This window comes from Amycolatopsis sp. NPDC089917, from assembly GCF_040684635.1.
GTDB lineage: Bacteria > Actinomycetota > Actinomycetes > Mycobacteriales > Pseudonocardiaceae > Amycolatopsis.
Genome location: NZ_JBFBGL010000001.1, coordinates 124,672 through 180,192, shown reverse-complemented (window position 1 = coordinate 180,192; position 55,521 = coordinate 124,672). Strand labels below are relative to the sequence as shown.

Sequence of the window (55,521 nt, the reverse complement as noted above, 5' to 3'; positions counted from 1 at the left end):
CTAGTCAAGCGCCTCAGGATGAGACGGAACATAGTTCAGAGGCTCTGTTCCATGTTTCATCGTCTACACTTCTCGGCATGGATCCCCTCGCCGGTCTGCTCGACGGACCCCGCGCCCGTGGCGCGTTCCTGCTGAAGTCGGTCATGACCCCGCCGTGGTCCCTGCGCATCGAGGACGAGGCGCCGCTGACGGTGATGGCGCAGGTCCGCGGCGAGTCCTGGGTCGTCCCCGACCGCGGGGACGCCGTCCGGCTCGGCACCGGCGACATCGCCATCGCCCGCGGGCCGGACCCGTATCTCGTCGCGGACGACCCGGCCACCCCGCCGCAGGCGATGATCCTGCCGGGACAGGAATGCCTGACCCCGGACGGGCAGCACCTCACCGAACTGTCCGACCTCGGTGTCCGCACCTGGGGCAGCGACCCGGACGGCCCCGTCGTGCTGCTCACCGGCACCTACCCGCTGGAAGGCGAGATCAGCAAACGGCTCCTCAACGCGCTGCCGCCGATGCTGGTCGTGCGGGACGAGGAGTGGGAGAACCCGCTCGTTTCGCTGCTCGCCGGGGAGATCGTCAAGGACACGCCGGGACAGGAGGCCGTTCTGGACCGGGTGCTGGATCTTCTGCTGGTCGCCGCGCTGCGGACCTGGTTCGACCGGCCCGGCGCCGAAGCACCCGCCTGGTATCGCGCGCACAGCGATCCCGTCGTCGGGCGCGCGCTGAAACTGTTGCAGCACAAGCCTTCCGAACCGTGGACCGTGGCGAGTCTCGCGGCCGACACCGGTGTCTCCCGGGCCGCGTTCGCCCGGCGGTTCACCGCCGCGGTGGGCGAGCCCCCGATGGCGTACCTCGCGAGCTGGCGCATCGCGCTCGCCGCGGATCTCCTGCGCCAGCATCCCGACGTCACGATCGGCGCGGTCGCGCGGCAGGTCGGCTACGGCAGTTCGTTCGCGCTCAGCACCGCGTTCAAACGCGAGCACGGTGTCAGCCCGCAGGGTTACCGCACCGGCGTCGCGTAACGCTCGACCAGTTCCGCGCCGATCCGGGCGAGTTCGTCCTGGACCGACGGCGGCCCCAGAACTTCGATCATCGAGCCCCAGCCGGCGAGCTGCTGGGCGATCATCCAAGCCACCGGCGCCGACACCGTCACCCGCACGCGTCCGTCGTCGAGCGTCTCCTCGACGTGCGCCTGCCGTCCGAAGTGGTCCTGCAGGATCGGCAGATGCCGCTCGGTGATGAGCACGGTCGCGTCCAGCCCCGAACGACGGCGCTCGACCCGATCGACCACCTGCTCCCAGGCTTGGGACAGTGCGAAGTCGTCCGGCCGTTCGGCGGGCAGGTCGGTCAGCTCGACCTCGGACATGCGATCGGCCCGGAAGGTCCGCTGGCCGTTCTCGGTGCCCGCGATCAGGTACCAGACCTCGTCCTTGTCCACGAGTCCCCACGGATCCACGACCCGCTCGGCAGGTTCCGCGCCCTTCTTCGCGTAGCCGAAGCGGACTTTGCGGCGGCTGATGATCCCGGCCTGGAGCACGGTGAGCGGTCCGGGACGTTCCTTCTCCCGCTCGCCCCACCGCGACGAGTCGATGACGACCGCGTCGGCGGCGGCCTGGGCGTCGGCCCGGAAGGTGTCCGGCAAGGCCCGGACCAGCTTCCGCAGCGCGGACTTGACCTCGGGCGAGATCGACGCCGCCGGGCCCGCGAGCAGGAACAGAGCCTGCGCCTCCGATGCCGACAGGCCGCTGAGGTCGGTCCGCGCGCCGCCGATCAGCGACCAGCCGCCACCCCGGCCGGGCTGCGGGTACACCGGAACCCCCGCGGCGGACAACGCTTCGAGGTCCCGCCGGGCCGTGGCGACCGAGATCTCGAGTTCGCCGGCCAGCTCGGCGGCCGTGACGCGGCCACGGGCCTGCATCAGCAGGAGGGTGGCCACCAGGCGATCGGCACGCATGCGCCCAGTCTCGCAGCCAAATCGCTCACCCGATGCGCACTTTGCCGTTCACCCACTCGCGTTTCGGTTACCAGCGCGCGGGACAGGAGAGCGACTCCGGCAGTTTCGTGGTCGCGTCGCCCTTGGCCGCGTCCAGTTGCGACTGGATCAAGAACAGGGCGTCGCGCAGATCCGCTCCGCGGAGGTCGGCGTCGCGCAGGTCCGCCCCGATGACGTCGGCCTGCCTGAGATCGGCTCCTCGCAGATCCGCGCCGATCAGGTACGCCCCACGCAGAAGCGCGCCGCGCAGGTTCGCGCCCTTGAGTTTCGCGCCGATGAGGTCGGCGCCGCGCCGGTCCTTCTTCTTGCCCGGGACGTCGGCGCGGGCGAGTTCGCTCGCGCGCAGCAGCAAACCGTTCACCCCGCCCCGGTGCGCGTGGACGTCCACTTTCCGCAGCACATCGGGCGTTTCCAGGGTCATCCGCTCGGTCCGGTCGATCGTCTCGGTCAGGTCGTCACGGATCGGCGCCGACGTCGGCAGCGCGGCCGCCTCGGTCAGGTAGTAGAGCAGTTCCTGGAGGTCCCGCATCACCGGGAAGACCGCGAACATCGACTTCGCCGTCATCGGCGCTTTCCGCCAGTCCTTGCCGTCGAAGGTGACCTGGGAGACCTTCTGGCCCGCGCCGAAGCAGTCGTAGACCGTGCAGCCGGTGAAGCCCTTCGTGCGGAGCTTGTCGTGGATGCCGCATCGGGAGTCCGCGAGCAGGTTCGGGCAGGCCTGGCCCGCCGGTTTGGTGATCGCGAAATCGGCGGACGCGGCGAAGGCCGGGACGACGCAGCACAGACCGAAGCAGTTCTCGCAGTCGGCTCGCAGGGCGGAAGGGGCTGGCACGGCGGTTCGGACTCCAGATGCTCGACAGGTGTTCCGCCCACAGGGTACGGAGGGGCCGGGGTGCACTTTCCGTGCAGGGCACCCGCCGCCAATGGCCGCCAGACGAAGGTCGGGTCCTGCCCCATTCAGTCGATATCGGACATGTCAAACGCTCCATAACCTCGATCCCCATGGGCTCGGCAGATGCCGTCCCATGCGGTCGAGCTGGACCGCTTTCCGCCGCTGTGGTCTTGACCGGCCGGTCCCCTGCGAACGACAGGACGAACACATGCGAGAGATGAGACAAGCGCGTTGGCTGTCCCGTGCCGGAATGGCGAGCGCGGTCGCAGTGGCGATCAGCGTGACCGCCGCTCCCGCGCAAGCCGCCGAAGGACAGATCCTCGCCGCGGGATCCGCCGAAGCGATCCCGAACAGCTACATCGTCACACTGAAGGACACCGGCGTCGTGGGCGCGCTGGCGAGTCGCTTCGGCGCGAAGGTGGAGCAGGTCTACAGCAACTCGCTCAAGGGCTTCTCCGCGACGCTGTCGGAGCGGCAGGCCAAGCGGCTCGCCGCCGACCCGTCGGTGGCGTCCGTCGAGCAGAACCAGGTCGTCCACGCGGACGCGACCCAGACCAACCCGCCGTCCTGGGGTCTCGACCGTGTCGACCAGCGCAACCTCCCGCTCGACAACAAGTACAGCTACACCTCCACCGGCGCGGGCGTGAACGTCTACGTCATCGACACCGGTGTGCGGATCAGCCACCAGACCTTCGGCGGCCGGGCCCGCAACGGTTACGACTTCGTCGACAACGACGCCGTCGCCCAGGACGGCAACGGCCACGGCACCCACGTCGCCGGCACCATCGCCGGTTCGCAGTATGGCATCGCCAAGGGCGCCACGATCTACGGCGTCCGCGTGCTCAACAACTCCGGCAGCGGGACCACCGCCGGTGTCATCGCGGGCATCGACTGGGTCACCAAGAACCACGTCAAGCCCGCCGCGGCGAACATGAGCCTCGGCGGCGGTGCCTCCACCACGCTGGACGACGCCGTCCGCCGGTCGATCGCCGCGGGCGTCACCTACGGCGTGGCCGCCGGTAATTCCAACGCGAACGCGTCCGGCTTCTCCCCCGCCCGCGTGACGCAGGCGATCACCGTCGGCTCGACCACCAACACCGACGCGCGGTCCAGCTTCTCCAACTACGGGAACCTGGTCGACATCTTCGCGCCGGGCACGAACATCACGTCGTCGTGGAACACCAGCGACACCGCGACGAACACCATCAGCGGCACCTCGATGGCGACCCCGCACGTGGTCGGCGTCGCGGCCCGCTACCTGCAGAACAACAAGACCGCCACGCCCGCGCAGGTGGCCACCGCGCTGATCAACGCGGCCACCACGGGCAAGGTGACCAACCCGGGCTCCGGTTCGCCGAACCGGCTCCTGTACTGGGCGCCGACCGCCTGATCGAGCTCGCGCACATGTCATGAAAGGGTCGTTCCTGACGAATTTCGTCAGGAACGACCCTTTCATGACACTCGGCGCTACAGCACCTTGCGGATGCTCGGCACCACGGCCGCGAGCCCGGCGGCGTTCGGGTGAAGCGGCGCGAAGCTGTTGTTCACCACCGAAGGGATCAGCCCTTCGATCCACTTGACGCCGATCGGCTGACAGGCGTCATGACCGATGCTCGGCGTCCGGATGTCGACGTACTTCGCACCGTGCGCGGCGGACTGCTCGGCCATCCGCGCGTTGAGCCGGTCCATGTTCGCCTGGATGTAGTCGGCGTCCTGCGGAAGGACCGGGACGAGCGGCCAGCAGCCACGCGGTTTGATCCCGGTCGGGTAGCCGACCATGACTATCTCCGCCCGCGGGGCGCGCTGGCGGATCTGCTCGATCACCGTGCCGTATGTCGCGGCGAAGGCGTCGATCTTGGTGGCGTACTTGTCCACCCCACCGGCGGTGTTGGCCGCCTTGCACGATTTACCCACCGGCAGCAGGTTCACGCACGACGTCGCGAGCCCGACCAGCCCGATGTCGTTGCCGCCGATGCCCACGGTCACCAGGGTCGTGTCGGCCGAGAGCGCGTCGTACTGCGGCGGGTTGGTGCCGGAGACGATGCCCTTCTGCGGATTGGTGAAGTCGGACGTGGTCGCGCCGCCGCAGGTGACGTCGCGCAGCTCGGCGACCTTGATCTCCTTCGCCAGCAGGGCCGCGTAGTTGATCGCGGACCGGGCGCAGGTGAGCAGATCGGACTGCGGCAGGACCACCGACCCCGCCGAGAACGAGTCACCCATCGCGACGTAGACCTGTCTCTCGGCCGCGGCGAGAGCCGGAGTCCCGATTCCGACGAGGGTCGCCGCGGTGCCCGCCACCGCGGCGATCCGAGCGAGTCTTCTCCAGTGAGAACGTGTCACAGCCACCTCCGGCATGCGTCGTCGAATGCTGCGGACAGGGTCCGCCGGGAGCGGGCGAACCACTAGAACGGAGGCGCGCGTTCCTGTTCGGAGTTTTGTAGGTTGCCTCTATGACGAAGGCGTCGGCACAGCCGTGGCGCCGGCTGGACGCCTCCGTGCTGACCCGGCTGGAGCCCGACACCGCCGCGATCGCGTCCGCCGCGATGGACCAGGTCCGCGCCGGGTTGCGGACGCCGCTGGACGACCGGACCGTCGCGAACGTCCAAACCACCCTCGACGTCGCGCTCGACGCCTTCTTCACCGAGATCGGCCAACCCGACGGCACCACCGACTGCGAGGTCTACCGGGCGCAGGGCCGGGCCCAGCACACCGCGGGGCGCAGCCTGGAGGAGATGCTCGGCTTCTACCAGTCGGCGGCCCTGGGGGTCTGGCGGCAGCTGACCTCGGCCGCACCCGCCGTGGATCTGCCGACCCAGGCGATCGTCGAACTCGGGGAGGCCCTTTTCGCCTTCATCGCGGAACTCTCGGCCGCGGCCGCCGACGGATACGCCGAAGCGCGGTCACAGGCGGCGCGGGCCGGGCAAGCGCGGCGCGACCGGCTCCTCGGCCTCCTGCTCGCCGAACCGGCAGCCGATCCGGACGTACTCGACGACGCCGCGAGCCGGGCGGCGTGGATGCTGCCCGACCGTCTCGTCATCGCCGTCACCAGCGCGGACGTCGCACCGCGCCTGCTGGACCGGATGCCGGGACGGGTGCTGATCGGCCGTCACCACGACCTCACGGCCGTGGCCATGCCCGTCGACCGGATCGAGTGGTACCTCGGCCGGCTGCGGGATCTGCTCGGCGGCGAGCAGGCCGGTGTGGGCCCGGAGGTGCCGCTGCGGTCGGCCGCGCTCAGCGCCCGCCGGGCGGCCGCGTTGTGGCGGCTGACCCGCACCGGCGCTCTTGGCGGCGGCGCCCTCGTCCACACCACCGACCACGGCGTCGACCTGCTGCTGACCGCCGATCCCGAACTGGCCGCCGAGTTCTCGAAGGACGTCCTCGCGCCGCTGGCCGGGTTACCGGAACCAGCGAGGCAGCGGCTCACCGCGACCCTCACGGCGTGGCTCGCGCGCCCCGATCAACCTCAGGCCATCGGGGACGAGTTGCACGTCCACGTCCAGACCGTCCGCTACCGGATCCGGCAGCTGCGGACACTCTTCGGCGGCACGATCGACGATCCGGCCGGTCGTTTCGCGCTGGGGATAGCGCTGCGGATCGACCCGCTGATCACGGCACGCTCAGAGCGAGACGTCCATCCGCTGCGTCCCGACGACCGATAGCAAGCGCAACGCGTTCTCCGACGGAGTGCCCGGGTCGGCGGTGTAGATGACGACCTGCTGATCCCGGTCGCTGATGTCGAGCACGTCGCAGTTCACGCTGACCGGGCCGACCACCGGATGCCGGAACGTCTTGCACAGGGTGGGCGCGGCGCAGACGTCGTGCGCGGCCCACAGCCGCGCGAATTCCTCGCTGCCGTCGAGGAGTTCCCGGATCAGCGCGGTGACCTCGGGATCGTCGGGATAGCGGCCGGCGGTGGCCCGGAGATTCCGGACCGCGCTCGCGGAGAACTCGGCGACGTCGGACACCCCGTACAACCGTCTGCCTTCCGGTCGCGGCCCGAGGAACGCGCGGCGCACGAGGTTGCGGTCGCGCCGTGGCAGCGCGGAGAAGTCCTCCATCAGCGCCGCGGCGAGGTCGTTCCACGCGAGCACCTCGTAGGTCGCGGACAGCACGATCGCCGCCGCCTGCGGAAGTCGCCGCAGCAGCGCGAGGATGCTCGGCCGGACCTCCTTCGACGGGCCGGGCAGCGGTCCCGGCGGAGCTCCGGCGAGGTGGTGCAGGTGATCGCGTTCCACATCGGACAGTCGCAACGCCCTGGTCAGCCCGGCCAGCACCTCGCGAGAGGGCCGGGGACCGCGAGCCTGCTCCAGTCGTGTGTAGTACTCGGTCGAGATGAACGCCAGCTGCGCCACCTCCTCGCGGCGCAGCCCCGGTGTGCGGCGCCGCGGTCCGGCGGGAAGGCCGACGTCGGCCGGGGTGATCCGTTCCCGCCTGCTGCGCAGGAAGTCCGCCAGTTGTCGTCTGTCCACCTCTCCAGTGTGGACGATGCCGGGACGTCAGCCAGGTACCGCCGATGCCTGGATAGGCGCCGGGGGCGGGGGAAGTCTCGGTGCCATGACCAACACAACGACTGTTTCGGGCCTGCTGGACGGCAAGGTCGCCTTCGTCACCGGCGCCGGACGCGGGATCGGCGCCGCCGCCGCGCGGCTGTTCGCCAGGGAGGGCGCGCGGGTCGTGCTCGCGGCCCGCACCGAGTCCCAGCTGAAGGCCGTGGCCGAGGAGATCCGCGCGGAAGGTGGGGTCGCGGACCACGTGGTGTGCGACCTCGGAGACGCGGGGAGCATCCGCGCTGCCGTCGGCCGTGCCGTGGAGTTGCACGGCAGGCTCGACGTCGCGTTCAACAACGGTGCGACGAACGTGCCGCCCGGCCCGATGGACCAGGTGACCGAAGCCGATTTCGACCACATCTACGCGGTGAACCTCAAAGGCCCGTGGCTGTCGATGCTCGCCGAGATCGAGGCGATCCGGTCCACCGCGGGAACCGGGGCCATCGTCAACAACACCAGCGTCGGCAGTCTGATGGCCAACCCGGACCTTCCCGCGTACGGCGCGATGAAACGAGGGGTCAACAGCCTCACCGCCTCGGCCGCCGTCACCTACGGGCCGGAAGGGATCCGGATCAACGGCGTCGCCCCCGGTACGACGTTGACCGAGATGTTCAGCGAATGGATGGAGAGCTCGCCGGGCATCCTCGAACACCTCAACGCCCGGACCCCGCTGGGGCGCGTGGCCGAACCCGAGGAGATCGCCCAGGCCGCCGCGTGGCTGCTGAGCGACCGCGCCTCCTACGTGACCGGCACGATCCTGCGAGTGGACGGCGGCATGCTGTCCTGAGCTAGCCCGCTTCCGCGAGGTGGCGCCGGAACCACGCGACCAGACCGGCGTCCACCTCGCGAGCGCGCGGAAGCTGTGGCGCGGGTTCGATACCGGGCTCGTCCGCGAGCGGGTGTTCCAGCCCGGGAATCGACAGTAGCTCCGACCGCTCCCCCAACGCATCGGCGAGACCGACCGCGTCGGCTCGCAGCCCCGGATGATCCAGCTCGCCGCTGACGACCAGCAGCGGCGCCCGCTCGGCGAGGACGTCCGCCCGGGCAAGGAAATCCAAGCTGTCGACGGCTCTCGCAGAGTTTTCGACATACGGGTAGTCGCCGGGGAACAGGTCGACGACGGACCGCATTCGGATGGCGGCGTTGACGACGGCGCCGGCGAAGACCGGGATCTCGGTCTCGGCGAGAACGTTGAGCGCGACGGCTCCGCCGAGCGAGCCGCCGAGGACCCCGATCGGGCCCTCGCCGACCGCGAGCTGTTCCCGGAGCGAGTCCAGCGCGTCCGGGAACTCCTCGGTCGCCTGCCGGACGAACGGGTACAGGAAGGACATGAGGACGTCCTCGCGCATCAGCGCCAACCCGGCGTCCATGGTCCCGTCCACCATGCGCGCCCCGCACATCGGCATCCCGAGGTGCACGCGCCAGGCGGGCAACCCGTGCATCGGCAGGGCGGCGGCGAAGGCGGCGTCGGACCTCGGCGCGTCGAGCATGTGCCAGGTGACGATCAACGGCGCGTTCGTCTCGCCGTCCGGCGGTAACGCGGTGAACGGCACTCCGGCCGCGGTTCCCGTGGTCGGTGGGTTCATGAGGCCACGGTAGACGTCGAGGACGACGCGGGCGGTTTCGCGGCTTTTCGCCGGCCGGGTCAATCCATGTCGGTCAGAGTCAGCATCCACAACGTCCGGCTGTGACCGGCGTAGACGACCCAGGTCGTGTTGAAAAGCCCTCGGAACCATGGACACCACGGATCGGGACTCGACAGGCAGAACAGGCTCGAGTACCTCTCCCCGAACAAGCTGTGGAACAGGTCGTTCGCCTGGGCGAGCGCGGCGACCGCCCGGCGATCACGGACGGCGGCAGCCGATTCCCTCGGGTCCGTGCCGAAGCTGCCGTCGTACATCGCCCGTGCCCATTCGGCCGCCAAGCCGATGGCGGGCACCGGCCGCCAACCGCGCGGAGGATGGTTCGCCCCGGCGTCGAGCGGTTTGCTCGCGTCGAACGACTCCGGCAGCAGGTGCCGCACCGCCCGATGCCGCAGAATATCCGGGAACAGACTCAAGAAACTGTTCCGCGCGATCTCGTCCACCCGATCAGGTGCCTTCAAGACGATTCCGTGAAGCTGCGCATCGCCCTTGATCCGGTCTTTTCTCAGCCACACCAGAGCCGCCGACTGGTTGAGCTCGTCGGATTCGACGCGAAGCGCCGTCAGGTCGTTTTCCAGCTCGCCGGCTTCCGTTTCGGATAAATGAGAGAATACCGTGGGGTGGCCCATCTTCGGATGGTAACATGGCTGGTCGTTCGCACGCGCGGCGACAAGATTGTCTATCGTGCGTGCGCCGCGCAGTTCTCCCAGTCGGCGCTATTGGGCCCCTTCGTGTAGGCCGTGAGGATGAACGGGGAAAAGTCGTCGGTCGCGACCTCGACGATCGGCCCGCCCAGCGTCTGGTACGAGTACAGACTCGAATACTGCTGCGGAATCCTCTGCCCACGCAGCAGTGCGGCCTGATAGCACGCCTGGAACGACAGCACGCTGTTGATCGGGTGACCTGCATGGATGTGCCGGGCGCCGACGATCTCGGGCGGGCCGCACTCCAGCTGGAACTCGGTCTGCGGCGTGTCCGGACGACTCACCGGCAATCGGTCGACGATCGCGTCGTTCGGCACGGTCGATCCGGCGGCGATGCATTCGGCGATTTCTCCTCCGCCGCGGGCGTCTCGATCGGCAAGCGGAATTTCGGCCGCGGCGGAGCGCTCCGCGATCACCACCCCGACCATCGACAGGACGGCACAGGAAACCACAAGGAGTTTCTTCACGTATCCCCCTCGAATACGATGAATACCGGTCACAGATGATCTTGCGGCTGAATATGCGACCGGAATACCGCTATTCGCGTGACGCGATCACCTGATCAGGTTGTGACGCATCAGGATCTTCACCGAGAAGAATCGTCAGCAAGTCGTAGCGGAGCGGCGCCGACGGTTCCTCGGTCGCGGCGAGAGCGCGTTGACGGATGCGGGACAGGGTTGTCGCGACCTCATCGTGCAGCGCCTGGGACTGGGTGCCCTGGAGTCGCGCTGTGGCGAGATGCCCGCGCGCGGCGGTCAGCTCGGTCTGGACCTCCGCGAGTTGTGTCCGCGACGCGGTCTCCCGTGCCGTCTGCTCGGCGAGGGCTTCCCGGTGACGGGCGTCCTGATCCCGCAGCTGCGCCTTGACGGCGTCCAACTCCGCGGTCAGGTCGCGCTTCTGGGTGTCCAGGAGCCGCTCCCACGTCTTGCGTCGCTCGTCCGCTTCGGCCAAGGCGGTGTACGCGGCATCTCGTTCCGCTGTCCGTGTCGCCAGCTCCTCGCCGCGGGCGGAGAGCGTCGCTGACAGCTTGTCGGCGCGGGTGCGTTGTTCCGCCGCTTCCTCGGCGACCTCTTTCGCGCGTTGGGTGATCACCGCAGTGGCCGACTCTGCGGTTGCTTGCGCCAGCTGGGCGGCGGACCGGGCCTCGACCGCCTCGTCAGCGGTCACCCTGGCCTGACTCTCGGCGTGTTCAGCCGCTCGGGCCGCTTCCATCGCCTGCTCGGCGGCCTGAGCGGCCTCGGCCGCCTGCTCCAGCGCGGCGTCCCGTTGCCGGTCGGCTTCGGCTGCGGCCTCCCGGGCAGCGTCCGCCTGACCGACGGCGGCCGCGATCTCGTCCCGCAGGTGTGCGGTGACGGCGTCGAGCGCATTGCTCAACGTGCGCAGGGGGCCGGTCACCGCGGCGGCGGCCTGATCGAAAGCTTGTCCGGCGTCCGTCAGGGCACCGGCCGGCACGGCTTCGTCACCCAAGGCCTCCTTGAGCGCCTGCTCCGCCGAGGCCAGCTGCTTACAGGTTTTCCCGCCCGGCCACGTCCGGTCGGGGCAGAACTCGTAGGGCCTGCCTCCGCGCGGGCCCGGCGGCGGCAGCGGTTGACGGCACTTGCGAAACCCGCATCGCGCCTGCTCCGGCACACGTTCCTCGGAAACCGGACCCTCGCTCTCAGCCATACCTAAAGCCTATCTTGTGTGTTACACAACCCATAACCTGGGTAACGCTACTGCTAACTGAAACATAACTTAGCTACAGAAGATACATTTTGTAGCTAAGTTCGATACCAGCCCTCTCCCCTGCGGAATATGTCCGATTGCTTGTCGAAAACGGGCCCGGACGGCCGATCTGAAAACGCGTTTGCCGTTACCGCCGGTAACAGGCAGAGTCGGTGGTCCTCGGATGACCACCCCATTTCGTCACAGTGACGATCCGAAGCCGCCATGGTCGTCGGGAACGCGACCACTACGGTGATCGAATGAAACTCCTGTCCGGCGCCGATTCCGCCGCTGTCTCCCCCGGAGAACTCATCGGCGAGAACGAGGTCTGGCCCGGGGTTGCGGATCCCGCCCGGCTGCTTTCGGGCATCACGGAATGGCTGACCGGATACGGCAACCACCAGACCCGCCGCACCTATGCGGAAGGCCTGGGATTGCCGGTCACCGCCGACGACATCGGCGCCTGGGTGCAGCCCGAGATCAAGGCCCCGGACCGATGGGCCGGCGCCGTGGCCGACTACGCCCAGGCCGTCCTCGCCGCGCCGGTGGCCAAGCCTTCGCGACGATCGGGACCTCCGCCCGCGGGCCGGGGGCGGTTGCGGGCGTGTCATTGGCTGCGGTGGTGCGCGGCCAACGGGGTGGATCCGACGGTGGCGACCTCGGCACAGGTGAAGAAGTGGCTGGGCGACCTGGAGTCGGCGGGCGCGGCGCCGTCGACGCGGGACCGGATGCTGGCCACGGTGAAGACGATGTACGCGTCCCTGGCCGACGCGGGTGTGGTGGCGGCGAATCCGGCCGCGCTGGACCGGCGACGACTGGGGCTGACAGCCGCGGCCGCGAGCACCTCGGCGACGATCACGCTGACGACGCGACAGGTCGCGGCGTTGCATCGGGCGGCCGGGGCACCACGCCGGGGCGCGAGCGCGTGCGACGTCGCCCGCGCGGCTGCGGTCGTCGCGCTGTTCACGCTGGGGTTGCGGGTCAGCGAACTGTGCGGACTGGACGAGGCCGATCTTCACGTGACCCGGGGGCGGCGGGCACTGCGAGTGCGTGGCAAGGGCGGAAAGGTCCGGGTCGTCTATCTGAGCGTTCCCGCGGAGAACGCGCTGCTGGAGTACCTGGCCTTGCGTGCGGACGGGGCGGGCTCGGCGATCGTGGCGGGCAAGCGCGCCGGCGGTGCCGTGCCGGATCGGCCGTTGCTGGTCACCAGGGGCGGACGCCGGTTCGCCCGGCAGGCGATCTGGCAGCTGCTGCGCAGGGTCGCCGCGAGCGCCGGATCGGACCTGGCCGGTGTGGAGGAGATGATGCACCCGCACGCGCTGCGGCATTTCTATGTCACCGCCGCGGTGGAGGCGGGAGCGTCGCTGGAACACGTGCAGGCCGATGTCGGTCACGCCAGCATCGACACCACCAGCGGCGTCTACGACCACGCTGCCCGGGACCCGGCGCGCAGCGCGGTGGACCTCGTCGCCGACGCGTGGCATCCCGAGTCGAACTGACCCGAAAAACCCGTTGGCGGATCGTGGTGATCGCTGCTAGTTTTCCGGGGACCGTGCGACAGACCGAGGAGGTGGTACCCGTGAACCTGATGACGACATGGGTGCTCCCCTCTGGGGTCACGGTCGGGCGATAGATCGTCCGGGAGCGCCTTTTCTGAGCACTCCCGAAAGGCACGACCATGCACTTCACTTCCGAACAGCGCCTCGACGGCGACGTCCTCGAGCGCGAGTTCACCCTCGGCGAGATCACCGGCGTTCTGTGGACGCCCGGATCCGTCACCGCACCGGTCCCGCTGATCCTGCTCGGCCACCCCGGCGGGCTGGGCAAGATGCACCCCCGGCTGACCGCCCGGGCCCTGGGCACCGTGGCGGAGGGCTACGCCGCGGCCACCATCGAGCTCCCCGGAGCCGGTGACCGGCCGCGGTTGACCTCCGTCGACGAGGCCCGCGCCGATCTGCAGCGGGCGGTGAAAGCGGGCGAGCCGGTCAGCGACGAGATCGTCGAACGTCTTGTTCTTCCCTTGGTGGACCAAGCGGTCCCGGAATGGCAGGCCACCCTGGACGCGCTCCTCGCGCTGCCCGGGATCGGCGGCCCGGTCGGGATCGCGGGCGGGGTGACCGCCATCGGTGTCCGGCTGGCGGTGGTCGAACCCCGGATCGCGGCCGCTCTGCTGTTCGCGGGGAGTTACGTGCCCCGCAGCACGTTCGACGAGGCCCGGAAGCTCACCCTCCCGCTGCACGTCCTGCTGCAGTGGGACGACGAGGGGAACGACCGGCAGCAGGCGCTGGACTTGTTCGATGCCTTCGGCTCGAAGGAGAAGACGTTGCACGCCAACATGGGCGGGCACACCGGTGTCCCGCAGTTCGAGGGAGAGCCCGCGAACCGGTTCTTCGCCCGGCACCTGAAGTAGCGCCTCATAAGTGGTGAAGGCCTCCTTCGCTACCCTGAAGGTAGTGAAAGTCAAGTCACAACTAACGTAGTGAAACCGCGAACACTGTTTCCGCAGGTCAGCGACCTGGACGCGTAGGTGTGTTGTGGCGGGTGCGTGCCTTCACGGGCACGCACCCGTCAGAATTCGTCGGTCTGCCAGTCGATGCCGTCGGGCCGCTCACCACCCGTGGTCAGGAACCGGTGAGCGGCCTGCCTGATCTTGGACTCCGGCAGCTCGGCATCCTCCGGGAACTCGGTGTCCGCCCCCATGTAGTAATAGATCGTTTCGGCATCGTCGGTCTTGTCGCCACGTGAGAAGTAGGCATCGGTGGACGGATCGGCCGCCCCGGAGCAGTAGAGGACACCCCGTCCGCGCGCCCCGTCCAGTCCGACGTTGAGAACGGCGCGACCTGGATCACCGGCCAAAGTCAGCTCGACGAGGTTCGGTCGCCGCGTGGCAGCTAGGGCGTCAAGAACCGCATCCAGTTCTGCGGCGGTCTCAATCTGCGTAGGTTCGGGCGCTTCAAGGTCGAACCAGGCCACTAATGCCACCACGGGCGGGCTCCTCCTTCGTAACGCTTGACAAAAGGTGTGCCGTCCGGTTTCACACCGTGGACTGTGAGTGCGGACCCGTCCGGCAGCAAGATGGGGACCAGGGTGTCACAGCTCAGAACACCCTCGCAGGGGACATTATTGATGATCACCGTTGCCTCCGTGATTCCCTTGTCTGCCATCCTCGCGGCGAGCTTCATCTCAACGTCCGACGTGCGCAGCGGCTTTCGTGGAATCCCCTTCGCCTGGAGCTGCTTCATCGCGAGAGCCGCGTCATCGTCGCGCCCGCTGACCGTCTCGTGCACCTTCCCGTCCTGGCCGACCCACCGCCCGTGAGTCTTCCGGCCACGATCGTCAGGCTTGATCGGATCGGGCAGCTCGCGCTTCAGCCGTTCAATGGTCTCGGTTGTCACCTGCCCCGGCGTACCTGTCTCCGGCTTTACGGCCTCGGGTCTCATCTGTGTGGGAGCAGGACCGGACGCCGTCCCGCCACCAATGCGGGAAATGTAGCCATTGATGCTGGCCACGCGTCCCTCAAGATGGTCAGCCATGCCACGAACCTGTGCCTCGCCCTCGGCATAGATCCTCGACAGGTCAGAAATGGCTGAACCCGCCGTCACCTCCGCGACCCCGACCTTGACTTCGGCGAACGTGTCAGCGGTCGCCTTCAGCGTCGCTACCGCACGATTCGTAGCTTCGACCGCTCCGCTGAGGATGGCGACATACCGATCATGGGCACTCAGTCCGCCGTCCATATGACCATTCTCGATACCTTTTCGTGATCCTCGGAAGCCCGCCGAATTGCGCAGCCTGGACACCGCCAGACCGGCGATGAACTACACCTTGCATGGTTGCTCTTTGTAAGATAACAACTACGCCATGTCGCAGCCGAACTCTCGGTTGGAGAGCCTGGTCAGCTAGGCTCGACCTTGTACCTCTTCGTATGAAGGCGTGCCCTGCGGCAACTACCGGGGGTGAGGCGAAGGGGCTGGAGCTGCTAGCGAGGTGCGCGATGGTGGAGACCTTTGGTAACACGCTGTTACGTCTTCGGAAAGACAGGGGCTTGTCGCAAGCGAAGCTCGCGGCGCAGGTGCCGGTGCACACCTCCAACGTGTCCCGGTACGAGTCCGGATTACAGCATCCCGAGGAACATGTAGCGGCCCGCCTCGATACCGTGTTGAACGCCAATGGTGAGCTGCTAGCGAGCTGGACACCTATCGATACTGGGCCGCTCACCGCTGACCAGCGGGAGCGAATCGCGTACAGCAGGCGCTACCCGGGTCGGATTGACGAAGACGCCATCACAGCTCTAGCTGAGAGCTTGGCGGCACAGCGCCGCTTAGATGACGTGCTTGGCCCAATACCGCTGATCCCCTCGGCCGTCGCGCAGGCAAGTATGGTGACGGACATCCTTGAGGAGGTCAACGGCCCGCGACGTGAAGCGCTAGCGAGCGTCGCTTCCGAATACGTCCAGTTCGCCGGATGGCTGCGTGCGGAAGCCCGTCATGATGAAGAGGCTGTTCGCCTGCTCTTTGAGGCCGAGGAACTTGCAGACGAAGCCAAAGACGGCATTCTCGCGGCGCAGGCTATTAATTTCCGTGGATACCTAGCGCGCCAGCAAGACAAGCCAAGGGCAATGGCAAGAGTATTCCTAACTGCGTACCTCACGCCAGGCGCGCATATTGCCCAGCGAATCGGCGATGGCATCCAGGCGGCGCAAGGTTACGCGAAGATTGGCAGCCGTGACGAGGCCCTGCGCTTGCTCGACACAGCCGACGGAATGATTGATGAAGCCGCAAGGGACGAACCACCCGCAACGGCTTACTGGCTGACGCCGACCTTTCACCGTCTCAACTCCGGGCTTGCGCACCTTGCCCTAGGTGATTACGCGGCAGCGGCTGATCATCTTCAAACGGGACTGGGCAACCTCCCCAAGGACCAGCAGGGCGCAACATGGACGAACGAGTATCGCGATGGCCTCACGGAGGCTCAAGCCGCTAGCTGAAGGAAGTTGTGCGCACAGCTGTGCGCACAACTCAACCCCTTCACCGATACTTCGAGGGCGCCGAATATCGACGTGTGACAGCACGCGATGGCGCCCACCCGGTCAACCCCTGGGTGACTAGTAAGTGCCGTTGGCGACTTCATGCCCGGACACGCAAAAATCTCGCCCGCTCCGTGCTGTCACGCTTTCGTGTTGCTCGCTTGAGTTGTATTCGCGAGCCGGTGTGAGGGGCGATGATGGACGGCGCGAGGGTGAATCTAGGCGGTGTCATCTGTGGTCTGTTGTTGGCGTTGTTCGCCGTGGGGCTCGCTGGGTGGCTGCTCTGGGACAAGTACTTCCGCGCGGTCGGTCGGCACTCCGATCCGGATGAGTTCACCTCTTGGCAGGCACTCAAGAAGTCGGTTGCAGAGCGCGAGAAGCAGCAGAAGCGCGAGGAGCGGCGGTACAGCCGCGCTGAACCCGTCCACCCCCGTCCCCGGTCTGACGTGGATATCGAGGGGTTTCCGCGCGTCGAGACTTCGCGGGAGGTTCCCCGTGAGGTTCACCGGGCTCCCGTCGACAAGTCGTTCCTGGATGACGTGACGCGGCCGGACCTGCCGGTTGTCGATGCCTTCGAGCCGCCGACCAGGCCGACCTACGAAGTGCCCGATTCCTGGGCGTCGAGTTCTGGCGAGTTGCCCGAGGAACCCCCTCCGCGGCTTGACCACATCCCGAGGCCACGGCGGACCGTGAGTCAGGAGCTGCGCCATGCACGAACTGGAGCCTGATCTTCTCGCCAGCGCCGTTGATCTGTTGTCGGACGCGGCGAAGCACATCGCGCCCCTGATGCGGGCGCAGAAGTCGCCGAAGCGCCACGTTGCCGGCCTCCGCGAGTGCGGCGAGGCGCTGGTCGTCGTCGGAGCGCTGCTGTCGAGGCGCGCCGGAGAGATAGACGGCGAGTTCGTCGACTTGGGACCGAAGGCTCACGCGTGCTCTCTGCCGCCGCGCGGCGAGGTGCACTTATGACCACCGATGAAGCGACCCGGCAGTGGACTTATAACCCGCCAGGCGTTGACCCCACCAGGGTGAACCTTCCCTATCTCTACGACGCGTTCCTCGACGGCAAAGAGGCACATGAGATCGAACACCACATGCGGGACGAGCTTATGACCGTGTCGCCGGACATTGGGTTCGTCTTCACCTCGGAACGAGACTTCGTGCGCCGCGCAGTCCGCTACCTGGCGCGCTCCTACTGCATCACGCTATGGCTCATCGCTGGCTACGGCCTACCCGAGTTCTCGGGCCATAACCTCCACCAGGTGATCCGGCGCTGCGAAAGCTCGGCGTCCGTCGCGGTGGTCGAAGGTGACTGCCTGGCCGCAGCGGCGCAACGGGCACTCATCGAGGACGGCGACAATCAAACACACGTGGTCCAGGTCGATCCCTACAACCCGAAACGGATGTGGGAAACAATCGACGAGGCTCCCGTTTCCTACCGCCGAGAGCCCACCGTCCTGATACTGAGTGGGATTCTCTCGTTCCACGGCGGCACGCGCGCCGAGGTTGCCGAGGTAGTTCAGAAGCACATCGAACATCTTCCGGATGGATCGTTCATCATCGCAACACATCTGTTTAATCCGGAGCACCCGGAACTCACACCGCTCGCCAAGACCTTCGAGGATCACCTGTGGCACAGCCCGCTTGGTGTAGGCGAGGTCGCTACCCGGAAAGAGATTGAGGCCATGTTTGCCGGTACGACGATTTTGCCGCCCGGCGTCGTACCGGCTTACATGTGGTACCCCGAAGGTCCACCGTTGATCAGCCCGGTAACGGGAATGCTTACCGCCGCACTGGTTGCCCAGGTCGGAAAGGCCGATGAATTCCTCACGATTCCGGATAGCCTGACATGAGCCCAGTAGACGTCACAATAAGGATGAAAATCAGGATTGAAGATCCGTCCCTTTGGCTCAAATGGCACACATTCGGAAACCGGGCGGACATTCGCGATGAGGTCACTAACTACGTCGGCGTTCTGGTCGCGGACGATATCGCGTTCGAGGACGGCGCGGAAATTACATGGACAGAGGCCGCGCTACTGCGACCTGCCACACGCTATAAATGGGCTATAAACAGGACTCGCCGCCGTTGGGTCAACTTTCTGAAACGAAACGTAAGACGTCTCTTTGGAGGCTGATGATTGTCTCCTGGTCACCGTGTCTGTGAAGGCCCCCCGCCGGGCACGGTGGCCGGGTTCCAACCCCGCCGTAACTTTAGGGACATCGGTACGGCGGGAGCTCGGGGGCGGCCCCTGTACCTCCGCCCCCGAGTTTCAAACATTCCCGACCCCGACTCAGTGAGTCGAAATTGTGAAATAGGAAGTTCCAGATAGTGAGGAGTTATAAGTGTTACGTCGCGTCAAAATGGGATTCTGGCTGGCGGAGGGTACCGACGGTACCGGGGTCACGCACGTCGAGGACCTGCTGACGAACGGCTCGCAAAAACCGGAAGACCAGCATGACCCGAGTGGAGACGACGAGTGATCACCGATCTGCTGCGGTACGGAGTTGATCTACTTGACCTCTACCGCGGATTCCTGTCCTACCGGCGCCTGTGTGCGCTGGTGGCGCACTTGCCCGACGACGCGGCGGTCTACCGAGGGCACAGCCCGCGCAGCGTAATCTCCCGTGCTGAACTCCTGCTTGCCACGGTCGAACGGCGCGTTACGGCGCTGTGGGCGACCGTGGCCGTTGCACTGGGCCAGGACGTCACCGATGAACAGCTGGTCGGTCCGCTGGACGCTTGGACCCCGCCCGCACACGGTACCCGTAGACGGTCGACCAGCAACCCTCTCCCCAATGGCGCGGAGCTGAAGTCGCTGCGCGAAATCGCGCTATGGATGCGCGGCGACTGACCTTCCAGAGTCGGCAAACGATCTAAACATCAGCTTCCGGTTCATCACCAGAACGCTGACGGGGGCCGTTATTCAGCGTGGAAGCAAGCCGCACCAGTCGACCTGCTTTTCCAGACACACGAGAAATTTCCTCCACGCGCCAGCCGTCAGGCCATACGTGATCGTCCTCCGAGTTTCCTACACGAGCTTCGTCAAACACAATCTCGGCTTTGTGTGTCGCCTCACTGAACCAGGCTTCCCCTTCTAGCTTCGCCTTGCTGAACATAGCGGCATTGTTGAACTTCGCCACTGTAAATGTGGCGAGACCGTTGAATTTTACTCCACTGAACTCGGCGAGTTTGTGGAACTTTGCCCCGGCAAATAAGGCGTCCCCGTGAAACGTCGCCTCTTTGAACGCGGCAACTCCGTTGAACTTCGCCTCGCTGAACTCGACGCCTTTGAGGAAATTCGCGTTTCTGAACCTGACGTCCCTGTCGAAATTCACATCCGCAAATGCGACGAACCTGTCGAACTTTGCCTTACTAAATTCGGCGGTTTTGTGAAACTTCGCGCCTCCGAATGCGGCACCCCCGACGAACTTCGCGTTAATGAAAGCGGCACCCCTATCGAACCTCGCCTCGGTAAACACGGCGCCCCCGTCGAACCTTGCCACGCTAAACTCAGCGACTCCGTCGAACCTTGCGCTGTTGAAGTCTGCACGCTCGTCGAATCTCGCCCCGCCGAACAAGGCTCGGCCGTAGATTGTGGCATTTCGGAAGTCTGCAGATGCGATTCGGCAATTAGTGAAATCGATTTCGATGAGGACGGCGTCTTGAAGGTCGAGGCTTATATCCTCCCAGAACGCGTGGAGTGAGGTTTTTGAGCTGTCTTGATTTCGTAGGTGGCGGCACAAGATCTGCTGCGCGGTACGGCGCACATCCAGCTCCAGACGGCGTGCCGCAATCTCGTCATCGGAGTGTTCTGGGGGGCTCGGTTCCGTGTAATTGGCACTCATGCCCGTTGAGGCTGGCTCGGTCTCAGCCGCGCGAGCGGCCAGACTGAATGGAGGATGATAAGGGGCACGCAGGTACGCGCAGATCCTGTCGACCACGGTCTGCCGCAGATTCGGGTACTGCTCGGCGAGTCGCTCTAGGTCAGTCAGTCCACCAATTCGGACGGCCGCCTTGTCACTGCCGAGTTGCTCACTGGCTTGCGAGGACAATGTGTTGATGTGGGTGGCTTCGTCGTTATCGAGTTGCCGGTGATGCTCCCGCTGGCTCAGGCGTAGCCGTTCGACCGTGACGAAGGCGGCGAGGATCGCGAGCACGGCGGCGGCGCTTTTCCAGCCAATGTCGAACGCGTCGCGGTGATGGGTCGGCGTGTCACCCCACAGCAGCACAGTAATCGTGGTCCCCGCAGCGACGCTCACAACCAGGGTCAACCACACCCAGACCCACGCGAACTCTCGCAGGGGCTGACCTTTCCTCCCAGCACTCATCCAGCTATTCCAGCACAGAGCGCTGCCGAGACGCGGGTAAGCCCGCCCTGACCGATCGCAGTGTCTCGGTGGTGAGCGCCCGTGACTTCGGTTGCTCACGCCTATCTCAAGATCATGCCGTCCTTGCAGGGCCTCGGGCGGCACCTGCGTGATCAGGTCCGTGAGGCCGAAGGGCAGGCCCCGAAGGTCAGCCTGTCGGCCGAGGTGAAAACCGCGCTGCTACGCGAACAGCTGCGCGCGGCCGCGCGTGAAGGTGATCAGACCGCGATCCGGCTACTGGCCGAACTGGACGCCGATCCGGCCGAAACCCGTTTCGCCGCGCTGAAACGGCGGCTCGACGGCCAGAACATCACGCTCAAGGTCGTCTTGGACTCCTCGGTCGGCGCGAGTGTCCGCGGCTTGTCCGACGTGGACTCCCGGATGCGGTCGACGACCGGAGCGATAGCGCTGCATTCGGGCGCGGTCGGCCTGGCCACCTTGAAGTACGGGGCGATGGCGGCCGGTGCCGGGCAGGCCGTGACCGCGCTGGGCGGACTCGGCTCGGTCGCGGCTACCACGTCGGGGTCGCTGCTCGCGGTTCCGGCCGCCGGGCTCGCGGCCGTGGCGATCCTGCAAACGCTCAAGCTCGGGATCTCCGGTTTCTCCGACGCGCTCAAGCAGGAGGACCCGAAGAAGTACGCCGAGGCGATCAAGGACTTTCCGCCCGCGATGGCGGCGGCCGCGAACGCGGTCCGCGCGCTGCGCCCGGAGTTCCTGGGGTTGCGGCAGGAGGTTCAGCAACGGCTGTTCACCGGCCTGGCCTCGGAGATCACCGCCTTGTCCGGCACGTATCTGCCGCTGCTTCGGTTCGGGCTCGGGGGGATCTCCGAGGGGTTGAACGCCGGCGCGCTCGGCTTCGTCGCGTTCGCCCGCGAGGGACGCACGGTCTCCGACGTCGGTTCGATCCTGAGCAACACCTCGACGACCATGCACCAGCTCGCGCAGGCGGTGCAGCCGTTCCTGCAAGGGCTGCGCGATATCGCTGCCGTGGGCGCGGAGTTCCTGCCTGGCTTCGGCTCCGGCCTCGCTGACGGTGCGCAGAAGTTCGCCGACTTCATCGCGGCGGCACGCGAGTCCGGGCAGCTCCGCGACTGGCTCTCGGCCGGTCTGTCGGCCGTGGGTGACCTGGTCACGGTCCTGAGGAACCTGGGGCAGGTCGTGTTCGCGGTGTTCTCCGCCGCCAGCACTGGCGGCGGCGGGCTGCTCACGGTCCTGGTCGACGTCACCGGCAAGATGGCCGAGTTCGTGCGCTCCGCCGAGGGCGCGCGGGCCTTGGGCCAGATCTTCGACGGCTTGCACGCGGTCACTACCGGGTTGATGCCGGTCCTCGTCGCGCTCGGCCAGGCCATCGTCACCTCGATCGCCCCGGCGATCGCGCAGCTAGGGCCAATGATCGGAGCGGCGTTCGCCGCGCTGGCCCCCGCGATCGCACCACTTGGCCAAGTTCTCGGCGCCTTGGCGCCCGTACTGGGCACAGCCGCCCAGGCGCTGGCGGCGGTCCTGGTTCCCGCGGCTGCCGCGCTCGCGCCGATCGTCGGCGCGCTGGCCCCGGCCGTCGCGGAACTGGTCGGTCAGCTCGGCGGCTCGCTCGGCGCAGCGGTCACCGAGCTGACTCCCGCCCTGGTGGAGCTCGCGCGGACGCTCGCCCCGCTGATCACCCAGTTCGGCGGGCTCTTGGTGCAGGCGCTGAAGCTCGCGGCTCCGGCGCTCGGGCAGCTGCTGACCGCGCTGGCGCCGATCGTCGGGCAGCTCGGTGGCGCGCTGCTGCAAGCCCTCTCGGCCGTGTTGCCGGTGCTGTCCGCGCTGGGCGGGGTGTTCACCTCGGTGCTGCTGGCCGCGTTGAACGCGGTCATGCCGGTGCTTCCCGTTGTGGTGCAGGCAATCCAGCAACTCGCCGGCGTCGTCTCTACCTCGCTGGCTGCGGCCACACCGGTGCTGTCGGAGGTCGGCGGGCTGCTCGGTCAGATCGCCGGGCAGATCCTCGCCGCGCTGCTGCCGGTGATCCCGCCTCTGGCGGAAGCGTTCCTCGGGATCGTGACCGCGCTGCTGCCGATCCTGCCGCCGCTGCTGCAACTGGTCTCCGGGCTGCTGCCGCCGCTGCTGGACCTGGTGACGTCGCTGCTGCCGGTGATCGTGCAGGCCGCCGGGCTGTTCACCCAGCTCGCCGTCTCACTGACCCCGCTGATCGTCCAGATCAGCCAGCTGCTGATGCCGATCATCCTGGAGCTGTTCGGCCTGGTGAAAGGCAAGTTCTCCGCGATCGTGGACGTCATCTCCGGTGCGCTGACCGTGATCTCCGGCGTCATCTCCGTGGTGACGGGCCTGATCTCCGGTAACTGGGATCAGGCGTGGACCGGCGTGAAGAACATCGTCTCCGGCGCCTGGGGAATGATCAAAGGGATCGTCGCGCACAGCATCGGCGGCGTTCTCGATCTCGTCGCCAGCATCTCCGGCCGCATCCTCGGCGCGCTCGGGAACCTCGGCTCGCTGCTGTGGGAAGCGGGACGGAACGTGATCTGCGGCCTGGTCGACGGCCTCACCTCCGGGTTCAGCTGGGTGAAAGACCGGCTCGGCGAACTCACCGACTGGATCACCTCGTGGAAGGGGCCACCCGCCCGGGACCGGGTCCTGCTGACTGCGAACGGCCGCTTGATCATGCGCGGTCTGCTGAGCGGGCTGGAAGACGGCGAACCGCCGATCCGGGACTACCTGACCGGCCTCACCAACACCCTGCGCGTGGACACCCCACCGGTCCTCGGCGCCGCACCGACGCCGAACGGTCAGACGTCCGGACCGGTCAGGCCGGTTGTGTTCCCGCCTGGAACCTCCGCGCTGGATGCCGCCTCGATCACGGCCGCCGTGACAGCGGGAGTGCTGCTCGCGCTCGACGGCGCCCGGCTGCGGGTCGACGGTGACGGAACCGCGCGGCTGGTCAACGCGGTGAACACCGCCAACGCACGACGCTGACCAAACAACGGGGGTGAGCCAATGGCTGATCCGGTGTTCTGGCTCGGACCGCTCGGCGGGCTTCGCGCGCTTCCCTCGCCTTCGCTGGGCGGTCCTCCGGAGATGGTCCCGGTCCGCTTCGGCGGGTTGCACCGCTCCCTCACGGGGCGCCCGACGCTGGACCGGCTTGGGGTGAGGCGCACGTGGACGTTGTCGTGGCCCTACCTCGACGCCGAGTTAAAGGGCTGGTTGTCGTTGCTGCACAACGGTCTTGTTCCCGGTCCGTTGTGGCTGATCGATCCGGCCGAGCCGAATCGGCTGCCGGTTCAGGTGGCCACGGCCGGCGGGGTCGAGCGCGCGGCGGGCGGGATCGCGACCGCCGTCGGGGGCGTGGCGTGGCGGCAGGCGCCGCTGGTGCCGCCCGGTACGCCCGCTCCGGCTGGGTCGTCCGCGCTTCTCTGGGTGGTGCCGAGCGGCGGCGGTTCGCTGTCGGCCGTCGAGCCCGTACCGGTGCTTCCGGGCGAGACGGTGACGTTCACCGCCAGCGTGGCCGCCACGGTCGCGGTATCACTCGCCGCGTTCGTGCTCGACAGCGCGGGCGCGGTCCGCACCACCGTGCAAGGGACCGCGTCCGTGCCCGGCTCCGGCGGTACGCGCATGTCGCTGACCGTCCCGGCGTCGGACGGGGCGGCGGCGGTCCGTCCGGCTTTGGCGCGGGAGCTGCCGGGGGTGGTGACGACGTCGGCGTGGTCGATCACCACCGGCACGGAGGTGCCGCCCTGGACTGCCGGAGGCGGTGCGGCCGTCGTGCTCCTGGACTCCCTGCCCTGGACCTATCCGCTACCCGGCTCGTTCTCCACCACCCTCACCCTCCAGGAGGTGTAAGCGTTGCGGATACCTGCTGATCCGGCCGCCGCTGCGGCGATGGCCGAGGCGGTCACCGCGCCCGAGCGTGCGCCGCGCGCGCGGCTGATGGTGGGGTGGGACCACGGGTTCAACCACCCGCTGGCCAACCTGTCCACGGTGGCCGACGAGATCGTCATCGAACGCCAGATCACCGGTGACCTGCCGGAGGAATGCACCCTCATCGAGGGCTACACCACCGCCACCCTGGCAATGACCCTCGCCGGGCAGCGCCCCGGCGATCCCCGCGATATCGCCCAGATGCTCAGCCCTCACCGGTCCGACTCCACACTGACCGAACAGCAGCTCGTTGACGCCGACGTCACCTGCGATATCGGGTTCCTCACCAGCCGGGGCCGTGAACTGCTGCGCCAGTTCACCGGCTCCACACGGACACTCACCCTGTCCGCAGCGGACCGGACCGTGTCCCTCTCGGCGCTCGATCCCGCGGAGAAGCTGCGCGCCTCGATCACCCTGCCTCCCGTCGCCCAGGATGAGGAGAAGGCGTACAACACCGGCGAGTGGCCCTATCAGCAGCGGATCAACACGCAATGGGTTGTCGACTACGTGTTGCGGCGCAACGGAATCTACGCCTCCCCGCCGCCACGGCCAGGGTGCCTGTTCTCGATGACCTGTCACGGCGGGCTCATCGCCGACGTCGCCACCCAAACCAGCCTCGGCGTCGGGCAGGCATACGCCGCAGGCGTCCCGCCGTTCATCCCCGGCCCGTTCGGGATGCTCGCCGCGAACGCCACACCCTCGATGGCGTCGGCCACGTCGGCCCTGGCAACCGGGCAGTTTCTCCCCGCCGCTCCCGGCGCCGGATACCTGTTCGAGTTCTGGTGCCAGGCCGGAGCATCCAACACCTTCGCACCCCTGCGGGACGGAACTGTCCTTCAGATCGCGTCCAAGTACGCCAGGAGCACCGGTGTGACCTATCAGGTCGGCATCGGCACAACCGGTCAGCTCTGGGTGAAGGTCTATTCGGACTCCACGGTCGTCGCCACCCTCAACGGCCCGCAACTGACTGGAGCGGCGGCGTGGCACCGGGTCGGCCTGTGGATCCGCTATCGGCCGGACGCGAAGCAAGTCGATACCCGCTGGCTGCTCGACAGCACAGCGGGCGCGGTCACCACCACGGCGGTCACGATCTCGTCCTTCGCCGCTGAGGAGTTTGCCGACGTCACGGTCACTACCCCGGTGCCGATGGCGTGCGTGCAGATCAGCAGTGCGGCACAGGCACCGTCCGACTGGGTGGCGTCCTGGACGCCTCAGGCGGAGATCGACGTCGGCCTGAACTGGATGACCGGGCTACCCGACGTCGTTGCCGCCGATTCGTTCGACGTGCTCAAACAAGCCGTCGGCGCGGAGTTCGGCGTGGTCACCTTCTCCGAGGACGGCCGTTTCCGGTTCCTCAACCGAGACACGGTCCGAGCGCTGGCAAGCCGCGCACCGGTCGCGACCTTGAGCGCCGCACGGGAACTTCAGGCGTTGTCACTGTCGACCTCGCTGGATTCAGTTCGCAACGAGATCACCCTGTCGATCGCGCCCCGGTTGCGGCAACGGCTGTCAGCGAACGTCTACGAAACCGCCACCGTCGACGAACTCGCCACCCCCACCGGCACCAGCACCCGCGTCGTCACGCTCCAGACGCGGTGCTCCTTCAACACAGCGACTCTCACCACGATGACGGAGAGCGCATACCGGAACGCGGCCTACGCCTACAACTCCGCGTGCCGCGCCTACCGGACCGACACCGGAGCCGAGATCACCAGCGGCTTGACGATCACCGGTACGGCTATCGGTGACGACCGGGTCCGGCTGACGTTCGTCAACAACAGCGGCGGCCCGGTCCGGTACGGGTTCGGCGACAAGACCCCGGCCTTCCGGCTCGTGGACTACCCGGTCGGCAACGGCCGGACCCAGGTTCACCGCGTCGCCGATGACGCCTCGATCGCCCGCTATGGGCGCCGGACGCTGTCCGTGCCGGACAACCCGTTCCGGCAAACCCTCGACTCAGCCCAGGCCATCGCCGCGTCACTGCTGGCCGACCTCGCCCGGCCCACCACCGTCCTGAAAGACATCACCGTCACCGGCGACCCGCGCGGGCAACTCCTCGACCCGGTCACCATCACCGACCCGTCCGGGCTCGGTGGACCCATCCCGGCCGTCGTCATCGGCCACCGCCGCACCCTCAACACCAGCAACGGACTGACCGATCAGCTCACGCTGCGTGTCCGCCGCTGAACCCTGGAGCCGCCCGTGACGCCTGACTGGCTCACCGCGCTGGCCGCGTTCCTCGGCCCCGCCACCGGCGCCCTCACCGGCCTTCTGGCCGCGCGCCGCGCGATCCGAACCGCCCGGACCTCAGCCGATCACCAGGCGCTGGCCGAGCTGCACGCCGGATATCAGGCGCTGCTGAAAGACCGCGCCACCCACACCCGCGACGTCCTGGCCGAACTGACGGCCGTGAAAACCGAACTGTCCGCCGTGCGCCAGGAGAACGCGCGGCTGCTGCTCGAAGTCGGCGCCCTGCGCGCCCAGATGAACCGCCCACCCGAAGGACCGTCTAACCCTTGACCGACTACGGCATCGACGTCTCCCACTGGAATCCGGTCAACGACTGGAACGCCGTGCGAGGCAACGGAATCACCTACTGCTCGTTCAAACTCACCGAAGGCACCGGCTACACCGACCGCACCAGCGGCCCACGCGTCCCGGCCGCCCGCCTCGCCGGCGTCGTCCCCGGCGGCTACCACTTCGCCCGGCCCGGCAACGCCGACGCCCAGGCCGATCACTTCGCCTCGCACCTGCGTCAGAACAACCTGCACACGAACGGGTCTCTGGCGCCGATGCTCGACATGGAAGCCGCCGAACTGCGCGGCACCGCCAACGACTTCGTTCCGCGGTTCATCGCCCGCCTGCGCGCCGCGACCGGCGTCCACAAGGTCCTGGTGTACGCGAACCTGGACTGGTTCACCCACGTCCTGAACCCTGGCAAGTGGGCCGATGACGGGGTCCTGCTGTGGATCGCCCGCTACAACGGCAACCCCGGCAATCCCGGCTGGACCCACCCGAAACTCGCGCTGCACCAGCACACCCAGACCGGCACCGTTCCCGGCATCGGCGGCAGCGTCGACCGCAACGCCACCATCGGACAGTTCGCGCTGTCGCACCTCACCATCAACGGCGGCAACGCCCCGGCGCCGCAGCCGGTTCCGCCGACACCGACGCCACCGACGCCACCGACCGACACCGAGATCTACACCGTCCGCGCCGGAGACACCCTCTCCGCCATCGCCGCCCGATACGGCACCACCGTCGGCGCGCTGGCCGCACTCAACGGGATCTCCAACCCGAACCGCATCTACGCCGGGCAGAAGATCCGCATCCGAGGTGGCACGGCGGGCGGGCAGCGCTACCAAGTCCGTTCCGGCGACACGCTTTCCGGCATCGCCGCGAAGTTCGGCACCACGGTCGCCGCGCTGGCCTCGCGGAACAACATCGCGAATCCGAACCGGATCCAAGCGGGCCAGTGGCTCACGATCCCGTAACCGGCAACGGCGGCTGGCTGCTCCTGCTCGTCCTGCTCGTCTGGCTGACCTGGAAAACCGCCCGCGCGTTCGTCCGCGCCTACGACTACCTCAACTCTCTGCCACCACGAAAACCCAAGGAGAACCACATGTCCCGTTACCCCCTGCGCATCGCCGGATCCATCGTCGGCGCACTCACCGCGATCGTGTCCGGCCTCGTCGGCTCCGGACTGATCACCACCGACCAGGGCAACGCCACCACCGGCGTCATCACCGGCCTGCTGACCCTCCTCGCCACGTTCGGTGTAGTCATCTCGACGGAGAAGAAGGTCACTCCGCTCGTGGACCCCCGCAACGCCAACGACGAACGGCTGACGCCTTCCCCGGACGGAGACACCTTCGATGCCTGATATCACGTCGGCCCCGGCCGCGCTCGACCCACAGTCGGTACTGAGCCCGGCCGAGGTGGCCGCCGCGCACGCGGCCGCCGACGACGCACCCGCGTTCACCGACGATCAGCGCGATCGGTTGCGCAGCATCTTCGGCCCGGCCGTGCACCGCCTGCGCACCATGGCCACGTAAGCCACTCGACAATGAGCCCCGGCCCTCCCACTTTGGGAGAGCCGGGGCTCTTTCTCACGTTCCGTGCTACGCCGCACCCGCTTCGGCGACGTCATCGACCCCCGGAATCGGGGCCGGACGACCGAGCCACGACAGCGTGATCGCCTTCGGGTCGAACGGCGCACGGCCGCCCTTGGTGCGCTGCAACCTCGGCCGGACCAGCGCACGCACCACGTTCCGCTTCTGCGCCACCGGCAACGATGCCCACACCTCCGGAGCCTGCGGACCGATGAGCCCGGACACCACCGGGGACACACCGACCTCCTTCGCGCGCTGCTCGGCTGCCGCGATCTTCGGCAGCAGACTCGCCTCGATCCGCGCCAGCCGTTCCGGCGTGAGATCACCCTTGATCGCCGTATCGGTGAACGCGTCAAGCCGCGCCCGGAGGTCCTGAGCCTCCTTGACCCACCGGCTCAGGTCGTGAGCCTGCCCGGCGATCTGGAACAGCTCGCGGACCTCATCGGACGCGAGCCGGTGCAGGAGCGCCTCGACTACGAGCGAGTCAGCCTTCGCCATGTTCCGGGTGAGGTGCCCGTCCGGACACTTATAGATCTTGTGCTGGCGATCCTTGCCGGTCGAGACCGGCTTCTCACACACGCCGCAGAGCATGATCCCCGAGAGCAGGTACTTGACCCGCGTACCGTCCTTCACCCAACGCCGGGACGGGTCACTGAGCTTAGCGACGACCGCGTAGTGGTCCTCCGGCTCGATGATCCTCGGCCAGCTGCCCTCCCGGATGATCGTGCCCCGCCAGACCCGCAAGGCTGCCAACGCGGGATTAAGCCCGATATTGCGCACCTTCGCCGAATCCCACTTACCCGGCATCGGATGCGCGGCCTGGGCACGGTTCATGTCCTTCGCCACCTGCGACGCAGAATCCGCCCGCAACCGGACAAGCGCGTCATAGGCCGACGCCTGCTGCTCCGATGACAAGCCGTCCAGAAACCTCGCCCAGCCCTCGGCGTCCTGCGAAAGGTCGTGCAGCTTCCGGACCTGATCGGCCCGCCACACCGTCGCACGAGCACACGAGATCCCCCGAGCGTTGAAGTCCCTCGCAATGTCCGACTCGTTCCCGGTCTCGATCAGCCGCTTGACCAGCTCCACCGCCACCGGTTGTTCGTCGGGATCGATCAGCCGGTCTGCCTCACCGGTCTGCGGGTCATACGCCACCTTGAACCCGAACGACACGGGACCCGCCCACAAACCCGCCCTCGCACGAGACTCGACCCCGCGCAACACCCGCTTGCGCAGCTTCTCCGACTCCCGCTCGGCGTCCATCGCATCTTCGGCGGTGTCAATGCGGTCGTCCGGGTCGTTCATGTCATAGACCCGGTCGTCATACGCCCAGTAGCCGCCGGTCTTCGTCAGCAGCTGCCGCATCCGCACGAACGTGTCCAGCTCACGCTGCGCCCGACTGTTCTCCCAAGTCCACAGCGTGTTCGCCTCACCGGTCGCGATCAACCGGAGCGCTTCCTCATAATCGCCGCGTACCTCGGTCCCGTACCGCGACGCCGACAGGTCGTTATCGACCAGGACCGCGACCACCAAGGCCCCAGCCCGCTCACACCACGCCTTACCCGAACTGATCTGCGAACCGACCGAGACCTTCCGGCCCTTCGTATCGCTCGATGCCCGCGCGTAGATCACCACCCGCAACTGCGGAAGAACTCCCGAAGCGGCGCGAAACACCCGGTTTCTCGATGCCCTACCCATGAATGAACCCCCATGCACACCGGGGGTGAAGGTCGCCATTGGACCCTGTACCTAGCTGATCAAGCCTAGCCGACGACCCGCAGGTCAAGGCACCTTCCAGCCCACCCATCGCGATCAGGACGTTCCCAGCGGGCACGTCGGCACCCTTGCCATGCCCCGATGGGGGCTGAACCCGCAAATCCGCTGGTCCAGCCCCCTTCTCAAGCTCCGTTCCGTTCATGGCTTAGCAACGTAAGTAAAAACGCAGCTAAGGAGGCCTTCACGGCCATTCACGAGCCCGTCAGACGGCTTCAAGCACGAAGAACAGGAAGCTCAGGAAGGCTTTCCTGCCCGCGAGTTCCTCGGAGAACAGTTCGTAGGCCTCCGGAGCCGGAGGCGGCTCGCTGACGACAGCGGTCCGGAAGCCGGCCGCGACGAAGGCATCGGTCATCGCGTGCAGCGGACGGTGCCAGTACGTCAGCACGGCCTTCTGACCGTTGAAGGTGTACTCGTCATCCCACTTGACGATCTCGAAGTAGTCGGCTTCGGGGTGGATCAGCTTGTAGATGATCGGGTGGTTGACGGCCATGATCAGCCTGCCGCCGGGTTTCAGCACGCGACGGATCTCGGCCAGCGGTGCCGTCCAGTCCTCCAGATAGTGCAGCACCAGGGCCGAGACGACGTCGTCGAACGCGTCGTCGGGAAACGGCAGCGGCCTGGCCATGTCGGCGACCCGCAGGTCGGCATCGGCACCGAGCCTTTTCCGGGCCAGTTCGACCATTTTGGCGCTGGAGTCGAAACCGGTCACGGTGGCGCCCCGGTCGCGCAGAGCTTCGGTGATCGGCCCCGCACCACAACCCGCGTCGAGGATCCGCCGGCCGGACACGTCCCCGGCCAGGTTCAAGATCGCGGGTCGCGTGTAATAGGCGTTGTTGAGACTGGACTCGTTCTCGGCCGCATATGCCTCGGCGAAGCTGTCATAGTCGTTTTCCACGACCTCGGGAGTGGCTGGCATATAGCCCAATATGGCACGGCCGAACTGTCTCGCGCCGGGGCTTACTTTTCGACCGTGTAGACCAATTCGAGGACTCCGGACGGAAAGGCCGTGCTTTTCACCAGGCGCAGGTTCACGGGCTGATCGAGTTCGGGGAACAGCGGCGCCCCCTTGCCGGTGGCGGCGGGCAGCACCCACAGCCGGTACTCGTCGACCACGCCGAGCTTGATCAGGGAGTGCAGGAACTCGGTTCCCCCGGCGGCGACGAGGTCCTTGCCGGGTTCGGCTTTGAGCTTGGCGATCTCCTCCGCCGTGTCGCCACCGGCGATCCGGGTCTCGTGCCAGTCGTCGGCGGACTCCAGGGTGCGGGAGAAGACGACCTTGGGGATCTCGTTCATGGCCTTGGCGGACGGGTGATCCGAGGTGGGCCAGTAGGCGGCCATGGCCTCGTAGGTGTTGCGGCCCATGAGGAAGGCTCCCGCGTCCCACAACCGGCTGACGAAGTACTCCTCCTGCTCGGGGTCGTCGATGCTCATCATGACGTCCCGGATGCCGTTGTCGCCGTCCGCGCTCTTGCCGTCGAGCGAGACGTAGAACCCCAGAATCAGCTTTCTCATCGGGTGGCTTCCCTTCCTTGTTCCGCTTGCCTGCACACACCCTGCTTCCGAACATCAAGTCTGTCAAGACAAACTTTATTGTCGGTGACGAGCGCTCAATCCCACAAGACCGAACACTTTCGCAAAACTCCGACCAACTTTCGTTGACTTCGCGCAAAAGTTCTCGCTAGCTTGGGGTGACGCGGTTGTTGCGCAGCGGAGCCAGGAACCGCGCCCTGCCGAGGAGGAGCCCCTATGCGGCTGCCCGTCGCCCTGCTCACCGTGGTCCTGGCCGTCGGGTTTCCCGCCCCGGCCGTCGTACAGTCCGACTCACCAGCGCAGTCCGACATCCCACCGCAGGAACCGGGTGTCACGATGCGCGTGTTCGACGTCCAGGTCCCTTTGGACAAGTACTGCACCCTCAAGCCGAGCCAGACGCCCAACGTCGACAAGCTCATGCCAACGATCGACTGGTCCACCGCCGAACAGTTCGGGTTCGCCGACCGGTTCGTCACCGAGGTGACCGGCTACCTCAAGGCCGGGACCGCGGGCACCTACGATTTCCGGCTCACCAGCGACGACGGAGCCCGGTTGCTGATCGGTGGCACGCAGGTCATCGACCACGGCGGCAAGCACGGGGCGACGCCGAAGGACGGGTCGATCCAGCTCGCCGCCGGCGATCATGCCCTGCGCATCGACCACTTCGACGCCGACTACGACCAGCGGCTCAAACTCGAATGGAAACCGCCGGGCGCGAGCGGTTTCAGCGTCGTTCCGACTTCGGCGTTGAGCACCGACGCCGAAGTCACGCGGGTCACCTCCCCCGGGCGCAAGCTGTGCGAGGGGGTCGACGAGTCACCCGGCGACGGCTTGCCGCTGATCGGGGTGCATCCGAACTACACGCTGACGGACTTACGCCCCAAGGGTTTCGAGCCGCAGGTGACCGGGATGGACTGGCTGCCCGACGGCAGGCTGGCGATCTCGACGTGGGGCGGTGGCCGTGAGACCGTGCTCGGGGAGGTCTATCTGATCGACGGGGTCACCGGCCCGACCGATCCGTCCCGGGTGACCATGAAGAAGATCGCCGGAAACCTGCAGGAGCCGATGGGGCTCAAGTACGTCGACGGCACCATCTACGTGTCGGAGAAGCATCAGCTGACCGCGCTCGTCGACACCACCGGCGACGAGGTCGCCGACGAGAAACGCAAGATCGCGACCTGGCCGTTCGGCGGCAACTACCACGAGTTCGCGTTCGGCCTGCTCTACCGCGACGGGTTCTTCTACGTCACGACGGGCATCGCGATGATCCCCGGTGGCGCGACCGCGGATCCGCAGCCCGTGCCGAACCGGGGATCGACGCTCAAGATCGAGAAGGCGACCGGGAAAGTGTCCTCTGTGGCCGGTGGGCTGCGGACGCCGAACGGCCTCGGCTGGGGCCCGGAGGGGGACGTCTTCGTCACCGACAACCAGGGCTCGTACGTGCCGACGTCGAAGCTGGTGCGGATCAAGCCCGGCCGTTTCTTCAACCACCACACCAATCCCGATGGCCCGTTCGACGACCGGCCGGTGACGGAGCCCGTGCTGTGGATGCCGCACGGCGAGATCTCCAACTCGCCGAGCAATCCCCTGATCCTGCCGAACGGCGTGTTCGCCGGGCAGATGATCTTCGGTGACGTCACCTACGGCGGTCTGCAGCGCGCGTACCTGGAGAAGGTCGGAGGCGAGTACCAGGGTGCGGTGTTCAGGATGACGCAGGGCTTGGAATCGGGCGTCAGCCGGATCAGTCTCGGTCCGGACGGCGCGATCTACACCGGGGGCATCGGCTGGCAGGGCAACTGGGGTCAGGAGGGCAAACTCAAGTACGGCCTGCAGAAGCTGTCGCTCACCGGCGCCGACGCGTTCGACATGCGTGCCGTGCACGCGATCCGCGGCGGGTTCGAGATCGAGTACACCCAGCCGCTGTCGGAGAAGACCGCGCTCGATCTGACGTCGAAGTACAAGGCCGCTCAGTGGCGGTACGTGGCGACGCCGCAGTACGGCGGCCCGAAGGTGGACGAGGAGACCTTGAAGGTTTCTTCGGCGGCGTTGTCCCCGGATCGCAAGAAGGTGACGCTGAAGGTGGACGGCCTCAAGCCAGGCCGCGTGGTGCATCTGCGCTCCCCTCGCCCCTTCGCGGCGGAATCCGGCGCGGAGCTGTGGAGCACCGAGGCGTGGTACACGATGAACAAGCTGCCGGACGGTTCGGTGCCGCCGCCCGAGTACGAGGCGGAGTCGGCCCAGCTCGCCGGTGGCACGGGATGGAACACCGAACACAGCGGCTTCTCCGGCGCCGGGTTCGTCGATCGCAACTGGGAGCCGGGGGCGAGCACCACGTTCGCGGTGGACGTCGCCAAGGGCGGCCGCCACGATCTGGCCCTGCGGTACGCGAACGGGCCGAACCCGAGCCCGGATCCGGTGAGCAAGTCGATGAGCCTGTACGTCAACGGCAAGAAGCAGAAGCAGATCTGGCTCGCGAGCACCGGGGCGTGGAACCAGTGGGCGACCCATGTCGAGTCCGCGGTGCTGCGGCCCGGGCCGAACTCGATCGCGTTCGTCTACGAGGCACAGGACACCGGGCACGTGAACCTCGACAAGCTCACGGTCACCCCGTCGAAGCGGACGGTGCTGTTCGACGGGAAGAACCTCGACGCGTGGGAGGCGGCGAGCGGCGGCCCGGCGACCTGGCCGGTGTCCGGCGGTTCGATGGAATCCCTCGGCGGTGACATCCGGACGAAGGAGACGTTCGGCGATTTCCGGATGCACGCCGAGTGGTATCAGCCGGACCATCCTCCGGAGCAGACCGGGCAGGCTCGCGGCAACAGCGGGGTCTACCTCCAGGAGCGCTACGAGATCCAGGTGCTGGAGTCCTTCGGTGTCGATCCTCCGAAGACGAACGATGCCGGGGCGATCTACACGAAGAAGGCGCCTGATGTGAACGCCGCGACCGCGCCGGGAACGTGGCAGACCTACGACATCAGGTTCCGCGCGGCGCGCTACGACAGTGCCGGCAAGAAGACCGCCGACGCGCGGGTGAGCCTGTGGTGGAACGGGAAGCTGGTGCACGACGACGTCGCGATCGACGGCAAGACCGGGGCCGGTCGGCCGGAGGACCCGGCACCGGCCCCGATCCGTTTGCAGGATCACGGTGATCCCGGGGAGAACCCGAGGTTCCGCACCGTGTGGGTGGAGCGGATGTAGTCACGGCTCGCCGGCGGCGGACGGTCGCCAAGTCCGTGAAGGCCTCCTTGAGGGACTCTGGGTCCCTCAAGGAGGCCTTCACGGACCGGTGTCCGGCGGTGATGAGCAGAGTGAGCTCGACAACCGTCTTTACCACTCACGACCGTTGTCGAGGAGCGCGAGCAGCCGCTCCCAGTGGCGCTGCGATCCGGCGGGATTGAAGGCGTCGGTGTCGGCCATGGTGTAGCCGTGGACGGTGCCGGGGTAGATCTCGCAGGTGTAGCTGACGCCGGCCGCGTCGAAGGCTTGGCTGATCTCGGTGATGGCCTCGGGGGTCATGTCGCCCTCGGCGAGTCCCAGGTGGACTTTCGCGGTGAGGGCCGGGATCTGGCGGTGCGGGCTGTCGGGGGCGTCGGTGACCAGGGCGCCGGGGTGGAATCCGGCGACGGCGGCGATCCGGTCGGGGTGGGCGGTCGCGGTGCGCATCGCGAGGACGGCGCCCATGCAGTAGCCGATCGCGGCGACCGGTCCGGACCTGACCTCGGGCTGCGCGGTGAGGAAGCCGAGGTAGGCCTCGGCGTCGCGCAGCGCGTTTTCGGTGGTGTGCTCCTGGATGAGGGGCATGATCTGCCCGAAGAGCGCGGGCCGGTTTTCGGCGGTGATGTGCTCGGGAAGGTCGAACACCGGGGCCGGGCGGTGCCGGTAGAAGATGTTGGGGACGAGGACGTAGTAGCCGTGCTCGGCCAGCTCGCGGGCCATGTCCCACAGGACGCGGCGTGGTCCGAAGGCGTCCGGGTAGAGCAGGACGCCGGGATGAGGGCCGCCGTCGTCGGGGAAGGCGGCGAAGGCGTCGGCCTGACCGTCCGGGGTGGGAATGCTCGGCGTGATGGTGGGAATGGTGATTCTTCCTTTCTCGCTACGCAGACGGCGGGCTCTTCGGCGCGGCGCGGATGTGCGCTCGTTCGCCTTGCCGTCCGATGAGGCTCAGGTACTCGACGGGACCGGCGCCGGTGGCGCCGAACCAGTGCGGGGTGCGGGTGTCGAATTCCGCTGCTTCGCCGGGTTCGAGGACGAGGTCGTGGTCCCCGAGGACCAGCCGCAGGGTGCCATTCAGAACGTAGACCCAGTCGTGTCCCTCGTGGGTGCGCAGGTCCGGCTCGGCGTTGTCGTCCCCGCGCGGAAGGACGAATTTGTAGGCCTGGATGCCGCCGGGTCTGCGGGTCAGCGGCAGGATGGTCGATCCGTCGGCGCAGGCGATCGGGCGCAGGTTGATCCGGGGGTTGCCGGTCGGTGGCGCGTCGACGAGTTCGTCGAGGGTGAGGCCGTGGGCGCGGGCGAGCGGCAGGAGCTGCTCGAGGGTGGGGCGCCGGAGCCCGGCTTCGAGCCGGGACAGGGTGCTGGTCGAGATGCCGGTTTCCTCGGCGAGGTCGGCCAGGGTGATGTCCTGGCGTTGCCGGAGCTGTTTCAGCCTCGGCCCGACGGCGTCGAGCGTACGGCCCAGTGCGTCGTCCATGCTCCCAATTTGCCATTCGGCAACAAATTTTGCCATTCCGTCGTCGTTCTGGTCATGATCGCCGGAGACGGACGGAGAGGAACGATCGATGACGCACGGGTTCGACAAGGCGTACTGGGAAGAGCACTGGCGCGAAGGCGGTTCCGCGTCCCTGCCGAATCCGTATCTGGCTCGCGAGCTCGGTGAGCTGAAGCCGGGCACGGCGTTGGACGCGGGTTGCGGCGAGGGCGCCGAAGCGATCTGGCTCGCCTCGCGGGGGTGGCGGGTGACCGCGGCCGACATCTCGTCCGCGGTGCTGGCCCGTGCCGCCGGGCGCGACGGATCCGAGCGCGTGCGCTGGGTCGAGGCGGACCTCGGCAGCTGGGCGCCGGACACGCGGTTCGACCTGGTCACCACGCACTACGCGCATCCGGCGATGCCGCAGCTGGAGTTCTACGACCGGATCACGGACTGGGTGGCGCCCGGCGGCACGCTGCTGATCGTCGGGCACCTCCACACCGGGCACGGCCATGGTCACGGGCACCATTCGCCTGCCGAAGCGTCGGTCACCGCCGCTGCCATCACGGCCCGGCTGGACGAGAAGGACTGGGAGGTCGTCACCGCCGAGGAACGCAGCCGGATCCACGGCGGACGGCAGGTCCCTCTCGACGACGTCGTCGTGCGCGCGGCCCGGCGCCCGTAGCCGCGACCTGTGCCTGGGAGCCGACAGCGGTCAGCCGAGTCGCAGCCTGTCGGCGAGACCGGCGGCGGTGAACGCGGCGACGATGTCGTCACGGCCTTCGGTGAAGTGATCCCAGCTGTCCATGTGGACGGGGACGACCGTGCGGGCGCCGAGGATCCGTGTCGCTTCCGCGGCGAGGGCGCTGTCGAGGACGAGCAGGGCGCCGTCGAAGACCGGCTTCAGCCTTGGGGCGCCGGCGAAGAGCACGGCGGTGTCGATCGGGCCGAACTTGTCGGCGACCTGGCGGACGGCGTCGAGCGAGGCGTTGTCGCCGCTGACGTAGACCGTCGGCAGGCCCTGGCCGGTGAGCACGAAACCGGTGACCTCGCCGGTGACCTTTTCCGCGCCTTCCGGTCCGTGGAGCGCGGGCGCGGCGGTCACGGTGACCGCTCCCCCGTCCGACCGGGCGAGGTCGACCGATTCCCAGGTCGCCAAGCCTTTCGCGGTGCCACTCAGGCGGACGGCGCCGCTGGGTGTGGTGAGGGTCAGCGGTACGTCGGCCAGCAGTTTCCGGCCGGAGTGGTCGAGGTTGTCGGGGTGCTCGTCGTGGGACAGCAGCACGGCGTCGACGCGGCCGAGGTCCGCGGGGGTGATCGACGCCGGGGCGGTCTTGGTCAGGCCTGGTCTCCCGTCAGGCCGTCCGTAGTGACCGGGCTCGTCGAAGGTCGGGTCGGTCAGGAGCCGCAGGCTGCCGTAGTCGAGCAGTGCGGTCGGCCCGCCGAAGACCTGGACGGAGAGCTGGTCGCTGATCTTGGTCATCCTTCACCTCACGGATAGACATTCGTTCTTCCGTGAGCAACGTTAGCCAGTTCTCACGGAAGAACGCAATATTTTCCGTGAGGCTTTATCATGAGGACGTGGACGACACCGATCTTGACGCCGCTGCCCTGCCGCCCGCGCCGGGCGCCGGGCAGTACGTCGCGCTGGCGCTCGCCAACACCACGATCGCACTGCCCGGCGGTCAGTTCACTGATCTCCTCGGCACGCCGGCGGCCGCGACGGACTGGCTCGTCGGGCAGGGCCTCGCCCCGGTCGACGCCGGTCTGCGGGAGATGTGCGCGGGGCTGGTCCGGTCGTTGCGGGAGCAGGTGCGGGTGCTGCTCGCGTCGAGGTCGTGCTCGGATCCGGCTCCACAGAGCGCGCTCAACGCCGTCAACGAGGCGCTGAGCAAGGCACCCACCGCGGAACTGCTGCGCTGGGACCCGGTCCGCGGGCTGTACCGGACCGCGTCGCATCCGATCACCCAGATCGTCGAACACGCGCTGGCGACGCTGGCCGCGAACGCGGCGGATCTGCTCACCGGACCGGACGCCGAGCGGATCGCCGCCTGCGGGTCACCGCCGTGCACCCGGTTCTTCCTGCGCAACGGACGGCGCCAGTGGTGTTCCGTGCGCTGCGGCGATCGTGCTCGCGCCGCCCGCGCCTACGCCAAGCGTTCCCAGCCGGCCGGAGCGGCTCAGCGGTAGGACGCGAAGAGTTCCAGCAGTGCTTTCGGGGCGTCTTCGGCGAAGCATCGGTCGAGGGATTCGGCGGATTCGGCCGCCGACGCTTCACTGCGCGGGAACAACGCCTGCTCGTACGCGCCGAGCGCGGCTTCGACGTCGCCGGGATGGGCGGCCAGGGCCAGGCCGAGTTCGGCGCCGTCGAGCATCGCGAGGTTCGCGCCCTCGCCGGCGAACGGCGACATCAGGTGAGCGGCGTCCCCGAGCAGGGTGACGCCGGGGACGCGGTCCCAGCGGTGTCCGATCGGCAATGCGTGGATAGGCCGCGGCACGAGTTCGCTGTCCGCGTCGGTGATCAGCGCGCGCAGACTCGCGTCCCAGCCGTCGAACTGGCGCAGCACGGCGGCCTTCGCGGCGGCGGTGTCGCTGAAGTCGATCGTGGAGATCCAGTCCTCGGCGGTCCTCAGCGCGATGTAGACGTGCAGGCTGCCGGTGATGTCATGGTGCGCCAGGAAGCCTTTCCCCGCGCCGAGGGCGAAGAACATGCCACCGCCGATGAGCGCGGCGCTCGCGGGGTGGCGCTTCACGGCGTCGTGGAGGTGCACCTCGACGAAGGAGATCCCTTCGTAGGCAGGCCGGGCGTCGGACACCAGGGGCCGGACCTTGGACCACGCGCCGTCGGCGCCGATCAGCAAATCCGTGGTGAAAGCCGTGCCGCCGGCCAGGGAGACCTCGTGCCGGCCGGCGCCGAGCGGACGCGCGCCGGTGACCTTGGCGCCCCAGCGCACGGTGCCTTCGGGCAGTGAACCGAGCAGAAGGTCTCGCAGGTCGCCGCGGGCGACTTCCGGACGGTCGCCGTCACCCTCGTCGGCTTCCTCGAAGTGCACGACGGCGTGCCGGTCGAGGACGCGCATGGCCTCGCCGCCGGGGTGCACGAGCGCGCGGAACTCGTCGTGGAGAGCGGCGGCCCGGAGTGCTTCCTGGCCGGAGTCCTCGTGGATGTCGAGCATGCCGCCCTGTGTGCGTGCGGACGGTGACTCGTCGAGGTCGAGGATGGTGGCTTCGATGCCGTTGACGTGCAGGACGCGGGCCAGGCTGAGCCCGCCGAGGCCGGCGCCGATGATCGCGATGGGGTGATGTGTGGTCATGTCCGGTTCCTTTCGGGTGGTACGGCGGTGTCCGCGATCCCGGTGATCAGCACGTGCAATCCCCACGACATCCGCTGCGCCGGTCGTCCGGTGAGCAGATCGGCCGCGTGGGCGGCGATCTGCGGGTGGGTGGCCTCGTCGGCGTCGCGCACGGCACGGGCCAATGCGTCCCAGTCCTCCGGCGCGTCCTCGTCGGCGTGTTCGGCCGCGGTCGCCGTCGCGTACTGCAGGAGAAGGTCGATCCCCCACGCTCGCCGCTCGGACGGCACGTCACCTTCGACGAGGAGGGTGAGCAGGGTTTCGCACAGCCTGAGGTAGTTCTCGCCGCTCGGTCGGGCCACGAGCGCGGACAGCGCGAGGCCCGGGTACTCCAGCAGCATCGAGGTGTAGGCGGTGAGCAGCCGTTCGAGCCGGTCACGCCAGCCGCCCTCCGGCGAGGGCGAGGGCGAGGGGATCGTGCCGAGGAGTTCGTCCAGGATCGCGGCGTGCAGCTCGGCGGTGTTGCGGACGTAGACGTAGAGCGAGGCCGCGCCGGTGTCGAGTTCCTGCGCCAGGCGGCGCATCGTGACCTTCCGCAGGCCTTCCTCGCGCAGGATCCCGACCGCGGCGGCGACGATGCCGTCCCGGGTCAGCGCGGGTTTGGCCGGACGTTCCCGGCGGCTCTTCTCAGGTGCCATGCGTCCAGCTTAACGAACATGTTCGTTCCGAACAAGTTCGTAGCGAACACGTTCGACGCAGGTCACAGTGAGCAGCACTACTTCCAACGGGGGTTTGTCCGTCCACTGCGGACTGAAATGACGAAAGCAGAGAGATCAGCTCTCCCTGCCACTTCTAACGTATAGCGCACCTGGGGGCTTGCGGCAAGACCCCGGTCGTGCCGCAGAATCTCCCGCCGTGAAACACGAGCTCGACACACGGGGGAACTCTTGATCGACGTGATCATCGCCGGTGGCGGACCGACCGGCATGATGCTGGGCGCCGAACTGCGGCTGCACGGCATCCGCGTGGTCGTCCTGGAGAAGGACCTGGAGCAGTCCAAGGTCGTCCGCTCCATGGGCCTGCACGCGCGCAGCATCGAGGTGATGGACCAGCGGGGCCTGCTGGAGCGCTTCCTCGAACACGGGAAGAAGTACCCGGTGGGCGGGTCCTTCGCGGGCATCATCAAGCCGCCGCCGTCGCTGGACAGCGCGCACGCCTACATCCTCGGAATCCCCCAGACCGTGACCGATCGCCTGCTGATCGAGCACGCCATCGAGGTGGGTGTCGAGATCCGGCGCGGCAGCGAAGTGGTCGGTCTGAGCCAGGACGACGACGGGGTGGACGTCGAGCTGGCCGACGGGACGACGCTGCGCTCGCGCTACCTCGTCGGCTGCGACGGCGGCCGCAGCACGGTGCGCAAGCTCCTCGGGATCGACTTCCCCGGTGAACCCGCCACCGCCGAGACGCTGCTCGGCGAAATGGAGCTCACCGAGGACTGGGAAACGGTGCTCGCCGTGATGACCGAGGTCCGCAAGACCCAGTTGCGGTTCGGGCTCTCCCCGATCGGCGACGGCGTCTACCGGGTCGGCGTGCCCGCCGAAGGCCTGGCCCCCGATCCTCGGATCCCGCCGACCTTCGAGGAGATCAAACGCCGGCTCAAGGCTGTCGCGGGCAGTGACTTCGGCGTGCACTCGCCGCGCTGGCTCTCCCGTTTCGGGGACGCCACCCGGCTGGCCGAGCGGTACCGCGTCGGGCGCGCTTTCCTGGCGGGCGACGCGGCGCACATCCACCCGCCCGTCGGTGGGCAGGGGCTCAACCTCGGCGTCCAGGACGCCTTCAACCTCGGCTGGAAACTGGCCGCCGAGGTCAACGGCTGGGCTCCGGGCGACCTGCTCGACACCTACCAGGCCGAACGGCACCCGGTGGCCGCCGCCGTCCTGGACAACACCCGGGCGCAGATGCAGCTCATGTCGCTGGACCCGGGCTCCCAGGCGGTCCGGCGGCTGCTGGCGGAACTGATGGAGTTCGAGGAGGTGAGCCTCCACCTGACCGAGAAGATCACCGCGACCGGGATCCGCTACGACTTCGGCGACGGGCCCGAACTGCTCGGCCGCCGCCTGCGGGACCTGGAACTCGAGCAGGGTCACCTCTACGGGTTGATGCGCCGTGGTCGCGGCCTGCTGCTCGACCAGACCGGGAAGCTGTCGCCACGGGAGTGGGCGGACCGGGTCGACCACGTCGTCGGCGTCAGTCAGGAGCTGGACGCGCCGGCGGTGCTGCTGCGACCGGACGGGCACGTCGCGTGGGCCGGAGACGATGAAGAGGAGCTGCGGGGCGCGCTGCGCCGGTGGTTCGGAAAGGGCCAAGTCCTCTAGTGCGCCGGGGTCACCGGCTATTGGCTGGTGGCGTTCCGAACCGTTGCCACGACAGGAGTTGATGACCATGGCCGGGAAGGTCGTGCACTTCGAGATCCCCTTCGAGGACGGCGAACGCGCACGCGAGTTCTACCGCGAGGTCTTCGGCTGGAAGACCGACATCCCGCCGGGGATGGACTACACGATGGTCGCCTCGGGGCCGACCGTCGACACCGGCATGCCCGCGGAGCCGGGCTTCATCAACGGCGGGATGCTGGACAAGAAGTTCAGCCCCGCGTCCGGCCCGGTGATCGTGATCGAGGTCGACAGCATCGACGACACGCTCGCGGTCATCGAGAAACAAGGTGGTTCGACCCTCGTCGGCCGGACCGCGGTCGGCGACATGGGCTTCTCCGCCTACTTCAAGGACCCGGAGGGCAACGTCACCGGCATCTGGGAGACGGCGAGCCGGGACTGACCACCAGGGCCCGTGACCGGCGCGGTCACGGGCCCTGCGGCCCCCGGTAGGGCAACGTCTGGTTGTAGACGATGTTGGTGTTCGTGCTCCCGAACAACGCGAGCTCGTTGACGATCTCCTCCAGCCGCCCCATCGACGGCGCCGCGATCTTCAGCGAATAGCAGTCGTCCCCGGTCGTCCGGAGACATTCGAGGATCTCGGTCCGCTCGGCCAGGAGCTTGTGCAGCGGCGAGTGCTTGCTGCCCGGGTACTTCAGCCGCACCACCGCGAGCACCACGTACCCGGCCTTCTCCAGGTCGACCTCGGCGCGGTAACCGGTGATCACCCCGGCCGACTCCAGCCGTTTGACCCGTTCCGTCGTCGCCGACGCGCTCAGGCTGACCCGCTTTCCCAGCTCGGTGAGCGGAAGCCGCCCGTCCTTCTGGAGCTCGACCAGGATCGCCCAGTCCGTCGCGTCGAGAGTCTCGGCCATCGGGCCAGAATACCGGCAGATCCACGGCCGGAAGGCCGCTATGCCGGGAAAGATCCCTTCCCGGTTTTCGACCGCGCCGATAGCCTTGACCTGTGCGAATAGGTGTCAACGTCCCGAATTTCGGACCGGGGACCGACCCCGGGATCCTCCGCGGCTGGGCCACCACGGTCGAAGGCCTCGGCTACGACCTGCTCATGGTGTCCGACCACGTCGCCGTCACCCCCGACGTCGCCGAGCAGTACCCGGCGCCGTTCTACGAACCGTTCACGACCCTGTCGTGGCTCGCCGGCGTGACGAGCCGGATCCGGCTGGGCACCACCGTGCTCATCGTCCCGTACCGGCATCCCCTGCTGATCGCCCGCATGGCCGCGAACCTCAACCAGCTCAGCGGCGGACGGCTCGTGCTCGGTGTCGCGTCCGGCTGGGCCCGCCAGGAGTTCGAAGCGCTCGACGTCCCGTTCGAGAAACGCGGCCGCCTGACCGACAGCCACCTCGACGCCGTCCGGAAGGCCTGGTCGGACGACGCCGACTACCGCGCCGGCGACATCCCGATCTGGGTCGGCGGCAACAGCGACGCCGGGATCCGCCGCGCCGTCCGGGTCGGCGACGCCTGGCACCCGCTGCGGACCACGCTCCCCTGGCTCACCGAAGCACTCACCAGGGTCAAGACCATCGCCGACGCCCACGATAGACCCGCCCCCGCCTTCACCCCGCGGATCCTGCTGGACGTCACCACGAGCCCGGTCACCGATCCCGGCCGCCTCGCCGGGCACGGCACGATCGAGCAGATCGTCGACGACCTCGACCGGCTCCGTCACCTGGGCGCCGACACGGTCGTGCTCGACCCGTTCTCCGGTGATCCCGAAGAGACCCTCCGACCGGAAGCCGCGTGGCAAGCTTTGGCGACCGTCGCCGCCCACTGGGAACTGGGCCGATACCGAACCGAACAGGACTCGAAATGACCGAAGAAGACGAGAAGTTCCTCCGCCGTGCCATCGAGCTCGCCGCGAAGTCCCGCGCCGACGGCGACCCGCCCTTCGGCTCGCTGCTCGTCGGCCCCGACGGCACGGTGCTGGCCGAGGACCACAACACCACGGTGTCGCAATCGGACATCAGCCTGCACCCGGAGCTGAAACTCGCCGTGTGGGCCGCGCGCGAACTGGAGCCCGCCGCCTCGGCGGAGACGACGATGTACACCAGCTGCCAGCCGTGCGGGATGTGCCAGGGCGCCATCGAACGCTCCGGCCTGGGACGGGTCGTGTTCGCCCTTTCCGGCGAACAGGTCAACGCCCTCAAGCCGCCCGCGACCGGGCCCGGCGTGCGGTTGGAAGGGCCGGCGTTGTACGACGAGGCCCGTGTCCCGGTCGCCGGGTACTACACCTGAGAACCGGCGAAACGAAGTTCCGGCGGGGGCCGGACGGCTTCACGCGCGCCGCCGTCAGAACCGGACCTGACCGAGCTGGGACTTGGTCGCCCCGATCACGACACCGTCGACCCGCGCGAGCCAGCTCCCGCACAGGCACCGGACGTACTCCAGCCTGCCCTGCGAGACCCGCTGGGACTTCGTCGTGCTTCCGGGCAGTTCCGCCAGTGGCCAACCGCACCGCGGGCACAGATTCGATTCCATACTTCGATCGTGCTGTAATGGGTCAATGCACTTCAACCCTTACGGCGGAGCCGCGGCACAGATCGCCGCCGACCTGATCAACCACGGCGACAATGCCGACTCCGCCACCCTGACCACGATCTTCAAGGACCGCATGACCATCGCCGCCGTGGAGGACCGCGAAGCGACCGAGATCAACACCTGGACCACCAGGCTCAGGAAAGTCTTCGAAGCCGACCCCACCGCACGCGTCGACCTCGTCAACGCGCTGCTGCGCGACTCCGCGTCCAAGCCCTACATCTCCACCCACGACGGCAAAGCACCACACCTGCACTACGTCGACGCCGAAGCCGGCACCGTCCCCCGGGTCCGGGCCTACACCGCGGGCGGACTCGCACACCTCGTCTGCGACGCCCCAGACCGCTTCGGCGTCTGCTCACGCGAAGGATGCCAAACGGTCTACGTCGACATCTCCCGCAACGGACGCCGCAGATTCTGCTCCACCCGCTGCGCCACCAGGGTCCACGTCGCCGACCACCGCACCAGGCAAGCGAGCTAGATCGCGTACCGCCACGCCGTCAGGGCATGCGCCGAGAACCACGCGCCCAGCACCACCCACGCCACCGCGGCCGCCACCGCCGTGACCGTCCGCCGCTTCGACAACCCGATCGCGATCGGGATCAGCACCGGGAAAGCAGGCAGGATGAACCGGATCTTCGCGTCCGGCAACCCCCGCGTACCGATCGCCAGCAGCAACACCCCGGCGCCGTACAACGTCAGCGGCCACGGCACCCGGACGAACACCGCCACCACGGCCAACGCGACCGCACCCAGCAACAACAGCACCGTCAGCGTGCTGAACACCGACTCGTCACCGGCCAACCGCGTCACCACCGAATCCGCGGTCTCCACCCCGAAGTCGAACTCGGTGTTCCAACCCCGCAACTCGATGTCCTGCCAGCCGGCCAAACTCCCCGTGCGGTACGCGACGAACCCCAGATACCCCACCACGCCGAGCGGCGCGATCACCGCACCCGCCAACGCCCACCGGCGCTTCTCGGCACGCCGGAAGAACGCGATCAACGTCGCCACGACCACCACCGCGACCAGCACCACCGCCGTCGACCTCGACAACCCCGCCCCGAACGCGCACGACCCGGCCATCAACCAGCGCCGCTCCAGCACACCCACCAGCGCCCACACCGCGAACGCGCAGAACACCGCCTCGGTGTAGGCCATCGAGAACACGATCGCCATCGGCGCCCCGGCCCACAACGCCACCAGCAGCAACCCGGTCCGGTCACCCCGATCCGGCGACACCGCCCGCCCGATCCGGATCAACCCGCACGCCAGCACCAGCCCGCCCAGCACCGACACCACCAGCGCCGCGGTGACGACGTCGAACCCGAACCACATCACCGCACCGACGAGCTTCGGATACAGCGGGAAGAACGCCATCGGCGCGTCCGAATACGGCTGCCTCGCCGCGTCCAAGGTCCCCGGCAGATCGGCGTAACCGTGCACCGCCAGCCGCAAATACCACTGCCCGTCCCACGCGGTCAGCCGATCGGCCAACGTCGTACCGCGGCGCGCGGCCAGCAGATCGAGCAACTGCACACTCGCCGTGCGGATCACGAGATAGAGCAGGATCGCCCTCGGATAAGGCGACCGCGCCAGCCTGTCGAGGACTCTCTCGAACACACCCGCCGCACGCCCCCGCCGGGGCGCGGTTTCGGGAACGGCGGGCTGATCGAGGTCGTCGACTTCACGGAGCACGCTCAGAGTGTCCACAATACGAAGTCATCTCGCCGTTCGATCTCGAAGATTCGCAGGACCGGGCACGTGGGAAAGGCCACAAACCGGGCTTGTGACCCCACCTCGATCTTGTGTTTCCCAGCCCCCGCCCCCGGCTCCTACCGTCGGAAACATGAGCGAACAGAACCTCAAGGACACGGTCGCGGTCATCGCCGGCGGTGCCAAGAACCTCGGCGGACTCCTCGCCACCACGTTGGGCGAAGCAGGCGCCAAGGTCGTCGTCCACTACCACGGAGACGCCTCCGCAGCCGACGCCGAGAAGACCGTCGAAGCCGTCCGAGGCTCGGGCTCCGAAGCCATCGCCGTCCAAGGCGACCTGACCCGGGTGGCCGACGTCCGCCGTCTCTTCGACACCGCCGTCGACACCTTCGGCGGCGCCGACATCGCCGTCAACACCACCGGCATGGTCCTGCGCAAACCTATCCTCGAAACCACCGAAGAGGACTACGACCGCATGTTCGCGGTCAACGCCAAAGCCGCCTACTTCTTCATCCAGGAAGCCGGCCGTCGCCTCGCCGACAACGGCAAGATCATCAGCCTCGGCACCTCACTCCTGGCGGCCTTCACCGACGGCTACGCCACCTACGCCGGAGGCAAAGCCCCGCTGGAGCACTTCACCAGGGCCGCCGCCAAGGAGTTCGCCGACCGCGGCATCTCGGTCAACGTCGTCGCACCCGGCCCGATGGACACCCCGTTCTTCTACCCGCAGGAAACACCCGAGCGGGTCGAGTTCCACAAGTCGCAGGCCAAGGGCGGACGACTCACCAAGATCGAGGACATCGTGCCGATCATCCGCTTCCTCGCCACCGACGGCGGCTGGTTCACCGGCCAGACCCTGTTCCCGAACGGCGGCTACACCACACGCTGACCTCTACGCTGATCAGGACGCCGTAGACCGAACACGAAGGGGAACACCGGGGTGGGCCTGGACCTGTACAAGCTGAACCACCTCATCGCCGTCGCCGAAGAAGGCAGCTTCACCCGCGCGGCGACCCGGCTGCACCTGAGCCAGCAGGCGCTGTCGACCTCGGTGCGCACGCTCGAGCGGGAAGTCGGCGTCCCCCTGCTCGAGCGCAGCGCCACCGGGGTCACCGTCCTCCCCGCCGGACAGGCCCTGATCGACGACGCCCACCTCCTCCACGGCATCGCCGACTCCGCCGTCCAACGCGCCCGGCGCATCGGCCGCAGCGAACCGGAACGACTCCGTATCGGCCACACCCCCGCCGTCACCGGGGACGAAGTCACCGCGCTGCTGCGCGAACACCAGACCGACCCCGCGCTGATCGTCGACGTCAACCAGCGCTACCCCGACGAACTCGTCGCCCAGCTGGTCGGCGGCCATCTCGACCTCGGCCTCGGCCGCGCGCTGACCCTCGCGCACGGTCTGGTCGGCACCACGTTGATCCGGCAGCGGCTCAACGTCGCCGTCGCGGCGGGCCACCGCCTGGCCGGACGCGACGATCTCACGCTGAGCGATCTCGACGGCGAGGAGATCACCGTCTGGGGGCATCCCGGCAGGTCCGGCTACACCGATCTGTTGGTCAACCTCTGCCGCGACGCGGGTTTCGAGCCCCGCGTCCGTCGCAACCCGATCCAGGGAACCCCACCGGTCACCGCGGCGATCGACAGCGTCGCCTTCGTGACGGCGCCGCCCGGGCCGGCCGCGGGCGGCGCCGTCCAGGTGATGGAGCTCCGGCCGGAGGTGCACGTGCCGCTTCAAGCGCTCTGGCCGCAGCATGGCGCTTCCGACGCCCGCCAAGCGTTTCTGGCTTCGGTCCAGGGGTTTTAGCAGCGAAGGCGAGCACCCCGCACCGATGCTCCACAACACGCGGCCTTCGCCTTTCCTCTCAACAGAACCGGCCTTGCCACTCACGAGGCGTCGCCGGTCCGCCGGTCGTGGTGGTCCAGCAGCTTCGCGAGCAGCTCGGCGAACTGCTCCCGCTCGTCGGCCGACAACGGCGCCAGCAGTTCGTCCTGACGCTCGGCCAGCTGCCTTTCCAGCTTTCGCAGCTGCCGCTTGCCCGCGGTGGTCAGCGAGATGACGTTACGCCGCCGATCGGCCGGGTCCGGGGCGCGCTCGACCAGGTCGCGCTCGGCGAGCTCGTTGATCGTCGCGACCATCTCGCTGACGTGGACGCCGCTGCGGCGGCCCAGAGCCGCCTGGCTGGCGGGCCCGGACTCGGCCAACGTCGCCAGCACCCGGAAGTGGTAGCCGCGAGCGTCGACGGCGGAGAACCCGTCGGTCACCAGGCGATGCGCGTGGTTCGCGGCCTGAGTCAGCAGCCAGCTGGGCAGCCGTCGCCACTCGGCGCGCTGCTCTTGCGGGGAGTTCTCCATGTGACGAGTCTAACGAATCGTTCGGCGACTCAACGATTGCGCTATCGTTAGGCAGCCAAACGTTTAGTCGCCAAACGACCCGTTGGAGCCGACACCGTGATCAAGCCCTTCCACATCGACATCCCCCAAGCCGACCTCGATGACCTCGACGACCGGCTGTCCCGCACCCGCTGGCCGAACGAGGTCGCCGACGCGGGCTGGGACTACGGGTTCCCGCTGGCAAGACTCAGAGAACTGGCCGAACACTGGCGCACCGGATACGACTGGCGCGCCCACGAAGCCGAACTCAACGAGCTTCCGCACTTCACGACCGAGATCGAAGGCCAGAACATCCACTTCGTCCACGTCCGGTCCGCCGACCCGGACGCGCTCGCGCTGATCCTCACCCACGGCTGGCCCGGTTCGTTCCTGGAATTCCTCGACGTGATCGAGCCGCTGTCCCATGACTTCCACCTGGTGATCCCGTCCATCCCGGGCTATGGCTTCTCCGGCCCCACCCACGAACGCGGCTGGAGCATCGACCGGATCGCCCGCACCTGGGCCGAACTGATGCGCCGCCTCGGCTACGAGCGCTATGGAGCACAGGGCGGCGACTTCGGTTCGGGCATCTCGATGGCACTCGGCGCGGTGGCACCGAAACAGATCGTCGGAGTGCACGTGAACTACCTGCCGACCCGGCCGGCCCCGGACGCCGGCGTCGAACTGTCCGAAGAGGACGAAGCCCGGCTGGACAAGGTGCGCCACCTCATGGCGAATCGTCCGCCGTACCAGGCACTGCTGGCCACCGCCCCGCAGACGATCGGTTACGCACTGACCGACTCGCCGGTCGGTCAGCTGGCCTGGATCGCCGAACGCTTCGCGCAGTGGACGGACCCTCGTTCGCCGGTCGGCGACGACCGTATGCTCACCGACGTTTCGCTGTATTGGCTGACCGCCACCGCGGCGTCGTCCGCGCGGCTGCACCACGACGCCCCGCGAGGAAGCGCACCTTGCCGCGTACCACTCGGCGTGGCGGTGTTCCCGCACGACATCACCCAGTCGGTGCGCCCGCTGGCCGAGCGGCTCTACGACATCAGGCACTGGTCGGAGTTCGACCGAGGCGGCCACTTCGCCGCGATGGAAGTACCGGATCTACTCGCCGGGGACATCCGAACGTTCTTCTCGACTCTTCTCAAGTAGCGACGTATCTGCTCCGCTCTTGGCGGGTTCTTCTACTTGCTTGGCATGGTTTTTAAGCCACACCGGCGGTATAGGCCGTTATACATCTTGAAGGGTCGGAGCAGGCAGATGAGTCCAGCGACTACGAGCACGATCAAGTAGGCGTTGCCGACGATCGCCTCCACGAAGGTCCAGTCACGCTCGGCGCCACCCTCGCCCGGGACCACGGCGACCGTCCACCCCGTGAACAGGACGGCGATCACCACCGCTCCCCTGCGGCGTCCACTGGCGACGAGCCAGCCGAGTGCCGGCACCACCCACACCCAATGGTGCGTCCAGGAGATCGGGCTCAGCAGCAGGGAACATCCGGCCGTCACCAGCAGCGCGGCGCGTTCGTCACCGGCACGGTCGAGCCGGTGCACGAGCCACATCCCCAGTGCCGCGAAGACCACGCTGAACGTCACGATCGCCACCGTGGCGGACGTCCCGTCGGGAATCGTCCGCTGGACGAAGGCTTGCCATGACTGGTTTCCCACCCAGCCCTTCGTCGCGGCGAAGTGGCTGTTGAGGATCGCCGAGGTCCAGTACCGCACCGAGTCACCCGGCAGGACGACCATCGCGAACGCCGTCACTCCGAGAAAGGTCGCCAGCGCCCGGGCGGCGTCGGCGAACCTCCGCACGACCAGGAGGTGGACGATGAAGATCAGCGGGATCAGCTTGATCGCCGCGACGATCCCGATCGCGATTCCGCGCCACCGCGAATCCCTCAGCAGGAACATGTCGGCCACCACGGCGGCCATCAGCACGAGGTTGACCTGTCCGAGTCCGATGGTCTGCCACACCGGCTGCAACGCGAACGCGCCGAGTAACAGAAGCGGGAGGTGCGCTCGATCGGCGAAGGGCCGAAGCGCGACGTAGAGGGAGGGTGCGGCGGCCAGGGCGAGCAGTCCCCAGCACAGCTGGGTCGGCAGCGCGGTCAACGACGTGAAGAGCAACGCGGCGAACGGCGGGTAGGTGAACGGCAGGTCCAGTGCCCAGTCGGGGAGCTCGTGCAGCGGTGAATAGAGGCTTTCCCCTCTGAGCACGGCGAACCCGCCCGCCCGGTAGACCGCCGAATCGATGCCGAGAGGCGTATCCGAAATCCACCAGACGAGCGCGACCGCGACGAGCACGGTCATCGCCCAGGCCACGACCGGCATCGGTTTCGGGCGTAGCTCTTTCGACCACTTCATGGGGAAACGATCTCGGGAACCGGACCGGGAAACATCGCCCTGGGGACCGGTTTCGGCGTCGCTACCCCGGTAGCGGATCCAGCGGGTACCCCTACCCCGGTATCAGGACGTGGTGCCCGGCACGACGAGCCCCGCCTCGTACGCGACCATGACCGCTTGTGCGCGATCACGCACCCCGAGTTTCGCGAAAACCCTGCTGACATGGGATTTCGCCGTCTGTTCGGCGATCACCAGCGCTTGGGCGATCTCGGCGTTGGACAGGCCGCGTGCGATCAGCCGGAGCACCTCGGTCTCCCGGGCGGTCAAGTCGGCCACGAGCGAAGGACCCGCGTGCGAGGACTCGTGGAGACGGGTGAACTCGCCGATCAGCCGCCGGGTGATCGTGGGCGCGAAGAGCGCGTTACCCGAGGAGACCACCCTGACCGCGGTCACCAGGTCGTCCAACGGGGAGTCCTTCAGCAGGAACCCGCTGGCACCGGCCCGCAGCCCGCCGAACACGTACTCGTCGATGTCGAAAGTGGTCAGGATCAGCACGCGGACCTCTTGCGCCCCGTCCACGATCCGCCGGGTCGCCTCGATACCGTCGAGTTCGGGCATGCGCACGTCCATCAGCACGACGTCCGGCCGGAGTTCGGCGCACAGTGCGACGGCGGTGGTGCCGTCAGCGGCTTCGCCGACCACGCGCATGTCCGGTTGCGCGTCGAGCACCGCGCGGAAACTCTGCCTGACCATGGTCTGGTCGTCGGCGATGACCACCGAGATCACGGTTCCGGCTGCCCTTCACGATCGAGTGAAACGGTCAGGGCGACCAGGAAACCACCATCCGGTCTCTCCCCCACTTCAAGATCCGCCGCGAGCATAGCGGCCCGCTCCCGCATGCCGACCAAGCCGTGCCCGCCACCCGCCTGGTCCGTCCTCTTCGGACTGTCGCCGGGGCCGTTCTCGATGGCCAGCCGGACGGATTCCCGTCCGGCCGCGAGTTCGACCGAGATCGACGCACCGGGCGCGTGCTGGATCGCGTTGCTCAGCGCCTCCTGCGCGATCCGATACACCGAGAGCGCGACTCCGACCGGGACAGCGTCGAGGTCGCCACGCAGATCGAGCTCGCACGCGGTGCCGGCGGCTTGGACCCCTTCCACGAGTTCGACCACCCTGCCCAGGCCCGGCTGCGGCGCGACCAGCAGCGCCTGGTCCTCGGAGCGGAGCACGCCGAGCAGCCTGCGCAATTCGGTCAAGCCTTCACGGGCGGTTCCGGCGAGATCGGCGAACTCCTGCCAGATCTCGGCGTCACGCCCCTCCTTGTCCGGATCGGCGAAGCGGAATCGGGCCGAGTCCGCCCGGAGCGCGAGAACGGACATGTGGTGGGCGACGACGTCGTGCAGTTCCCGCGCGATCCCCGCACGTTCCTCCAGGAGAGCCGCCCGTGCCTCCTCGGCGAGCCGGCGTTCCTGTTGCGCCCTGCGTTCTTCTTCGGCGAGCCTGCGCTGGCGAACCGTGTTGCCGAGGAAGAACGCGATTCCACCCAGCATCACGAGCAGTGCGGCGTCGCGCCAGTCCCGGACGAACGGCGCCGCTGCGGCGAACGAGATCAGCCCCGCCCAGGTCAATTCCGCCTGATCGTTGCTCTCCCCCACGAGGTAGAAGACGAGCGCCGCCGTGAGCGCGAGGCCTGGCGCCCAGTGCCAGCCCCACGCGCCGGCGATACCGGGCAAGGTCAGCGGCGTGGTGACGATGCCGATGATCAGGACGCGCCAGCCCCACAGCGGCGAGCGCACCGCGATCAGGGAGGGCAGCACGGAGACGAGCACGTTGAAAGTCTTCGCCGTCGGCGACACCGAAACGGTCGAGAACGTGACGAAGCCCGACCAGAAGCTCCAGCCGACGATCGTGAGAGCGCGCAGCCAGCGCAACCCCGCCGAACGCTTCGGCGGGGCGTCGGTTCCGGTGAATGCCGTGTAGCGCAGGGCATCCCACCACACCCGCAGGCGTTGTCGGCCGATCATCAGGCGTCACCCTACCTTCAGATCGACTAACCCTGCGTAGTCGACACCGCTCGTGGCACCGAGTGCCAGTGTTCGCCTACTTCCCGTTCAGGGCGGCGTTCACCTTGGCGATGACGGAGTGCAGGGGCGTCGCCGTGGTCATCACGGCCACCACCGTGGTCTCCTCGGCCACCGCGCGTTCGGCCCGGAAAGCGTCAATGACCAGCGCGAAGGCCTCCGCCGCACTGGCGCCGATGTCGTCCTGCCCGCCGCTGCGAAGCCAGCGCCGGAGCACGTGGTTGTTCGCGGCCGCGATCGCCGCGGCGGCCACGTCCGCTCGCAGGCTCGCCGTCTCGTCGCCCTGGTCCGCGAACCGCGCCCGCAGGTAGCGTGCCAGCACGCGCTGGTAGCGATCGACGGTCGCGACCTCCTTGTCCCGCAACGAAGGCACCGTCCGCGTCAGCGTGAACCGCTTGAGCGAAACGTCGAGTTCGGCGGCATACGAGTCGAGGACCAGACCGACGGCGGCGCACGCAGTCTCCACTGGATCACGCTCCGGGTCCGCCTCGGCGAAGGCCTCCTCCATCTCCGCCACGATCTCGTCGTGGTTGGCGAAGAGCACCTCGTCCTTGGAGTCGAAGTACCGGAAGAACGTGCGCCGACCCACCCCGGCGGCGGCCGCGATCTCGTCCACCGTGGTCGCTTCGTATCCCTTGGCCACGAACAGGTCCACGGCCGCGGCGGCGAGCGCGCGACGCAGGCGGCGCCTGCCCGCGGGCGTCGCCCCGGCTCTGGTCACCGGCGCTCGGCGCGGCGAATCGGTCATGGCGGGACGGTAGCACCAGACTTGCTAGTGACACTGAGTGCCGTTACGCTGAGGAGGACTCCCCACCCCGCCGTTCGGAAGGCGCCGACGATGTCGCTGGACCAGCAAGTGCTTCCGGACGAGTCCCTCTCGTCCCGGGATTCGATCCGCCCCCGCGGCGACGCCTTCTACGGCCGGCTTTTCGGCTGGTCGCTGAAATGGCGTGGCTCCCAGCCGTTCCTGGTCCTGGGGAACGGGATCTGCGCGGTGACCCTGCCCAAGATCCACGGCAACCAGGTCCTCACCCGGCTCGCCGAGACCGGCTGCGAAGGCCCCGCCATGACCGTGCTGACCCAGCAGGGCCCGCGCGTCGCCATCCTCGCGGAGACCGACGGGCTGATCCCACCTCGGATCTCCCTGCCCCGGTACGTCGAGGTGCTCGCCTGGGGTGCGCTGCTCCCCCTGCCCGCCGACTCCGGACGCGTCGAGGCCCATGCGGAATGGCTCGTGGAACCGGATCCCCGGCAGCGGTGGCTTCCCAGCCTCGACGCGGTCCTCGCGGGCGTCCGGTCCAGGTAGCGCTCGCGGTTCAGGCCGCCACCGATGCCTGAGCCGAAACGAGCAGGGCTCCACCGTCCGATTCGGACAGGGTGATCTCGAGGGTCGCGCCTTCGGCCAGCGGCGGAAGGTCGGACAACGTCACGCGGCCGATCAGCCGTTGCCCTCGGCGTGCGCTCGCCGATCCGGAACGGCGGACTTCGATCCCCGAGCGGCACCAGACGCGAACCGTGCCCGACGGCACCGTCCGGCCACGCCACCGGCTTCCGCACCAGGCCGCGAGCGCGGCGCCCGCGGTGTTGCACAGGACGTCGTCCAGCGAGCCGACCCGGCCGGCGCCCTGCCAGACCTGGAGGCATTCGATCGACACGGACACCGCGAACGCCGAGAGGACGATCCGCGCCACCGGCTTCGCCCAGCCGAAGCGCACCGGCAGCAGCGCCGCGAGCGGTGTCAGCAGGAAGACGTTGCCCGCCAACTGAACCAGGGCGACGTCCGGCTGGTCGCTGAAGACAGGCAGGACGTCCGCCAGCAGATGAAGGCTCAC

At 67.9% G+C, this 55,521-nt stretch carries 58 protein-coding genes (1 of these 58 only partly in view); 30 read left to right on the top strand and 28 right to left on the bottom strand.

Features of this window, described 5'->3' with window-relative positions; all coding sequences use genetic code 11:
• Positions 1–77: 77 nt before the first annotated feature.
• Positions 78–1,016 carry an AraC family transcriptional regulator gene (locus AB0N89_RS00955; RefSeq protein ID WP_364198819.1) on the top strand — a complete coding sequence of 313 codons (939 nt, stop codon included), beginning with the start codon at positions 78–80 and terminating at the stop codon, positions 1,014–1,016.
• Here the strand turns inward: AB0N89_RS00955 and AB0N89_RS00950 are convergent.
• Both AB0N89_RS00950 and AB0N89_RS00945 read right to left on the bottom strand, forming a co-directional pair.
• Entirely contained in the window at positions 995–1,948 is a 954-nt protein-coding gene (locus tag AB0N89_RS00950; protein WP_364198817.1) for a YafY family protein, read from the bottom strand. The genes AB0N89_RS00955 and AB0N89_RS00950 overlap by 22 nt on opposite strands.
• 67 nt (positions 1,949–2,015) lie before the next feature.
• Positions 2,016–2,819 carry a pentapeptide repeat-containing protein gene (locus AB0N89_RS00945; RefSeq protein WP_364198816.1) on the bottom strand — a complete coding sequence of 268 codons (804 nt, stop codon included), beginning with the start codon at positions 2,817–2,819 and terminating at the stop codon, positions 2,016–2,018.
• 310 nt (positions 2,820–3,129) lie between these two features.
• Between AB0N89_RS00945 and AB0N89_RS00940 the strand changes: the two genes are divergently transcribed.
• The gene (locus AB0N89_RS00940) at positions 3,130–4,269 is read left to right on the top strand and encodes a S8 family peptidase (RefSeq protein WP_364198814.1); all 1,140 of its coding nucleotides are present in this window, start codon (positions 3,130–3,132) and stop codon (positions 4,267–4,269) included.
• A gap of 77 nt (positions 4,270–4,346) precedes the next feature.
• Here AB0N89_RS00940 and AB0N89_RS00935 read toward each other — a convergent pair whose 3' ends face one another.
• Positions 4,347–5,219 carry an SGNH/GDSL hydrolase family protein gene (locus AB0N89_RS00935; protein ID WP_364198812.1) on the bottom strand — a complete coding sequence of 291 codons (873 nt, stop codon included), beginning with the start codon at positions 5,217–5,219 and terminating at the stop codon, positions 4,347–4,349.
• Positions 5,220–5,329: 110 nt separating this feature from the next.
• Between AB0N89_RS00935 and AB0N89_RS00930 the strand changes: the two genes are divergently transcribed.
• The gene (locus AB0N89_RS00930) at positions 5,330–6,541 is read left to right on the top strand and encodes a helix-turn-helix domain-containing protein (RefSeq protein ID WP_364198810.1); all 1,212 of its coding nucleotides are present in this window, start codon (positions 5,330–5,332) and stop codon (positions 6,539–6,541) included.
• Here AB0N89_RS00930 and AB0N89_RS00925 read toward each other — a convergent pair.
• On the bottom strand, positions 6,500–7,351 hold the full coding sequence (locus AB0N89_RS00925; RefSeq protein WP_364198809.1) for a helix-turn-helix transcriptional regulator: 852 nt from the start codon (positions 7,349–7,351) through the stop codon (positions 6,500–6,502). The two genes, AB0N89_RS00930 and AB0N89_RS00925, sit on opposite strands and share 42 nt — an antisense overlap.
• Before the next feature lie 85 nt (positions 7,352–7,436).
• On the opposite strand from AB0N89_RS00925, the gene AB0N89_RS00920 reads away from it, so the two are divergent.
• Positions 7,437–8,216 carry a glucose 1-dehydrogenase gene (locus AB0N89_RS00920; RefSeq protein WP_364198807.1) on the top strand — a complete coding sequence of 260 codons (780 nt, stop codon included), beginning with the start codon at positions 7,437–7,439 and terminating at the stop codon, positions 8,214–8,216.
• A 1-nt stretch (position 8,217) separates the two neighbouring features.
• On the opposite strand, the gene AB0N89_RS00915 is transcribed toward AB0N89_RS00920, so the two are convergent.
• The 4 genes from AB0N89_RS00915 to AB0N89_RS00900 are packed head-to-tail and all read right to left on the bottom strand — an operon-like array spanning position 8,218 to position 11,441.
• A complete protein-coding gene (locus tag AB0N89_RS00915) occupies positions 8,218–9,015 on the bottom strand; it encodes an alpha/beta hydrolase (RefSeq protein WP_364198805.1) in 798 nt (265 codons plus the stop codon).
• A 59-nt stretch (positions 9,016–9,074) separates the two neighbouring features.
• Positions 9,075–9,701, bottom strand: coding sequence for a hypothetical protein (locus tag AB0N89_RS00910; protein WP_364198803.1), 627 nt, complete (start codon positions 9,699–9,701; stop codon positions 9,075–9,077).
• Between the two features lie 50 nt (positions 9,702–9,751).
• Positions 9,752–10,276, bottom strand: a complete 525-nt coding sequence (locus AB0N89_RS00905) for a hypothetical protein (protein WP_364198801.1) — start codon at positions 10,274–10,276, stop codon at positions 9,752–9,754.
• A 37-nt stretch (positions 10,277–10,313) separates the two neighbouring features.
• Entirely contained in the window at positions 10,314–11,441 is a 1,128-nt protein-coding gene (locus AB0N89_RS00900) for a response regulator receiver protein (protein ID WP_364198799.1), read from the bottom strand.
• Between the two features lie 299 nt (positions 11,442–11,740).
• Between AB0N89_RS00900 and AB0N89_RS00895 the strand changes: the two genes are divergently transcribed.
• Entirely contained in the window at positions 11,741–12,979 is a 1,239-nt protein-coding gene (locus AB0N89_RS00895) for a tyrosine-type recombinase/integrase (protein WP_364198797.1), read from the top strand.
• 179 nt (positions 12,980–13,158) lie between these two features.
• Entirely contained in the window at positions 13,159–13,890 is a 732-nt protein-coding gene (locus AB0N89_RS00890; protein ID WP_364198796.1) for an alpha/beta hydrolase, read from the top strand.
• A 158-nt stretch (positions 13,891–14,048) separates the two neighbouring features.
• Here AB0N89_RS00890 and AB0N89_RS00885 read toward each other — a convergent pair whose 3' ends face one another.
• The gene (locus tag AB0N89_RS00885) at positions 14,049–14,465 is read right to left on the bottom strand and encodes an Imm1 family immunity protein (RefSeq protein WP_364198795.1); all 417 of its coding nucleotides are present in this window, start codon (positions 14,463–14,465) and stop codon (positions 14,049–14,051) included.
• Positions 14,453–15,217: a DddA-like double-stranded DNA deaminase toxin gene (locus AB0N89_RS00880; protein WP_364198794.1), complete on the bottom strand. Its 765-nt coding sequence runs from the start codon at positions 15,215–15,217 to the stop codon at positions 14,453–14,455. The genes AB0N89_RS00885 and AB0N89_RS00880 overlap by 13 nt, the downstream gene beginning before the upstream one ends.
• A 257-nt stretch (positions 15,218–15,474) precedes the next feature.
• Here AB0N89_RS00880 and AB0N89_RS00875 point away from each other — a divergent pair, with 257 nt between their 5' ends.
• The 5 genes from AB0N89_RS00875 (at position 15,475) to AB0N89_RS00855 (ending at position 19,357) form a co-directional block, all read left to right on the top strand.
• The gene (locus AB0N89_RS00875; RefSeq protein WP_364198792.1) at positions 15,475–16,467 is read left to right on the top strand and encodes a helix-turn-helix transcriptional regulator; all 993 of its coding nucleotides are present in this window, start codon (positions 15,475–15,477) and stop codon (positions 16,465–16,467) included.
• A 233-nt stretch (positions 16,468–16,700) separates the two neighbouring features.
• Entirely contained in the window at positions 16,701–17,234 is a 534-nt protein-coding gene (locus tag AB0N89_RS00870; RefSeq protein WP_364198790.1) for a hypothetical protein, read from the top strand.
• Complete coding sequence (locus tag AB0N89_RS00865) at positions 17,215–17,472, top strand: hypothetical protein (protein WP_364198788.1); 258 nt, start codon at positions 17,215–17,217, stop codon at positions 17,470–17,472. Before AB0N89_RS00870 ends, AB0N89_RS00865 begins: the two co-directional genes overlap by 20 nt.
• Positions 17,469–18,356: an SAM-dependent methyltransferase gene (locus tag AB0N89_RS00860; RefSeq protein WP_364198786.1), complete on the top strand. Its 888-nt coding sequence runs from the start codon at positions 17,469–17,471 to the stop codon at positions 18,354–18,356. The genes AB0N89_RS00865 and AB0N89_RS00860 overlap by 4 nt, the downstream gene beginning before the upstream one ends.
• A gap of 626 nt (positions 18,357–18,982) precedes the next feature.
• On the top strand, positions 18,983–19,357 hold the full coding sequence (locus tag AB0N89_RS00855; RefSeq protein WP_364198784.1) for a hypothetical protein: 375 nt from the start codon (positions 18,983–18,985) through the stop codon (positions 19,355–19,357).
• A gap of 22 nt (positions 19,358–19,379) precedes the next feature.
• On the opposite strand, the gene AB0N89_RS00850 is transcribed toward AB0N89_RS00855, so the two are convergent.
• Positions 19,380–20,765, bottom strand: a complete 1,386-nt coding sequence (locus AB0N89_RS00850; protein ID WP_364198783.1) for a pentapeptide repeat-containing protein — start codon at positions 20,763–20,765, stop codon at positions 19,380–19,382.
• Positions 20,766–20,915: 150 nt separating this feature from the next.
• On the opposite strand from AB0N89_RS00850, the gene AB0N89_RS00845 reads away from it, so the two are divergent.
• Genes AB0N89_RS00845 through AB0N89_RS00815 form a run of 7 tightly spaced genes read left to right on the top strand, consistent with a single transcriptional unit; the run spans position 20,916 to position 28,837 of the window.
• Positions 20,916–23,840 carry a hypothetical protein gene (locus AB0N89_RS00845; RefSeq protein WP_364198781.1) on the top strand — a complete coding sequence of 975 codons (2,925 nt, stop codon included), beginning with the start codon at positions 20,916–20,918 and terminating at the stop codon, positions 23,838–23,840.
• 21 nt (positions 23,841–23,861) lie between these two features.
• Positions 23,862–24,704 carry a hypothetical protein gene (locus AB0N89_RS00840; RefSeq protein WP_364198779.1) on the top strand — a complete coding sequence of 281 codons (843 nt, stop codon included), beginning with the start codon at positions 23,862–23,864 and terminating at the stop codon, positions 24,702–24,704.
• A gap of 3 nt (positions 24,705–24,707) precedes the next feature.
• The gene (locus AB0N89_RS00835) at positions 24,708–26,969 is read left to right on the top strand and encodes a hypothetical protein (RefSeq protein ID WP_364198777.1); all 2,262 of its coding nucleotides are present in this window, start codon (positions 24,708–24,710) and stop codon (positions 26,967–26,969) included.
• Between the two features lie 15 nt (positions 26,970–26,984).
• Complete coding sequence (locus AB0N89_RS00830) at positions 26,985–27,302, top strand: hypothetical protein (RefSeq protein ID WP_364198775.1); 318 nt, start codon at positions 26,985–26,987, stop codon at positions 27,300–27,302.
• The gene (locus tag AB0N89_RS00825; protein ID WP_364198773.1) at positions 27,299–28,276 is read left to right on the top strand and encodes a LysM peptidoglycan-binding domain-containing protein; all 978 of its coding nucleotides are present in this window, start codon (positions 27,299–27,301) and stop codon (positions 28,274–28,276) included. The genes AB0N89_RS00830 and AB0N89_RS00825 overlap by 4 nt, the downstream gene beginning before the upstream one ends.
• The gene (locus AB0N89_RS00820; protein WP_364198772.1) at positions 28,258–28,665 is read left to right on the top strand and encodes a hypothetical protein; all 408 of its coding nucleotides are present in this window, start codon (positions 28,258–28,260) and stop codon (positions 28,663–28,665) included. Before AB0N89_RS00825 ends, AB0N89_RS00820 begins: the two co-directional genes overlap by 19 nt.
• Complete coding sequence (locus tag AB0N89_RS00815) at positions 28,658–28,837, top strand: hypothetical protein (RefSeq protein WP_364198771.1); 180 nt, start codon at positions 28,658–28,660, stop codon at positions 28,835–28,837. Before AB0N89_RS00820 ends, AB0N89_RS00815 begins: the two co-directional genes overlap by 8 nt.
• A gap of 66 nt (positions 28,838–28,903) precedes the next feature.
• Here the strand turns inward: AB0N89_RS00815 and AB0N89_RS00810 are convergent, their stop codons facing one another.
• From AB0N89_RS00810 to AB0N89_RS00800, 3 genes are all read right to left on the bottom strand, one after another.
• Positions 28,904–30,628: a recombinase family protein gene (locus AB0N89_RS00810; RefSeq protein ID WP_364198769.1), complete on the bottom strand. Its 1,725-nt coding sequence runs from the start codon at positions 30,626–30,628 to the stop codon at positions 28,904–28,906.
• Positions 30,629–30,869: 241 nt separating this feature from the next.
• Entirely contained in the window at positions 30,870–31,583 is a 714-nt protein-coding gene (locus tag AB0N89_RS00805; protein WP_364198767.1) for a class I SAM-dependent methyltransferase, read from the bottom strand.
• Positions 31,584–31,624: 41 nt separating this feature from the next.
• Positions 31,625–32,179, bottom strand: a complete 555-nt coding sequence (locus tag AB0N89_RS00800; RefSeq protein ID WP_364198765.1) for a dihydrofolate reductase family protein — start codon at positions 32,177–32,179, stop codon at positions 31,625–31,627.
• 234 nt (positions 32,180–32,413) lie between these two features.
• Here AB0N89_RS00800 and AB0N89_RS00795 point away from each other — a divergent pair, with 234 nt between their 5' ends.
• Complete coding sequence (locus AB0N89_RS00795; protein ID WP_364198763.1) at positions 32,414–35,395, top strand: family 16 glycoside hydrolase; 2,982 nt, start codon at positions 32,414–32,416, stop codon at positions 35,393–35,395.
• Positions 35,396–35,524: 129 nt separating this feature from the next.
• On the opposite strand, the gene AB0N89_RS00790 is transcribed toward AB0N89_RS00795, so the two are convergent.
• A complete protein-coding gene (locus tag AB0N89_RS00790; RefSeq protein WP_364199249.1) occupies positions 35,525–36,271 on the bottom strand; it encodes a dienelactone hydrolase family protein in 747 nt (248 codons plus the stop codon).
• Between the two features lie 19 nt (positions 36,272–36,290).
• The gene (locus tag AB0N89_RS00785; protein WP_364198761.1) at positions 36,291–36,887 is read right to left on the bottom strand and encodes an XRE family transcriptional regulator; all 597 of its coding nucleotides are present in this window, start codon (positions 36,885–36,887) and stop codon (positions 36,291–36,293) included.
• A gap of 88 nt (positions 36,888–36,975) precedes the next feature.
• Here AB0N89_RS00785 and AB0N89_RS00780 point away from each other — a divergent pair, with 88 nt between their 5' ends.
• Positions 36,976–37,569, top strand: a complete 594-nt coding sequence (locus AB0N89_RS00780; protein ID WP_364198759.1) for a class I SAM-dependent methyltransferase — start codon at positions 36,976–36,978, stop codon at positions 37,567–37,569.
• 30 nt (positions 37,570–37,599) lie between these two features.
• On the opposite strand, the gene AB0N89_RS00775 is transcribed toward AB0N89_RS00780, so the two are convergent.
• Positions 37,600–38,367, bottom strand: coding sequence for an MBL fold metallo-hydrolase (locus AB0N89_RS00775; RefSeq protein WP_364198757.1), 768 nt, complete (start codon positions 38,365–38,367; stop codon positions 37,600–37,602).
• A gap of 98 nt (positions 38,368–38,465) precedes the next feature.
• Between AB0N89_RS00775 and AB0N89_RS00770 the strand changes: the two genes are divergently transcribed.
• Positions 38,466–39,074 (top strand): CGNR zinc finger domain-containing protein, encoded by a 609-nt coding sequence (locus tag AB0N89_RS00770; protein WP_364198756.1) that lies wholly within the window; start codon positions 38,466–38,468, stop codon positions 39,072–39,074.
• Here the strand turns inward: AB0N89_RS00770 and AB0N89_RS00765 are convergent.
• Positions 39,065–40,198 (bottom strand): NAD(P)/FAD-dependent oxidoreductase, encoded by a 1,134-nt coding sequence (locus tag AB0N89_RS00765; protein ID WP_364198754.1) that lies wholly within the window; start codon positions 40,196–40,198, stop codon positions 39,065–39,067. The genes AB0N89_RS00770 and AB0N89_RS00765 overlap by 10 nt on opposite strands.
• Positions 40,195–40,875: a TetR/AcrR family transcriptional regulator C-terminal domain-containing protein gene (locus AB0N89_RS00760; protein ID WP_364198752.1), complete on the bottom strand. Its 681-nt coding sequence runs from the start codon at positions 40,873–40,875 to the stop codon at positions 40,195–40,197. Before AB0N89_RS00760 ends, AB0N89_RS00765 begins: the two co-directional genes overlap by 4 nt.
• A 249-nt stretch (positions 40,876–41,124) precedes the next feature.
• Between AB0N89_RS00760 and rox the strand changes: the two genes are divergently transcribed.
• Positions 41,125–42,552 carry a rifampin monooxygenase gene (gene rox, locus AB0N89_RS00755; protein WP_364198750.1) on the top strand — a complete coding sequence of 476 codons (1,428 nt, stop codon included), beginning with the start codon at positions 41,125–41,127 and terminating at the stop codon, positions 42,550–42,552.
• Between the two features lie 61 nt (positions 42,553–42,613).
• Positions 42,614–43,009 (top strand): VOC family protein, encoded by a 396-nt coding sequence (locus AB0N89_RS00750; protein WP_364198748.1) that lies wholly within the window; start codon positions 42,614–42,616, stop codon positions 43,007–43,009.
• Positions 43,010–43,034: 25 nt separating this feature from the next.
• Here AB0N89_RS00750 and AB0N89_RS00745 read toward each other — a convergent pair whose 3' ends face one another.
• Complete coding sequence (locus AB0N89_RS00745) at positions 43,035–43,481, bottom strand: Lrp/AsnC family transcriptional regulator (protein ID WP_364198746.1); 447 nt, start codon at positions 43,479–43,481, stop codon at positions 43,035–43,037.
• A gap of 92 nt (positions 43,482–43,573) precedes the next feature.
• On the opposite strand from AB0N89_RS00745, the gene AB0N89_RS00740 reads away from it, so the two are divergent.
• Both AB0N89_RS00740 and AB0N89_RS00735 read left to right on the top strand, forming a co-directional pair.
• Positions 43,574–44,443, top strand: coding sequence for an LLM class flavin-dependent oxidoreductase (locus AB0N89_RS00740; protein WP_364198744.1), 870 nt, complete (start codon positions 43,574–43,576; stop codon positions 44,441–44,443).
• A complete protein-coding gene (locus tag AB0N89_RS00735) occupies positions 44,440–44,865 on the top strand; it encodes a nucleoside deaminase (protein WP_364198742.1) in 426 nt (141 codons plus the stop codon). The genes AB0N89_RS00740 and AB0N89_RS00735 overlap by 4 nt, the downstream gene beginning before the upstream one ends.
• A gap of 54 nt (positions 44,866–44,919) precedes the next feature.
• Here the strand turns inward: AB0N89_RS00735 and AB0N89_RS00730 are convergent, their stop codons facing one another.
• Positions 44,920–45,108 (bottom strand): hypothetical protein, encoded by a 189-nt coding sequence (locus AB0N89_RS00730; protein WP_364198740.1) that lies wholly within the window; start codon positions 45,106–45,108, stop codon positions 44,920–44,922.
• Positions 45,109–45,133: 25 nt separating this feature from the next.
• Here AB0N89_RS00730 and AB0N89_RS00725 point away from each other — a divergent pair, with 25 nt between their 5' ends.
• Positions 45,134–45,646 (top strand): CGNR zinc finger domain-containing protein, encoded by a 513-nt coding sequence (locus AB0N89_RS00725; protein ID WP_364198738.1) that lies wholly within the window; start codon positions 45,134–45,136, stop codon positions 45,644–45,646.
• Here the strand turns inward: AB0N89_RS00725 and AB0N89_RS00720 are convergent.
• Complete coding sequence (locus tag AB0N89_RS00720; RefSeq protein ID WP_364198736.1) at positions 45,643–46,863, bottom strand: hypothetical protein; 1,221 nt, start codon at positions 46,861–46,863, stop codon at positions 45,643–45,645. The genes AB0N89_RS00725 and AB0N89_RS00720 overlap by 4 nt on opposite strands.
• Before the next feature lie 151 nt (positions 46,864–47,014).
• Here AB0N89_RS00720 and AB0N89_RS00715 point away from each other — a divergent pair, with 151 nt between their 5' ends.
• Together AB0N89_RS00715 and AB0N89_RS00710 are read left to right on the top strand one after the other, a co-directional pair.
• On the top strand, positions 47,015–47,770 hold the full coding sequence (locus tag AB0N89_RS00715) for an SDR family oxidoreductase (protein WP_364198734.1): 756 nt from the start codon (positions 47,015–47,017) through the stop codon (positions 47,768–47,770).
• Between the two features lie 51 nt (positions 47,771–47,821).
• Positions 47,822–48,691, top strand: coding sequence for a LysR family transcriptional regulator (locus AB0N89_RS00710; RefSeq protein WP_364198732.1), 870 nt, complete (start codon positions 47,822–47,824; stop codon positions 48,689–48,691).
• Between the two features lie 80 nt (positions 48,692–48,771).
• On the opposite strand, the gene AB0N89_RS00705 is transcribed toward AB0N89_RS00710, so the two are convergent.
• A complete protein-coding gene (locus AB0N89_RS00705; RefSeq protein ID WP_364198730.1) occupies positions 48,772–49,239 on the bottom strand; it encodes a MarR family transcriptional regulator in 468 nt (155 codons plus the stop codon).
• A 96-nt stretch (positions 49,240–49,335) separates the two neighbouring features.
• Here AB0N89_RS00705 and AB0N89_RS00700 point away from each other — a divergent pair, with 96 nt between their 5' ends.
• Positions 49,336–50,418 (top strand): epoxide hydrolase family protein, encoded by a 1,083-nt coding sequence (locus AB0N89_RS00700; protein WP_364198728.1) that lies wholly within the window; start codon positions 49,336–49,338, stop codon positions 50,416–50,418.
• Positions 50,419–50,450: 32 nt separating this feature from the next.
• On the opposite strand, the gene AB0N89_RS00695 is transcribed toward AB0N89_RS00700, so the two are convergent.
• The 4 genes from AB0N89_RS00695 to AB0N89_RS00680 form a co-directional block, all read right to left on the bottom strand.
• A complete protein-coding gene (locus tag AB0N89_RS00695) occupies positions 50,451–51,629 on the bottom strand; it encodes a glycosyltransferase 87 family protein (protein ID WP_364198726.1) in 1,179 nt (392 codons plus the stop codon).
• A 102-nt stretch (positions 51,630–51,731) separates the two neighbouring features.
• The gene (locus AB0N89_RS00690; protein WP_364198724.1) at positions 51,732–52,394 is read right to left on the bottom strand and encodes a response regulator transcription factor; all 663 of its coding nucleotides are present in this window, start codon (positions 52,392–52,394) and stop codon (positions 51,732–51,734) included.
• Positions 52,391–53,632: a histidine kinase gene (locus AB0N89_RS00685; protein ID WP_364198721.1), complete on the bottom strand. Its 1,242-nt coding sequence runs from the start codon at positions 53,630–53,632 to the stop codon at positions 52,391–52,393. The genes AB0N89_RS00690 and AB0N89_RS00685 overlap by 4 nt, the downstream gene beginning before the upstream one ends.
• Positions 53,633–53,708: 76 nt before the next feature.
• The gene (locus AB0N89_RS00680) at positions 53,709–54,437 is read right to left on the bottom strand and encodes a TetR family transcriptional regulator (RefSeq protein WP_364198718.1); all 729 of its coding nucleotides are present in this window, start codon (positions 54,435–54,437) and stop codon (positions 53,709–53,711) included.
• A 90-nt stretch (positions 54,438–54,527) separates the two neighbouring features.
• On the opposite strand from AB0N89_RS00680, the gene AB0N89_RS00675 reads away from it, so the two are divergent.
• Positions 54,528–54,995, top strand: coding sequence for a glycogen operon protein GlgX (locus AB0N89_RS00675; RefSeq protein WP_364198715.1), 468 nt, complete (start codon positions 54,528–54,530; stop codon positions 54,993–54,995).
• 10 nt (positions 54,996–55,005) lie between these two features.
• Here the strand turns inward: AB0N89_RS00675 and AB0N89_RS00670 are convergent, their stop codons facing one another.
• Positions 55,006–55,521 carry the 3' portion of a VanZ family protein gene (locus tag AB0N89_RS00670; RefSeq protein WP_364198712.1) on the bottom strand. Its footprint extends 213 nt past the window's final position, so only the last 516 of its 729 coding nucleotides appear in the window; its start codon lies off the right edge, out of view; the stop codon is at positions 55,006–55,008.

Bases quoted from the DNA above. Each gene is read 5' to 3' on its own strand.
- AB0N89_RS00955 (WP_364198819.1), top strand. From the start codon at position 78: ATGGATCCCCTCGCCGGTCTGCTCGACGGACCCCGCGCCCGTGGCGCG.
- AB0N89_RS00950 (WP_364198817.1), bottom strand. From the start codon at position 1,948: ATGCGTGCCGATCGCCTGGTGGCCACCCTCCTGCTGATGCAGGCCCGT.
- AB0N89_RS00940 (WP_364198814.1), top strand. From the start codon at position 3,130: ATGGCGAGCGCGGTCGCAGTGGCGATCAGCGTGACCGCCGCTCCCGCG.
- AB0N89_RS00930 (WP_364198810.1), top strand. From the start codon at position 5,330: ATGACGAAGGCGTCGGCACAGCCGTGGCGCCGGCTGGACGCCTCCGTG.
- AB0N89_RS00920 (WP_364198807.1), top strand. From the start codon at position 7,437: ATGACCAACACAACGACTGTTTCGGGCCTGCTGGACGGCAAGGTCGCC.
- AB0N89_RS00915 (WP_364198805.1), bottom strand. From the start codon at position 9,015: ATGAACCCACCGACCACGGGAACCGCGGCCGGAGTGCCGTTCACCGCG.
- AB0N89_RS00910 (WP_364198803.1), bottom strand. From the start codon at position 9,701: ATGGGCCACCCCACGGTATTCTCTCATTTATCCGAAACGGAAGCCGGC.
- AB0N89_RS00900 (WP_364198799.1), bottom strand. From the start codon at position 11,441: ATGGCTGAGAGCGAGGGTCCGGTTTCCGAGGAACGTGTGCCGGAGCAG.
- AB0N89_RS00895 (WP_364198797.1), top strand. From the start codon at position 11,741: ATGAAACTCCTGTCCGGCGCCGATTCCGCCGCTGTCTCCCCCGGAGAA.
- AB0N89_RS00890 (WP_364198796.1), top strand. From the start codon at position 13,159: ATGCACTTCACTTCCGAACAGCGCCTCGACGGCGACGTCCTCGAGCGC.
- AB0N89_RS00880 (WP_364198794.1), bottom strand. From the start codon at position 15,217: ATGGACGGCGGACTGAGTGCCCATGATCGGTATGTCGCCATCCTCAGC.
- AB0N89_RS00875 (WP_364198792.1), top strand. From the start codon at position 15,475: ATGGTGGAGACCTTTGGTAACACGCTGTTACGTCTTCGGAAAGACAGG.
- AB0N89_RS00870 (WP_364198790.1), top strand. From the start codon at position 16,701: ATGATGGACGGCGCGAGGGTGAATCTAGGCGGTGTCATCTGTGGTCTG.
- AB0N89_RS00865 (WP_364198788.1), top strand. From the start codon at position 17,215: ATGCACGAACTGGAGCCTGATCTTCTCGCCAGCGCCGTTGATCTGTTG.
- AB0N89_RS00860 (WP_364198786.1), top strand. From the start codon at position 17,469: ATGACCACCGATGAAGCGACCCGGCAGTGGACTTATAACCCGCCAGGC.
- AB0N89_RS00840 (WP_364198779.1), top strand. From the start codon at position 23,862: ATGGCTGATCCGGTGTTCTGGCTCGGACCGCTCGGCGGGCTTCGCGCG.
- AB0N89_RS00815 (WP_364198771.1), top strand. From the start codon at position 28,658: ATGCCTGATATCACGTCGGCCCCGGCCGCGCTCGACCCACAGTCGGTA.
- AB0N89_RS00810 (WP_364198769.1), bottom strand. From the start codon at position 30,628: ATGGCGACCTTCACCCCCGGTGTGCATGGGGGTTCATTCATGGGTAGG.
- AB0N89_RS00805 (WP_364198767.1), bottom strand. From the start codon at position 31,583: ATGCCAGCCACTCCCGAGGTCGTGGAAAACGACTATGACAGCTTCGCC.
- AB0N89_RS00800 (WP_364198765.1), bottom strand. From the start codon at position 32,179: ATGAGAAAGCTGATTCTGGGGTTCTACGTCTCGCTCGACGGCAAGAGC.
- AB0N89_RS00795 (WP_364198763.1), top strand. From the start codon at position 32,414: ATGCGGCTGCCCGTCGCCCTGCTCACCGTGGTCCTGGCCGTCGGGTTT.
- AB0N89_RS00785 (WP_364198761.1), bottom strand. From the start codon at position 36,887: ATGGACGACGCACTGGGCCGTACGCTCGACGCCGTCGGGCCGAGGCTG.
- AB0N89_RS00780 (WP_364198759.1), top strand. From the start codon at position 36,976: ATGACGCACGGGTTCGACAAGGCGTACTGGGAAGAGCACTGGCGCGAA.
- AB0N89_RS00775 (WP_364198757.1), bottom strand. From the start codon at position 38,367: ATGACCAAGATCAGCGACCAGCTCTCCGTCCAGGTCTTCGGCGGGCCG.
- AB0N89_RS00765 (WP_364198754.1), bottom strand. From the start codon at position 40,198: ATGACCACACATCACCCCATCGCGATCATCGGCGCCGGCCTCGGCGGG.
- AB0N89_RS00760 (WP_364198752.1), bottom strand. From the start codon at position 40,875: ATGGCACCTGAGAAGAGCCGCCGGGAACGTCCGGCCAAACCCGCGCTG.
- AB0N89_RS00750 (WP_364198748.1), top strand. From the start codon at position 42,614: ATGACCATGGCCGGGAAGGTCGTGCACTTCGAGATCCCCTTCGAGGAC.
- AB0N89_RS00745 (WP_364198746.1), bottom strand. From the start codon at position 43,481: ATGGCCGAGACTCTCGACGCGACGGACTGGGCGATCCTGGTCGAGCTC.
- AB0N89_RS00735 (WP_364198742.1), top strand. From the start codon at position 44,440: ATGACCGAAGAAGACGAGAAGTTCCTCCGCCGTGCCATCGAGCTCGCC.
- AB0N89_RS00730 (WP_364198740.1), bottom strand. From the start codon at position 45,108: ATGGAATCGAATCTGTGCCCGCGGTGCGGTTGGCCACTGGCGGAACTG.
- AB0N89_RS00725 (WP_364198738.1), top strand. From the start codon at position 45,134: ATGCACTTCAACCCTTACGGCGGAGCCGCGGCACAGATCGCCGCCGAC.
- AB0N89_RS00715 (WP_364198734.1), top strand. From the start codon at position 47,015: ATGAGCGAACAGAACCTCAAGGACACGGTCGCGGTCATCGCCGGCGGT.
- AB0N89_RS00705 (WP_364198730.1), bottom strand. From the start codon at position 49,239: ATGGAGAACTCCCCGCAAGAGCAGCGCGCCGAGTGGCGACGGCTGCCC.
- AB0N89_RS00695 (WP_364198726.1), bottom strand. From the start codon at position 51,629: ATGAAGTGGTCGAAAGAGCTACGCCCGAAACCGATGCCGGTCGTGGCC.
- AB0N89_RS00685 (WP_364198721.1), bottom strand. From the start codon at position 53,632: ATGATCGGCCGACAACGCCTGCGGGTGTGGTGGGATGCCCTGCGCTAC.
- AB0N89_RS00680 (WP_364198718.1), bottom strand. From the start codon at position 54,437: ATGACCGATTCGCCGCGCCGAGCGCCGGTGACCAGAGCCGGGGCGACG.
- AB0N89_RS00675 (WP_364198715.1), top strand. From the start codon at position 54,528: ATGTCGCTGGACCAGCAAGTGCTTCCGGACGAGTCCCTCTCGTCCCGG.